A 57,413-nucleotide genomic window follows, 5' to 3' on the forward strand; every position below is an offset into this window, starting at 1 on the left:
CGGTAGCGCTCGAGCACGCGCAGTTCGTGGGCGTCGCCCATGCGGCCGGAGCGCTCGAGCATGGCGTCTTCGGGATCCGGCACGGCCTCGATGCGTCCGAGCTTGGCGTCGAGCGCGCGCAGGAACGCGAACTCGCACTCCGACGCCTTCTTGAGATCGCTCGCGCTCGTGACCACCGTGCCGTCGACCAGGTACATCGGGCTCCCTCCGCCGTGCCACAACCGTAGCCGCGGCATCCGACATCGCGGCCGGGCCGCGACCCCGACGCGACCCCGACGCGACCCGCCTACTCCGTCGGCGCCGCGAGCACGCCGCGATGCAGTCCGAGCATGCCCTCGACCGCGTGCCCGATGCGGGTGCCGCGGTCGCCGGCGTGCTCCCACCGCACGAGCGCGTGGGCGTTCAGGCCGTCGATCATGCCGAGCAGCTGCCAGGCGACGGATGCCGCGTCATCCGTCTCGAACTGGCCCTCGTCGATGCCGGCGGCGATGATGCCCTCGAGGAACGCGTGCCAGTCGTCCATCTCGTCGCGCACGCGCTGGGCGAGGGCCTCGTTCCGGCGGCCCATGGCCCAGGCTTCGACCCAGATCACGGTGACGTCGTCGCGCGTGCCGTCGAGCAGCGTGTCGAGCAGGTGCGCGAGCCGCTCGCGCGGGGTCGCGAGCGGGGTGACGAGCGCCTCGACCTCGGCGAGCTCGGTGGCGACGACGGTGCCGAAGGTGCGCGCGATCAGGACGTCCATGTTCGGCTCGTAGTGCGCGACGAGCGCGGGGGCCACGTCGATGCGCGCGGCGACGCTGCGCAGGGTCACGGCGTAGAGGCCCTGCTCGAGGGCGACGTCGCGCGCGGCGTCCGCGATCTCGGCCGACCGTTCGGCCGGGGTCTTGCGGGCGGCCTTCTTGCGGACCGGTCTTGACATGGTGACCTCGTGTCGGTAGCGTCGCTGCAACTTATTGATCGTCTGATCAATAGTAGATCGAGTCCCCGATCCTGTCGAGAGATCGACGAGCAGAGAGTCCTCAACGATGAGCAACACCACCACCGCGACATCCGCTCACCGCACCGTCGTCGACCGCACCCAGGAGGTGTCCGCATGACCTGGCGCATGCCCGCAGAGACCGCACGTCACGACCGCACCTGGATGGCGTTCCCGCGCGAGGGCCTGACCCTCGGCGAGGCCGAGTCCGAGCGCGAGGCGGGCTACGCCGTGTGGGCGGCCGTCGCCAACGCGATCGTGCCGTTCGAGCCGCTGACGATGGTCGTCGACCCGACCGAGACCGCGCGCGCCCGCCGGATGCTCGACGGCGCGATCGAGCTCGTCGAGGCGCCGCTCGACGAGTTCTGGATGCGCGACTTCGGCCCCACCTTCGTGGTCGACGACGAGCGCCCGGGCGTGCTCGGCGCCGTCGACTGGATCTTCAACGGCTGGGGCGCCCCTGAGTGGGCCGAGTGGACGAAGTCCGCCGAGATCGCGCGCTTCGTCGCCGACCGGGTCGGCGCCGAGCTCGTGAGCAGCGTGCTCGTGAACGAGGGCGGCGGCATCCACGTCGACGGCGAGGGCACCGTGCTCGTCACCGAGACCGTGCAGCTCGACCCGCGCCGCAACCCTTACGCCGACAAGGCCCGCGTCGAGGCCGAGCTCGCGCGCACGATCGGCACGACGAAGGCGATCTGGCTGCCCCGCGGCCTCGAGCGCGACTACGACGACTTCGGCACGAACGGCCACGTCGACATCGTCGCGACGATCCCCTCGCCCGGCCGCCTGCTGCTGCATCGGCAGCAGAACCCCGAGCACCCCGACTTCGAGGTGACGCGCGCCCTGCGCGCCCAGCTCGAGCAGGAGACGGATGCCGCGGGCCGCCGCTTCGAGATCGTCGACCTGCCGGCACCCGAGACCCTTCGCGACCACGAGGGCTTCGTCGACTGGAGCTACGTCAACCACCTCGTCGTGAACGACGGCGTCATCGCCTGCGGGTTCGGCGAGGAGCGGGCGGATGCCGCGGCGCGCGAGGTCCTCGCCGACGCGTACCCCGGCCGCCGCGTCGTCACGGTCGACTCCCGCGAGATCTTCGCGCGCGGCGGCGGCATCCACTGCATCACGCAGCAGCAGCCCGCGCTCGAGGTGGAGTCGGCTCGATGAGCGGTGCATTCGACGTGGTCGATGCGTCGATCGCGGACCTGCACGCCGCGCTCGAATCGGGGCGCGTCACCGCGGTCGGACTGCTCGACGCGTACCTCGCGCGCATCGCGGCATACGACGGCCGCGAGACCACGACCGCGCTGAACGCACTCGTCGTCATGAACCCCGACGCGCGGGCCGACGCGCTCGCCTCCGACGAGCGTCGCACGCGCGGCGAGGCCCTCGGCCGGCTCGACGGCATCCCCTACACCGCCAAGGACAGCTACCTCGCGAAGGGGCTGACCGCCGCAGCCGGTTCCCCCGCGTTCGAGCATCTCGTCGCCCAGCGCGACGCCTTCACGATCGAGCGCCTCCGCGGCGCCGGCGCGGTGCTCATCGGCCTCACGAACATGCCGCCGATGGCGAACGGCGGCATGCAGCGCGGCGTCTACGGGCGGGCCGAGAGCCCCTACAGTGCCGAGTTCCTCACGGCCGCGTTCGGCTCGGGCTCCTCGAACGGCTCCGGAACCGCGACCGCGGCCTCGTTCGCGGCATTCGGCCTCGGCGAGGAGACCTGGTCGTCGGGCCGCGCTCCCGCGTCGAACAACGCGCTCTGCGCCTACACCCCGTCGCGCGGCGTCATCTCGGTGCGCGGCAACTGGCCCCTCGTGCCGACCATGGACGTCGTCGTGCCGCACACGCGCACCATGGCCGACCTGCTCGAGGTGCTCGACGTGATCGTCGCCGACGACGCCGAGACCCGTGGCGACTTCTGGCGCGTGCAGCAGTGGGTGCCGATTCCGCGATCCTCCGAGGTGCGCCCCGAGTCCTACGCCGCGCTCGCGGTGACGGATGCCGCGGGCGGGCGCGCCGACTCGGTGCGCGCCGTGCTCGCCGGGCGTCGCTTCGGCATCCCGCGCATGTACGTCAACGCCGACCCGGAGGCGGGAACCGCGGAGCCCGGTCGTTCGCCCGGCATCGGAGGCCCCACCGGGCAGCGCATCGAGACCCGTGCCTCGGTCATCGACCTCTGGGAGGCGGCGCGCCGCGACCTCGAGGCCGCCGGCGCCGAGGTCGTCGAGGTCGACTTCCCGGTCGTCTCCAACTACGAGGGCGACCGCATCGGCACCCCGACGATCGCGACGCGCGGACTCGTGTCCGCCGAGTACCTGCACCGCGAGATCGTCGACCTGTCGGCGTGGGCGTGGAACGACTTCCTCGACGCCAACGACGACCCGACCCTGCGCGCGCTCGCCGACGTCGACGGCACCCGCATCTTCCCGCACCCCGATGGCGCGCTGCCCGACCGCTACACGGGCTTCGACGACGACATCGCCGAGTACCCGGAGTGGGCGCGCACGCACCCCGGCGCCTCGTTCGACGACATGCCCGAGCTCGAGGAGGGGCTCCGCGGGCTGGAGGAGACCCGTCGCGTCGACCTCGAGGCGTGGATGGACGGCCTCGGCCTCGACGCCGTCGTCTTCCCCGCCGTCGCCGATGTCGGCCCCGCCGACATGGACATGAACGAGGCATCCGCCGATCTCGGCTGGCGCAACGGCGTGTGGGTCGCGAACGGCAACCTCGTGCCGCGGCACCTCGGCATCCCGACGGTCACCGTGCCCATGGGCACGATGGCCGACATCCGGATGCCGGTGGGCCTCACGTTCGCCGGCCGCGCCTACGACGACACGGCGCTCCTGCGCCTTGCCGCCGCCTTCGAGGCCACGGGAACCCGCCGCACCGAGCCGCCGCGCACCCCGCGCCTGAGCTGAGCGGGTCGCGAGCCCGGCGTCGATGGCGCGTGCGAGACCGGTCGACGAGACGATCGCGCGGTCAGCCGACGGTGACGTCGCGGGAGTCGAGGCCGGTGGCACCGTCGGGCACGACGCCCTGCGGGGTCGAGATCTGCACCTCGCCGTCGGCGCCGGTCGCCCGCACGCGCAGGGTGTGGCCACCCGCGGTCGCGTCCCAGTCGAAGCGCCACTGCACCCACGTGTCGTCCGAGATGGCCGTGGCGAGGGTCGCGGGCCGCCACGGGCCGTCGTCGACCTGCACGTCGACCCCCGCGACGCCGACGTGCTGGTGCCAGGCGACGCCGGCGACGACGACCGGGCCGGCCGGCAACGACTGCCCCGAGCGCGGCACGTCGATGCGCGACGAGAGCTTGATGGGGCCGCGCTCGCTCCAGCCGCGATCCGTCCAGTAGGCGGATGCCGCGTCGAACCGGGTGACCTCGAGCTCGGTCACCCACTTGGTCGCCGACACGTACCCGTAGAGCCCCGGCACGACCATGCGCACCGGGAACCCGTGGTCGGCGGGCAGCGGCTCGCCGTTCATGCCCACCGCGAGGATCGCGTCGCGGTCGTCCTGCAGCACCTCGAGCGGCGTCGACGCCGTGAACCCGTCGATGCTGCGCGAGAGCACCATGTCGGCGTCCGCGGTGGGAACCGCCCGCGCCAGCAGCTCCCGGATCGGATGGCCGAGCCAGACCGCGTTGCCGATGAGCGTGCCGCCGACCTCGTTCGAGACGCAGGCGAGCGTCGTCACCGACTCGGCGAGCGGCAGGGCGAGCAGCTCGTCCCACGTGAGCGTCACCTCGTGCTCGACGAGGCCGTGGATGCGCAGGCTCCAGTCGGCCGGCTCGACGGCCGGTACCGCGAGCGCCGTGTCGATGCGGTAGAACTCCGCGTTCGGCGTGACGATCGGGGTGAGCCCCTCGAGGTCGAGTTCCGCCCCAGGGGGTATCGATGCGGTGGCCGTCGGCACGGGTAACCGGATCGCCTGGCGTGCGGCGGTGACTGCGCGGGACCCGGCCTGCAGGGCGTAACCCCCGATGGTGGCGAGCGCGCCGATCGCGGCGGCGCCGCCCGCCCAGACGAGGAACCGGCGACGGCCGATCTCGGCGGTCTCCGAGGCGGCGCGGGAGCCCGAGGCGGCGGCCGCGGCATCCGTGGTCGGAAGGCGCTGCACGAGCAGCCGCAGCGTGACGACGCCCGCGATCGCGGCCAGCGCCGACGGCGCGAACGCGAGCATCGACGCGTTCGCCCTCGTCACCGAGGCGAGCACGCCGACCGCGCCGATCACCCAGATCACCACCTGCCCCCACGGCGGACGACGTGCCTCGAGCACCCCGGCGACTCCGGCGACGACGAGCAGCACGAGCGCGATGCCCACGAGGAGCGCGGCCTTGTCGTTCGTGCCGAACAGCGCGATCGCGGCGTCCTTGGCCCACGGGGGTGCGAGGTCGATCATCATCGAACCGACGACGGCGAACGGGCTCGAGGCCGACGCGAGCAGCGCCGCGGCGAGCTCGCCGACACCGGCCGCGACGATGACGGACGCCACCCCGGCGAGCGCGGGCAGGAGTCGGCGCGTGACCGCGCCTGCGGTGGGAGCCTCGGTCTCCGGCATGCGCACAGCGTACGCTCGCGCCCTGTGCGAACGGCACCTCTCGGCCGTCGCGAAGGCGATGCGGATGTCGGCGGCCCCTGCCAGAATCGAGAACCGCGGGCACGCCGCACGGAAGGGGCATCCATGAGCGCGACCGAGCAGACGGCTTCCAGTGCGGCATCGGCATCCGGCGCGGCAGGGCACATCGCCGACGCGCACGACGTGATCGAGGTTCGCGGGGCGCACGAGAACAACCTGCAGGGCATCTCCCTCGACATCCCGAAGCGCCGGCTCAGCGTGTTCACCGGCGTCTCGGGCTCCGGCAAGTCGAGCCTCGTGTTCGGCACCATCGCCGCCGAGTCGCAGCGGCTCATCAACGAGACGTACTCGACGTTCATCCAGTCGTTCATGACCACGCAGCCGCGGCCCGAGGTCGACAGCCTGCGCAACGTGTCGGCCGCGATCATCGTCGACCAGGAGCGCATGGGCGCGAACTCCCGCTCGACGGTCGGCACGGCGACCGACGTGTACGCGCTGCTGCGCATCCTGTTCTCCCGGCTCGGCGACCCCTACGTCGGCCCGAGCTTCCACTTCAGCTTCAACGTGCCGGCGGGCATGTGCCCCAGGTGCGAGGGCGTCGGCCAGGTGAACGACCTCGACCTCGACGAGCTCTTCGACCGCGACAAGTCGCTCGCCGAGGGAGCGATCACGATCCCTGGCTACACGGCCGACGGGTGGATGGTGCGCATCTACTCCGAGGGCGGGTTCCTCGACGCCGAGAAGAAGATCCGCGACTACAGCGAGACCGAGCTGCACGACTTCCTCTACAAGGAGCCGACCAAGGTCAAGGTGCAGGGCATCAACATGTCCTACGAGGGTCTCGTGCCCAAGTTGCAGAAGAGCATGGGATCGAAGGATCGCGACTCGCTCCAGGCGCACATCCGTGCATTCGTCGACCGGGCGTTCACGTTCACGACCTGCCCCGAGTGCGGCGGTGCCCGCCTGAACCGGGAGGCGCTCGCGTCGAAGGTGAACGGCATCAACATCGCCGAGGCCTCGTCGATGCAGATCTCCGACCTCGCAGCCTGGGCGGCCGAGATCGACGACCCGAGCGTCGCTCCGCTCATCGCCAACCTGCGGCAGAACATCGAGTCGTTCGTCGAGATCGGGCTCGGCTACCTGAGCCTCGACCGACCCGCCGGCACCCTCTCGGGCGGCGAGGCGCAGCGCGTCAAGATGATCCGCCACATCGGCTCGGCGCTCACCGACGTCACGTACGTGTTCGACGAGCCGACCGTCGGGCTGCACCCCCACGACATCCAGCGCATGAACCGCCTGCTGCTGCAGCTGCGCGACAAGGGCAACACCGTGCTCGTCGTCGAGCACAAGCCCGAGGTCATCGAGATGGCCGACCACATCGTCGACCTCGGCCCCGGTGCGGGATCGCGCGGCGGTCGGATCTGCTTCGAGGGAGATCTCGACGGCCTCCGGGCATCCGACACGCTCACGGGCCGACACCTCGACCACCGTGCGCAGTTGCGCGAGCGCGTGCGAAGCGCGAAGGGCGCACTCGAGATCCGCGGCGCGACGCAGCACAACCTCACCGGGGTCGACGTCGACATCCCGCTCGGCGTGCTGACCGTCGTCACGGGCGTCGCCGGTTCGGGCAAGTCCTCGCTCATCCACGGCAACGTGCCGAGGCACGACCACGTCGTCGTGGTCGACCAGTCGCCGATCCGCGGCTCGATCCGCTCGAACCCGGCCACCTACACCGGCCTGCTCGACACCATCCGCAAGGCGTTCGCGAAGGAGAACGGCGTCAAGCCCGCGCTGTTCAGTGCGAACTCGGCCGGCGCCTGCCCCACCTGCAAGGGCATCGGGCTCGTGTTCGTCGAGCTCGGCCCCATGTCGACCGTCTCGAGCGTCTGCGAGGAGTGCGGCGGCAAGCGGTTCACCGCCGAGGTGCTCGAGTACCGGCTCAACGGACTGAACATCGCCGAGGTGCTCGCGCTCTCGGTCGACGCGGCCCTCGAGTACCTCACCGACAAGACGGCCCGGGTGATCCTGCAGCGCCTCTCCGACGTCGGCCTCGGCTACCTGGGGCTCGGGCAGGCGCTCAACACGCTCTCGGGCGGCGAGCGGCAGCGCCTGAAGCTCGCCATCAACATGGCAAAGAAGGGCACGATCTACGTGCTCGACGAGCCGACGACCGGCCTGCACCTGGCCGACGTCGACCGGCTGCTCGCACTGCTCGACCGCCTCGTCGCCGACGGCAACTCGGTCATCGTCATCGAGCACCACCAGGCCGTCATGGCGCACGCCGACTGGATCATCGACCTCGGCCCGGGCGCCGGGCGCGACGGCGGGCGCATCGTGTTCGAGGGCACGCCGGCCGAGCTCGTCGCCTCCGCTTCCGCCGAAGGCGCGACGCTCACCGCGACGCACCTCGCGGCCTACGTGGGGGCCTGAGGGCCCGGGCTCGGGGCCTGAGGGCCCGGTAAACCCCCAGTTCGGGGGCGTTCCTCGAGCAGCATTCGGTGTTCAGTGCGGCGTGATCTACGCTTTCCAAACCCCCACTCACGCCGCCCGCGCTGGTTCGATCGGCACGGTCAACGACGAACCCGGTTCCACCATGCCCAGAATCCTCATCACGACCAATCACCTGCGCGAGCGCCGTGGATCCGAAATCGTCACGTTCGAGCTCGCCGAGGAGTTCGCCGACCGAGGCTGGCACGTCGACGTCTACACCAACCTCTTCCTTCCGCCCATGGCCGACCGGTTCCGCGAACTCGCGAGTCGCGCGTCCGTGCGCGTCGCCGAAGACCCCTACGAGGACTTCGGGCTCGACTACGACCTCATCTGGGTGCAGCATTCGCTGCTGCCGCCGTCGATCATCCGTCGGCTGGGCGAGCGGGAGGCCGCGGCGCCGATCGTGTGGCACCACATGTCGCCGATCATCGAGATCGACCAACCGCTGGTCGCCGAGATCGAGAATCGCCTGGCCGATGTGACGTCGTTCATCTCGGAACGAACACGCGAGACGCTCGAAGCCTTCGGGCTCGATCGCCCCTCCCAGATCTTCGCGAATCCGGCACCCCGCAGCTTCGTCGAGGCCGACACCATCGCGCCGGTGGCACTGCGGCGGCTCGCCGTCGTGTCGAACCACCCGCCGGCAGAACTCCGCGAGGCTGCGGAGGCGCTGGCCGAGGCAGGCGTCGAGACGGTGTTCATCGGCGAACCCGACGGCTCGGTCGAGGTGACGCCCCGACTCCTCGCCGGCTTCGACGCCGTCGTCACGATCGGCAAGACGGTGCAGTACGCGTTGGTCATGGGTCTCCCGGTGTTCGTGTACGACCACTTCGGCGGCGAGGGATGGCTCCGGCCGGAGACCTTCGAGGTCGAGGCTGCGGCGAACTTCAGCGGCCGCAGCACGTCCCGGCGCATCTCCGCGGAAGCGCTGGTCGATGAACTCCTGCTCGGATTCGAACACGCCGTCGCCTTCGTGAGCGAGCAGCGACCGGCCTTCCGAGCGCGCTACTCCCTGCAGCGCAGCGTCGATGCCGTGCTCGAGCGCGCCGAGCTCCGGAGTCCGAGGCCGAAGCGCCTGAGCCACGGCGAGGTGCTCCGATGGCTCGCCCTGTCCGAGCAACTGCGTGGCATGTACCGCACCCTGGAACATCTCCAGGACCGACTCGCCGAGTCGGAATCCTCGCGCGAAGCCGCTGTCATGGCCGCCGGAGCCGAGACGGCGATCGACACGGAGACCGAGGCCGAGCAGACCGTCGAGGCCGATTCCGAGACCGAGACCGAGACCGAGACCGGCTCGGGGGCGGTCGACGGGAGCATCCATGTCATCGCCGTATCCGGACCCGACACGGCATCCCGGCGGCGAATGCGGGCCAGCCTGCTGCAGCAGACCGTCGCGGCGGACCTGCTCAGCATCGTGAGGACGGACTCGGGCAGTCGACCCGTCGAGGAACCGAGCCTCGATGCCTTCGACGGCATCCCGGTGCAGGTCGTCGATGTCGCCCCTGAGCACCGCGTGCTCGAATCGGTCAACGAGCGGATCTCCTCCGTTCCGACCGAGTTCGTCGTGGTCCACGACGGGTACGGGGCTTGGCACCCCAGATTCCTCGAGTATGCGATCGAGCACCTCGAGGCGAATCCCAGGCAGGTCGGAGTGGTGTTCGACGCGTCGCGCGGTGTGGAGGTGCAGATCAACGACGTGGTGCTGGACGCGCAGAACCCGCTCGCGGTGTCGCGAGTGCCCGGCGGTCCTGGCGTCGTGCTGGATCTGCTCGCCCAGGCCGGGGCGAACTGCACGCCGTACTCGACCTTCGTCGTGCGCAGGAGCGCGGCGATCTGCGCCGGGCTCTTCGACCCCGTCCTCGCGCATTCAGCGGATTGGGACTTCGGGTTGCGGGTGCTGCATTGCGGGCCGATCGGCGTCGCCGACACCCCGGTTCCGTTCGTGACGCTCTACGAACGGGGGGCGACCGACTCGATGCGCGCGGCGCGCGCCGAGCTCGCCGGGAAGGCGTTCCGGATGGACCCGTCGGCTCGCCTGCTCTACTCGGCCGTCGTGACCACCCAGGGCGTCTTCGGCGCCGCCGAGGGCCGCGAGGTCCTCGGCCGACTCGGTGCGCTCGAGGAGGAACTGCGCAACCTGCCGCGGCTTCCGCCGATCGGCTTCGAGCTCCGGGTACGGAACTACCTCGGCCGCCTGCCCGCACGTGTGAGATCTCGCGTCGGGCGTTCCGTCAGGGGGCATCGATGAGCCGCGCGCTCCCCAACCGGGCCGCGACCGTCTCGCAGGCCATCGCGTCGGCCGACATCGTGTCGTTCGACGTCTTCGACACCCTGCTCTCGAGAGCCGCCATCCGTCCAACCGACGTCTTCACCATCTCGAAGCAGGCACTGGAGGCACGCGGCGACCACCTGCTCCCGCCGAACTGGACGATCGCGCGGATCGCCGCCGAGCAGCGGTGCTATGTCGATGCGTCCGTCGGCCCCGACATCACGCTCGATGACATCTACGACCGCCTCGCGGCCGAGCTCCACCTTCCAGACGCCCTCGTGGATGCTGCCAAGCGGGCGGAGATCGAGACGGAGCTGCAGGTGCTCGGACCCCGCGCGACGGGGCGTGCGCTCTACGAGGAGGCGCGGGCCGCAGGGGTGCGGATCTTCATCGTGAGCGATATGTACCTCCCGCCGGAGGTCATCGCCGATGCGCTCGGGAACGCCGGATACGAGGGCTGGGAACGGCTCATCGTGAGCGGCCACGACAAGCTGGCCAAGTACAACGGCACGGCGTTCCGTGCGATTCGAGCGGAGTTCCCCGACGCCGCGATCGTGCACTTCGGTGACAACGCCGAGGCCGACGTCGATCGTGCGCACCACGAGGGTATCGAGGCGTTCCACCTTCCGACGGTCATGACGGGCGTCGCGGAGGCGACGACGGGTCTGCCCTACTCGGCGCTCTCGCACATTCCGTCGAACCCCAACCACGGGCCGGTGGAGCTCGGGTTGAGCGTGATCGCGGCGCTCGCCGAACGCCGCATGGACCGGGATCACGGACCGGTGGAGGAGCAGGTCGGGTACGGCGTGCTCGGCCCGATCCTCGTCGCGTTCGTGCAGTGGCTGCAGCACTCGGCGAAGCGGAACGGCTCCACCCGGCTGGCGTTCCTCGCCCGCGAGGGTGCGCTCATGCAGCGCGCCTACGAGCGGTACTGGCGTGACGAGGCGCTTCAGAGCGACTACGTCTACGCCTCTCGTCGCATGATCAACTTCGCCCAGATCAGGGATGCGATCACGCCCTCGCAGCTGGACTTCCTCGTCTCGAGCGGCGTGCCGTTGAAGGTCTCCGACTTCATCGCCCGCTTCACCGGCGACATCTCGATCGCCGACATCGATCGCGCCGCGGCTCGCATCGGGCTGCGCGCCGACTCGATCGTGCCCGGCTACGACTTCCCGCCGCTGAAGAGCGTGTTCCGCGCGCTCGAACCAGACCTCGTCGCCGTCGCCCGCCGCGAGCGAACCGACGTCATCGACTACCTGCACCAGGTCGGCCTGCACGAGTCCGGCGCTGCGGTCGTCGACATCGGCTGGAACGCCAGTATCCAGGCGTCGCTGAAGACACTCGTGAATCCGCAGTTGCAGGGGTACTACTTCGGACTCTTCGACGGTCCGAAGACCGCCGGTCGGGCGCAGATCCACGGCTTCGCCGATGCCAGGCGAGCCGGCAGCGACCGCCATTGGATCGAGCACTGCGTCATGCACGGCATCGAGGTCGTCGAGCTGCTGTTCGGCAACCCAGATCATCCATCGGTCTCGACGGTGCGTCGCGGCGAGGGCGGATTCGAACCGGTCTACACCGAAGAGCGGCTGAGTGACGCGGACGCCGGAACCGTGCGGGCGATCCAGCGCGCCGCGCTCGAGTTCGTCGACGACTACCGGGCGCTTGCCGAGCGGCTTCCCGCGGCGTCGGGCGAGCTCTCGCCCGACGCGGCGTTCACCGTGCTCACGTCGCTCGTTCGCAACCCGACGCCGGCGCAGGCCGCCGTGATGGGATCGCTGAACCACGACAACTCGTTCGGGATCGTGGCGTCTCCCCTCGGCATGCCGTTGTATCCGCATTCGAGATACCGCTTCCGGCGGTCGGCTCTTCGCGCAGAACATGAGCGCGCGTGGTGGAAGCCCGGCTTCGAGGCGAATCTCCGCTCGGGGGCGGCAGCCCGATGAGCGAAGCGGTCGCTGCCGAAGGCCTCCGCGGCGCCGATCGTGCGGAGCGACGACCGAGGATCCCCGCGTTCGACCTGCTGCGTGGGTTCTTCGTGTTCGTGATCGTGACGAACCACCTTCGCCTCGAACCGAATCTCTTCGAGCTCGTCACCGGCCGCGCAGCGCTGCCGGCTTCCGCCGCTGAGGGGTTCTACGCCCTCTCGGGCATCATGGTGGGCTACGTGTACCTTCCGATGGCCGTGCGCGGCGGGATCGGGGGTGTTGCGCGACGCATCTGGCGACGGGCGGCGCTGATCTACGTCACCGCGGTGGCACTGGTGATGATGCGTCTCGTGCTGCTCGCGATCGACGGGGTCGCGATCGACGCGGTCGACCTCCGCGACGTGCTGCTGCTGGGCGGCGCGAACGGGGTGCTCGCCGATTTCCTCGCGATCTACGCGATCGCCATGCTGTTCGCGCCGATCGCCATCTGGCTGGCGGTGAGGCGTCTCGAATGGATCGTCGTCGTCGTCGCTGCGGTGCCGTGGCTGTTCGCCCAGTTCGCCCCGGGCCTCGACAGCGACCTCGAGATGAAGCTCTCGTGGCCGCTCCTGTTCATGATCGGCATCGTGATCGGATGCCGCTGGCCGGCGCTCGCATCCGGATGGCGGCGGTTCGCGCCGACGACCAGGCGGGGCATCGAGACCGCGCTGATCGTGGTGCTGCTCGTGACCGTGCCGATCTGGGAGTTCCTGATCTTCTGGAACCACCACGTGCTGGTCGCATTCGCGACCCGCGGGCCCTCGGACCTCATCGCGGCGCTGTTCTGGATCGAAGGGCACTTCCTCGAGTTCTGGTCGTGGTTCGGCCCGCTCCAGAGCAAGGCGACGCTCGCTCCCGCGAGGCTGCTGTTCGGCGTCGTCTGGTTCGCCGGCCTGCTGGCATTGATGCGACGGCACGGTTCGTCGATCGATCGCGCGCTCGGCGGCCTGCTGTCGGCCTACGGACGCAATTCCCTGGCCGCGTACACCATCCATGCGGTGGTGATCTCGTGCGTTCTGCAGCCCGTGCTCCTCGTGGTCCGCGAGGTCGACGACCTGATGCTGAACACGCTCGTCGTCGTCGCCGTGCAGGTGATCGTCATCCTCCTGGTGCGCGGGTGGGTCGCCACGAAGGCCGCGTTCCGCGGTCGGCGGCTCGCAGGGTCGAGCTGACGACCGGTCTCAGGCCGCGTTCGCGCGCATGAACGCGACGACGGATGCGGCGAGCGAGGCGCCGATCTCGGCCGCAGGGCGCTTGCGCCCCTTGACCTCGAACGAGTGGTTGGCGTCGTCGACCCACTCGAGCACGACGGAGTCGCCAGTCGCACCTCGCGCTGCACGCAGGCGAGCCACGAGGTCGTCGAGCTGTTCGTTCGGTGCGGCGAACGGATCGGTGCGTCCCTGCAGGAACAGCATCGGCGCAGCCACGTCGGGCAGGTGCTCGTCGCGCGCCTTCTCTGGCCGGCCCGGAGGGTGCAGCGGGTAGCCGAGGAACGCGAGTCCCGACGTCGGCATGCCCTCGGCCGCGGCCATCGATGCCATGCGCCCGCCGAACGACTTGCCGGACGCCCAGATCGGCTCGCCGCTGCCGCTGCCGCTGCCGGCCTCGTCGGCGCGGGTCCGGGCGAACGCCAGCGCCGCCCGCCACGTCGCGATCGCGACCGGCGCACGATCGGGGAACTTCCGCCCGGCTTCGCGATACGGGAAGTCGAAGCGCAGGGTCGCGACGCCGAGCGCCTGCACCGCCGAGGCGAATCCCGCGAGGAATGGGTGCTCCATGCCGGTGCCCGCGCCGTGCGCGATGACGAGCGTGGCCCACGCGTCAGCGGGTCGGGCGTAGAGCGCGGAGACCGCGTCGACGCCGCCGACGGTGCCCGCGGCATCCGCCGTCGCCACGTCGTCGAGCCGGATGCGCACGGCCTCGTCGCTCACTCGAAGCTCCCGAGCACGCCGCCCACGCCGTCGGCGAGATCCACGATGCCGCCCGACACGTCGACGAGGTCGCCGAGGGAGACCGTCAGCCGCGCGACGTCGTCGACGAGCACGACGAGTTCGGCGAGGTGCCCCGTGAGGTCCGCGAGGTCGACCGCGCTGCTCGCCAGGTCGCCGATCGTGGTCGCGCCGGGGTGTTCGAGGGCATGCACGTCGAGCTTGAGCGCCGTGATCCAGTCGCGTTCGATGCCGAAGAGCACGGCGTAGGGCAACAGCTTCTCGTGCAGGTGGAACCGGGCGAGGGCTCCGGATGCCGCGACGGTCGCGGTGTCGGCGGCGGGCGCCGGCGCCGCGGCATCCGTCGTCTGCGCGACCGGGACGAGCGAGGCGCCCGTCGGCGACTGGAGCACGCGCAGGCGATCGGCCTCGGCGAGCATGAGGTACTGGCGCAGTCCGTCGAGGTGTTCGCGGCGTTCGCGGGCCGCCGGCAGGAACCGGCGCCACGACGCGGGAGTCACGATGATGGTCGCGATCGTCACGGCGAGTGCGGCGAACGTCGCGATGAGCGCCGGCCAGTCGCCTGAGCCGAGGGTGATGAGGATGAGCAGGGCCTCGACGAGCATGCCGAGGTAGGCGAGCACGGTGAGGGTCGTGCCCGGCCAGGTCATGCGGCGCTGGGCGACGAGCCCGGCACGTGCGAGCGCGTAGTCCGCGTTGCGCACGACCGACTTCAGCCGTGCCGCGAGCGCGCGGCGGTCGGTCGAGAAGCGGCGCAGGCGCGTGCTCGTGTGCTCGGGTCCGAAGATCGCCTCGAGTACGGAGAGTTCATCGCCCGAGAGGGCCGCGCCCGGTTGCAGTTCGACGCCGATCGGCTCGCGCTTCGTCTCGTTCGCGAGGATGCGGATGCGGCGGGACACGGCGAGGTCCACGAGCACCGCCGCGGCCGCGCGCCGGTCGGCCTCGACGAGCAGCGCGTCGTGCAGCACCGACGCCCCTCGTGCCCGGGTGTACTGCACGACGGGGGAGTGCACCGGCTGCTTGGACACGATGCGCGCGACGATGCCGAGCGCGAAGATGACGAGCGCAGGGGCGATGGCGAGCAGGATGACGGCGGGGAGCACGCGCTCAGTCTAGGGATCGGCGCGGATGCTCCGCGGCATGGCGACGCCGAACGTCAGGGGCGGGACGGCTCGCCGACGGGCATGAGGCGGGCGCCGGCGAGGGAGGCGACCGCGTCGATCGCGGCGCGATGCGCGGCGGGCGACGCGGTGAGCCGGAAGTGCCCGGCGGCGGGCACGATCACGTTCGTCGCGCCGGCGAGCGCGCTGCCCTCCGGCACGTGGGCGTCGAGGGTGCCGAAGATCGAGACGATGTGCTCGTTCACCGTGGCGTCCCGTTGGAGCTCGACGATCGTGACGTCGGTGGGCAGGAACGCGCGCATGCTCGGGTCGAAGAACCAGCGGGCCCGAGCCGAGCCGGCATAGGGGGTCGCGAGCGTGACCGCGCCGCGGACGTCGAGTCGCGCGGCGCCGGCCGTGCCGAGCGGCCCCGAGCCGCGCACGAGGTCGGTCAGCAGGTGCTTGCCGATGAGTCCGCCCTTGCTGTGCGCGACGATCACGCGCCCGGCGGGCGGCGGATCGACGCGGGCGAGCGCGCGCTGCAGCATCCGCGACGTGTCGGGCACGGATCGACGGTTCATGCCGAGGCCCTGCACGATCGTGATGCGGTGCCCGGCGCGGTTCAGGGCGTCGGCGAGCGGCGCGAGGAAGCTCCAGTGCTCGTGCACGCCCGGAACGAGCACGACGTCGGGCAGGGCGGGGTCGCCGCTTCGCCAGCGCTCGGGCGGACGGGTGGAGACGAGCTGCACGAGTCGTCGCCGAGCCCCGAAGCCGTAGTCGCGCAGCACCCACCCGACGCGGGTCGTCGTGCTGCCGCCGAGCGACTTCGAGAGTGCCGCGAGCCGTTCGTGCGGTGAGAGCACGCTGCCCACCCGGTCGCCGCGCGCGTGCCCGACGATGAGGTCGGCGAGCGGTCCGACCTGACGCGGGACGGCCTCGTGCCCGCGGCCCGGCACCTCGGCGTAGGCGGCGTGCGGCGCGAGCGCGGCGACCGCCTGCCCCCAGTAGCGCGGCACGACGCGATCGTCTTCACCGCGGATCACGAGCACCTCGGCCGCCGTACGCGGCAGCACGAGCTCCATGCGGTGCTCGAGCGTCGGCCGCAGGTTCGCGAGCACCCAGCGGCCCCCGGCCTGGCTGTAGGCGAGGACGCCCCGCGCGAACGCGGTCGGATCGACCACCGCGATGTCCTGGAGGAACCGCGCCGCCTGCTGGTGCGCGGTGCGTTCACGCGGGTTCACCGACGGCCCGATGAGCACGACGCGATCGACGAGCTCGGGATGCCGCGCCGCGAGGTCCGCGACCACCTGGGCGCCCAGCGAGTGGCCGACGAGCACGGGCCGGGCGGCCGACGACCGCCCGTCGTCGAGGAGCTCGGTGAGCAGCTCGGCGACCAGGTCGGCGGTCTCGGAGACCGTGAGGGCCCTCGCCGGCTTCGGGGAATCGCCGAAGCCCGGCAGGTCGAGGGCGAGCACGCGGCCGGAATCGGCGAGCCGTTCGTCGAGCCCGCCCCAGTACTCGGCGGCCATGCCGAGGCCGTGCACGAGCACGTAGGCGGGCGCATCGGAGACGGCATCGGGAGTTTCGCCGTCGGCGGCCCCGCGCGCCGCCTCGGCGCGTTCGGGCTCGTGGACGACGATCGTGCGATCGCCCCGACGGAACGTGCGAGCGGGCATTCCCGCAGCCTACCCGCGCGGTCCGACGCGACCTCGAGACCCGACCTCAGCCCCGGGCCGAGTCGGCGTGCCGGCGGATCGCGACCACGCGCATCGCCGCCGTCGCGATGAGCACGGCGACGACGGCGAAGATCGCCGCGATGCCGGTGACGGTCGACGACGGCTCGTCGGAGAGTCGCGCGACGGCGATCCACGCGAGGCCCCAGCTCAGCGACAGGGCCGGTGCGATGCGCCCGTGGTCCCAGACGGCGAGGGCGATGCCGAGGAGTCCGGCGACGGCGACGAGCGCCACCGACCATGTCTCCGGCGGCAGTCCGAAGCCGTCGAATCCGGCGGCGACGAGCACGGCGGCGATGTTCGCGATCGTCGCGACGCACACCCACCCGAGGTAGAGGCCGATCGTGCCGTCGGTGACCACCGCGTCGATCGTGCCCGTCGGGCGCAGCAGCAGGGAGATCCGGAACGCCATGACGAGCACGACGAGCAGCGCGGCGATCACGGGCACGCTCAGCCACAGCAGGTCGAACTGGATGCTGAGGATCCACGCCGCGTTCAGCAGCAGGGAGGCAGCGACCCACGGGCCGAGCCGGCGATGCCGCTCCGCGGTGCGCTGCGCGGGCAGGAACTGCCACACCGCGTACGCGAGCAGCCCGAAGTAGATGAGCGACCAGATGGCGAAGGCGCCCCCGCCCGGCGCCACGAGCGTGGCATCGGCTGCGAGCGCGCCGCCCGCGGCATCCTGCACCCGCTGCCCGCCTGCCGCACCGGAGCCGATGAAGGACCCGACGACCGCGAGCACCGCGCTGACCGCCACCACGATCTGCCTGGCGAGATCGCCGCCGGAACTCGTGCCGGAGCTCGTGCCGGCGGCGCTCGGCCCGCCTGCCGTGCTCGGTGCGTGGGCTGTGCGTTCAGGGTTCGTCATCGCCGCTCCTGCCGTCGTCGTTCGGATCCCGGTCGGATTTCCTCCACCCTAGGCACGCGCACGGCGACCCGCATCGAACCTTCGGACGACACGGCGGGGGTTGACAACGGCCCGGGTCGGGCGCTTCACCAGCCTTCGGAGAGCACCCGGTCGAGCATCGCGACGAAGAAGTCGGCCGAGTCGTCGTCGAGGCAGAGCGGCGGCTTGGTCTTCAGCACGTTCTGGTGATCGCCGGTCGGCTGCATGACGACGCCGAGCTCGAGCAGTCGGTCGCAGATCGCCGCCGTCTCGGCCGTGGCCGGTTCGAGCGTCGCGCGATCGCGCACGAACTCGACGCCGAGGTAGAGGCCGAGTCCGTGGACGGCCCCGATGAGCGGATGCCGCGTGGCGAGCTCCTCGAGGCGGTGCTTGAGCCGCGTGCCGACCTCGAGCGCGTTGCGCTGCAGGCCCTCGTCGCGGAACGCGTCGAGCACGGCGAGCCCGGCGACGCTGGATGCGGGGCTGCCGCCCGTCGACGAGAAGAAGTACCCCTGGCTGCGGAACCGTGCGGCGATCTCGCGGGTCGTGATGACCGCGCCGAGGGGGTAGCCGTTGCCGGCGGCCTTCGCGACGGCGATGAGGTCGGGCACGACGCCCTGCTGCTCGAAGCCCCAGAACCAGTGGCCGAGGCGGCCGAAGCCGGCTTGCACCTCGTCGGCGATCGCGAGGCCGCCGGTGGCGCGCACGGCGGCGTAGACCTCGGCGAGGTACCCGTCGGGCAGCGGGATGCCTCCGGCGTTGCCGAAGAACGTCTCGGCGATGAACGCGGCGGGCGGGCGCCCGTCGGCGGCGAGCCGGGCGATGCGCTCGACGGCCTCCGGTGCGTAGCGCGCGGCATCCGCCCCCCGATGCACGCCGCGGAACGGGTTGGGCGCGTCGACGCCGTGCACCCAGTCGGGCCGGGTCGCGAGCGCGTTCGGGTTGTCGGCGACCGAGGTGCTCACGGCATCGGAGGCGTAGGTCCAGCCGTGGTACGCCTCGAGGATCGCGACGACGTCGCGACGGCCGGTGGCCGCGAGCGCGACCCGGATCGCGAGGTCGGCGGCCTCGGAGCCCGAGTTCACGAGGAACACGGTGTCGAGCGGGTCCGGCGCGAGGGCGGCCAGCCGCTCGGCGTACTCGACGACGGCGCCGTAGTGGAAGCGCGAGTTCGTGTTGAGCCGCCGCAGCTGCCGGCTCACGGCATCGGCGACGCCGACGTGCCCGTGCCCGAGCGGCGTCACGTTGTTCACCATGTCGAGGTAGGCGCGCCCGTCGACGCCGACGAGGTGCTCGCGCCACCCGCGCTCGATGCGCGGCGGCGCCTCGTAGTAGTGCTCCTGCACCTCGGCGAGGCTCGCGGTGCGGCGCGCGAGCAGCGCGTCGTCCGTCTCGGCCTCGCCATTCGAGCTCTGGCCGGCGGATGCCGCGAGCCCGAGCAGCGGTGCCGGATCGAGCGTCAGGGCGAGCCAGCCGTTCGCGTACTCGGGGCGCACGAGGTGCGGCACGGCGGCCCCGTCGGCGCGCTCGAGACGGATGCGGATGCGCGTCCGCGCCGGGAGCCCGTCGACGATCGGCTGATCGGGCGTGCTCGGGGGCGCCACGTCGACGACGATTCGCACGCCCGCTCCTCGCGTCTCGACGATCTCGAGCACCTGCGGATCCGCGAACCACAGGTCGACGCCCGTCGGGATCGTGGCCGACGGCTCCGCGGAGCGCACGCGGCTCTCGGTGAGCCTGGGCGTCGCCCGCTCGATCCAGGCGGCGGATGCCCCGGCGTCGAGCGCGTCGAGGGCGAGGCGCTCCTCGAGCTCGGGGTCCAGCCAGGCGCCCGCGTCGACCGCGTCGGATTCGGGGGAGACATCGAAGCGAACGGCGGCTGCGGCGTCGAAGTCGGGCAGGTTCACCCCGAAGGCGCCCGTCGCGGGTGCGGGAGCCGGCAGTTCGACGCCCAGGTCGGCGGCGATCACGGCGGTCATGACCTCGCTCGGCACCGACACGGCCTGCTCGAAGATGCGCCATTCGCGTTCGATGCCGTCCGCGGCATATGCGTTGCCGCCGCCGTCGAGCTGCACCTGGTGCTCGCCGCTCACGACGAGCACGGCGCCGCGCACGACGACGAGCGGCCAGATCGCCGCGACCTCGGCCGGCGACAGCGGGCGCAGCGCGTGGAACGCCCGGATCGCGGGCAGCACCGAGACCGGCTCGGCGCCCGCGTGGTGCAGCACCGACGAGATCGTGATCGCGAGCTCGGCCACCGCCCACGACCGGGACACGTCGCCGAAGTCGATGAGGCCGTCCGGCAGTCCACGCCCGCCCGTATCCGGGCCGGCGCCGACCGAACGCACGACGTTGTCGTCGGTCAGGTCGAGGTGCACGGCCTGGATCGGCAGGTCGCCCGCGAGGGCGGCGATGGTGGCCCAGGCGGAGGCCGCGGCATCCGTCACCCGCTCGCGCCTGGCCGCATCGGGGTGATGCGGCGCGAGGAGGTCGACGACGCGGTCGGCGAAGCGCGGGTCCCACTGGAGCACCCGGTCGAGGCCCTCGTGCTCGAAGTCGGCGAGGGCGAGGCTCGTTCTGGCGGCGAGCTCGCCGAGGCGCGCGACCGCATGCGGCGAGAGGTATGCGCTGCCGTGCAGGGTTCCGCCGCCGAGGAACGCGATGAGGCGGATGCTGAGCGGGCCCGCGCTCGTGTCGGCGACCATCGAGCGCGGCGCGCCCGCGGCGTCGGTCGTCGTGGTCGCGATGCGCAGCGACGGGGTGCGCGACGCGATGCGGGAGGCGGCAGCGTCCTGGGCGGCGAGTTCGGTCGCCGTGAACGCCGGGTTCGTGATCTTCACGACGCCCATCGGGCTCTTCGCCGACAGGGACCCCGGCAGGGCGAGCACCTGCACCGCGAGGAAGTTCTGGTCCTGCTGGCTGCCGAGCGAGTGCAGTTCGACGTCGAGGCCCCAGTGCTCGCGCAGGAGCGCGGCGACCTCGTCGGCCGGCAGGTCGGGCGCCGCGAGCTCGCCCGCTGCGAAGAAGTCGAATCCGCGGGGCGGGCGGGTCTCGGCGGTCATCAGGCTTCGGCTCCAAGCTCTTCTCGGATGCGTCGCAGGTCCTCGAGGAGCGAACCGATGAGGATCCAGTGCGACGAGGTCGGGGGGCGCACGACGAGCGCCGACGTCAGCGCCGGCACCGTCGAGGTCATCGGCTCGGGTTCGGGCTCGGCGACGCGGGCCGCGAGCCGGATGTCGTGGGCCACGCGGTGCAACTGCTCGGCGATCGCCTTCACCGTCGGCTCGTCGTGCAGGGAGGCGTCGTAGTGGTCGGCGAACGCGCGGGTCATGCCGATGAGCTGCGTGACGATCGGGCCGAGTTGCTCGAGCAGGGCTCCCAGCTGGGCGAGCTCCTCGCGGTGCGCCGATCTGCGGGGGTTGAGCGTGAGGGACTCGGTGCCGGCCGCGATCGCGGCGTCGGCGGCCTCGCGCATGGGGCGCAGCAGCCGGGCCTCGATCATGAGGGCCTCGATGTCGGCGCGAGTCTGCGCCTTCTCGAGCGCGGCAGCCAGGCGATCCGCGGATGCCGCGAGCTCCCCGCCGAGCAGGGCGGCCTCGCGCCTGGCCGGGGCGATCGCCACGGGCGGTACGATCGCCGCGTTCACGATGATGCCGATGGCCGCGCCGATCAGGGTCTCGAGCACACGGTCGAGCGCGTAGTTCGGCGTCGCCGCGCCGAGCGCGAGCGTCAGCATCGCCGAGATCGCGACCTGGTTGCCCGTTCCGGGCGTCATCTTGAGGCTCCACGCGATCGCCATGGCGGCGAGCACCGAGACGAGCACGACCCACGAGGTCTCGCCGAACGCGAACGCCAGCGCCGAAGCGACGATGACACCCAGGAGCACGCCGATGGACCGCTCGATGCCCTTGCCGAGCGACTGGTTGACGCTCGGCTGCACCACGAGCAGGGCCGCGATCGCGGCGAACACCGGCAGCTGGGCCGGAATCAGGGCGCCCGCGATGAGCCAGGCGGCGATCGTCGCGACCGAGGTCTTCAGGACCTGCAGCACCGGCAGGCGCCGGGACGTCCGCAGGTTGGCGAGGACGGACATCGGCTCAGGCTGGATCGGGGAGCGCTGCGAGCGCGCCCACGATCGGCAACCCGCCTCCGGTGAGCTCGAACTGCATGCGCGAGGCCGCACCGGACGTGAGGACCTCGGCGACGGTCGCCGCGACATCCGCCCGGCTCACCGAGCCCCGCGGCAGCGTGGTGTCGGCGACGACGAGACCCGTCGGCGGGTCGTCGGTGAGGCCGCCGGGACGCACGATCGTGTAGTCGAGGCCGCTGGCGCGCACCGCGGCATCGGCCTCGCTCTTGGCTCGCAGGTATATCTGGAACACGTCGTCGGACGTGGAGTCGAAGTCGTCGGCGCGCATCGCCGAGATCACGACGATGCGGGGAACGCCCGCGAGCTTCGCGGCGTCGGCGAGCAGGATCGCCCCGTCGCGGTCGACCGTGAGCTTGCGCTCGGCGGTGCTGCCGGGGCCGGCTCCCGCCGCGAAGACCACGGCGTCGGCGCCCGCGAGCACCGCGGCGACCTCGTCGGCGGACGACGCCTCGAGGTCGAGCACGACGGGCTCGGCACCGGCCGCCGCGACGTCGGCCGCATGGTCTGGGTTGCGGATGAGCGCAACGGGCTCGTGCCCTCCGTCGGCGAGCAGACGCTCGAGGATGAGGGCGATCTTGCCGTGACCTCCGGCGATGACGACGCGCATGCCACCAGTCAACGCGGATGCCGCCGACGGCGCAACCGGGTGAGGTGATGCTTCCGCTGGTGGCCGCCGGGGGAGAGAATGGGCGGGTGCCGCTCGGCACGTCCTCCTGCGACGACGATGAACCGGGGCACCATGGCCATGCAGCGAACCGTTTCCGCCCGGATCGACCTGACCATCGACGACCCGGCGCGGCTCGTGTTCATGGTCGCCGTCGCCGGCGGCGCGGCCGACGAGCGCCTCGAGCTGCTCGCAGACGGCGTCGAGATCGACGCGCAAGCGCTGACGGATGCCGCCGGCAGCCGCCTGCACGTCGTCGAGGCGCCGGCCGGCGCGCTGTCGCTCTCGTACTCGGCCACCGTCGACGGCGCGGCCGCCCCCGGATCCGACCGGCCGCTCGACCTCGTCGAGTACCTGCGCCCGAGTCGGTACTGCGAGTCCGACCGGCTCGGGGCCACGGCGGTCGCGGAGTTCTCGGGACTCGAGGGGCACGCCCTGCTCGACGCGGTGTCGTCGTGGGTGGGCACGCGCCTCGCGTACGTTCCCGGCTCGAGCGGACCCACCGACGGCGCCGTGCAGACCCTGCTCGCCCGCCAGGGCGTGTGCCGCGACTACGCGCACCTCGTGATCGCGCTGCTGCGCGCGCTCGACGTGCCGGCCCGCCTCGCCGCCGTCTACGCGCCGGGCCTCGATCCCATGGACTTCCATGCGGTCGCCGAGGCGCACGTCGAGGGTGCGTGGCACGTCGTCGACGCGACCGCGCTGGCGCCCCGCTCGACGCTGCTGCGCATCTCGACCGGGCGGGATGCCGCGGACACGGCGTTCCTCAGCTCGTACGGCGGCTTCGTGCAGCTGGACGCGATCACGGTGACGGCGACCGCCGACACGCTGCCGACCGACGACATCGGGCGGCTCGTGCAACTCGCCTGATCCGCGCCGGCCCAGGGCCCGCCCGCCCGGCCGCTCGCTCGCTCGTCCTCCCGACCGCTCGCTCGCTCGTCCTCCCGGCCGCCCGCTCGCTCGCCCTCCGGCGGCGCGAACCCGATCGCATCGTCAGGGAGCGGACACCGCGGCGTCGGCGGGCAGCGGCGACGCGAAGAATGCGAGCTCGTGCTCGGCCGACCGCCGGAACGCGCGGCGCATCGCCGCTCGCCGCTCGGGCGACGCGGCGGCCGCCTCGCGGGTGACGAGGTCGATCGCCTCGCGCGTCGCGACGGCGAACGCGGGATCGGCGTACGTCTCGAGCCACGACGCGTACGGATGCCCCGGGTCCAGCGCCGCCGCGCCGAACTCGCCGGCGGCGAGGCGCTCGCCGAGGTCGACGTAGATCCAGAAGCAGGGCAGCACGGCGGCGGCGAGCACGGCGTAGTCGCCGCGTGCGCCGGTCGCGAGCAGGTGATCCAGGTACGCGGTCGTCGCCGTGTCGGGCTCGGCGGCGAAGGTCGCGGCGTCGTCCACGGCGGCATCCACCCCCGCGAGCCAGCGCGTGTGCAGCTCGAGCTCGCCCACGAGCGAGCCGTGCGCCGAGTTCGCCCAGAACGCCTGCCCCGCGGCATCCGGAGCCAGTCGCGACGCCTCGGCGAGCACGCGCGCGTAGTCGCGCAGGTAGAGCGCGTCCTGCGCGAGGTAGCCGACGAAGGGCGCGCGCTCGAGCGAGCCGTCGGCGAGCGCGCGGATGAACGGCAGCGTGTCGATCGCCGCCCGCACGTCGGCGATGCCGTCCCACCACTCGGCCTCGATCTCGGCGGGCGTGGGCGCGGTGCGCAGTCCGCCGCGCGACCAGAGGCCGGCGAAGTGGCTCACGGGGCCGTGTCCGCCGCCGACCTCGAGCGCCTCGCCGTGGCGGAGCGACTCGCGCAGCCAGCGCCGGGCCTCGCCGACCGCGGCCTCCCAGTCGCCGAGCTCGGCCTGCAGGGTCGCGACCGCCGACGAGAGCGAGCAGCCGGTGCCGTGCGTCGCGGTGGTCGCGATGCGCTCGCCCCCGAACGCCACGACGGTGGCGGATGCCGCGTGCACGAGCGCGTCGGGCGCCTCGCCGCCGGCCAGGTGCCCGCCCTTCGCGAGCACGCGGGCGCCGGTGGCCGCCGAGACCGCCTCGGCCTGCGCGATCGCCTCGGCCCACGTCGTGGCCGGATCGGCGCCCGCGAGCACCGCGAGCTCGAGCAGGTTCGGCGTGATGAGATCGGCGAGCGGCAGCAGGTCGCGGAGCGCGAGCTCGGCGTCGGGGTCGAGCAGGCGGTCGCCGCTCGTCGCGACCATGACCGGGTCGAGCACCACGATCGGCACGGCGGTGCGCCGCAGCCAGTCGGCGACCACCGAGACGACCTCGGCGTTCGCGAGCATGCCGATCTTCACGGCGTCGACCGCGATGTCGTCGCCGATCGCGTCGAGCTGCTCGGCGAGGAACGCGGCCGGCGGCACGTGCACGCCCCGGACGCCGCGCGTGTTCTGGGCGGTGAGCGCGGTGATCGCGGACATGCCGTAGCCGCCGACGGCGGCGATCGACTTGAGGTCGGCCTGGATGCCCGCGCCGCCCGACGGGTCGCTGCCCGCGATGCTGAGTACGCGGGGCACGCGGCCCACGCGGCCCACGCGGCCCACGCGGCCCGTGCGGCCGGCGGCGTGCTCCTCGGCCGGACGCGGCTCGGGGGCGGCCGAGGCCGAGCGCGCTGCTGCGATCACCGGCGCCGGACGCGCGTCGCCGGTCATCGTGCGCTCCAGGCCGCGGCGAACGCGGCGGCCGCGTCGCGGGGCGAGGGCGCGGCGCAGATCGCCGACACCACGGCGACGCCAGCGGCCCCGGCCCGACGCAGCGCCGCGACATCCGCGAGCGTGATGCCGCCGATCGCGACGCACGGCAGCTCGGCCTCGGCCGCGAACCGCGCGAACCCGTCGACGCCGAGCGCCGGAGGATGGTCGGCCTTCGTCGTCGTCGGCCGGATCACGCCGACGCCCAGGTAGTCGATCTCGCGCCGGGCCTGGCGGCGCAGGCTCGCGAGGTGCTCCGGGGCGTTCGCGGTGAGGCCGATGATCGCGTCGTCGCCGAGCAGGTCGCGGGCGGCGGACGCTGCGGCGTCGCCCTGCCCCAGGTGCACGCCGTCGACGGGCAGGCCGCGATCGCGGGCGGCGACGGCGACGTCGACGCGGTCGTTCACGAGCAGGGCGGCGCGGCCGTCGATCGCGCTCGCGAGCACGTCGAGCTGGCGCAGGAGCGCGTCGGTCGAGGCGGTCTTGTCGCGCAGCTGCACCGCGCGGACGCCGCCGTCGACCGCATCGGCGACGACGGAGACGACGCCGCGCGCGCCGCAGAGGGCCGCATCGGTCACGAGGTAGATCGAGAGGTCGAGCGCGCGCCTGCTGGTCACGAGCGCACCGTCGCGGTGAGGGGAGCGGATGCCGCGGCATCCGTCGTCGTGATGTTCGCCCGGTCGCGCACGACCTCGGGCGTGACGAGCGCGAGCGCGTCGAGGAACGCCACGGCGAACGAGCCGGGGCCGGTCGCGCGCTCGGCCGCGAGCTCGGCGGCGATCGTGTAGACGACGGTGGCCGCGACGGTCGCGACGAACGGGTCGGCGAGCGGCTCAGAGGAGGCGCCGCGGCTCGCGCCGAGGAACGCCGCCGTCACGGCGCCGAGCGCGCACCCGCCGCCCGTGATGCGCGTGAGCAGGGCGTCGCCGTTCGCGATGCGCGCCGTGCGGCGACCGTCGGTGATGAGGTCGACCGGGCCGGACACGGCGACGACCGAGCCGTGCGCGACGGCGAGCGAGGTCGCGGCCTCGGCTGCGGCATCCGTGCTGTCGGAGGCGTCGACGCCGCGCCCGCCGGCGCCCGACCCCGCGAGCGCGATGACCTCGCTCGCGTTGCCGCGGATCGCCGTGGGCCCGGCGGCCACGAGCTCGTGCGCGAGCGCCGTGCGCACGGGCAGCGCGCCGATCGCGACGGGGTCGAGCACCCACGGCGTGCCGGCGACGGATGCCGCGGCGACCGCCTCGCGCGCCGCGTCGCGCTGCTCCTCGGCCGGCGTGCCGAGGTTCACGAGCAGGCCGCCCGCGATGCCGGCGAACAGGCCGGCCTCCTCGCGGATGTCGACCATCGCGGGGGCTGCGCCGATCGCGAGCAGCGCGTTCGCGGTGAAGTTGGTGACGACGCTGTTCGTGACGCACTGCACGAGCGGCGGATGCTCGCGCAGGCGGTCGAGCAGCGCGGCGCTCGCCTCGGCGAGGCGGGCAGGGTCGATGGACAGGCGATCGCTCACGCGACATCCCTTCGCTAGTTCGAACTAGATCAGGTTCGACGGGTGTGTTCTCAGCCGCGATCGCCCGGGCGGGGCTGGAGCGCGGCACCCCGTGTCACTGCCCGACAGCTTACTGCGCCGGGGACTCCCCCCAGTTCGAGGGCGAACCTCGGCTGGGCCATGGCGGCGCGGCGGCGCGCCGACTACGGTTCTCGCAACGTCCCGCCGGGTCGGCGGCGGCCGCCGGACGATCTCCAGCTGCGGCCGTTCGCACCGAGACCGTTCCTCCTCGGGCCCTGGCGGGGCGGTCCGGCGCCGGGCCCACCTCCGCCTCTCTCGTCGCCGCGGTCGCACATGGTCGCGAAGCGGGCGCTGAGGCGACCATTCGCGTCCGTACGACGGCGTCCGGGAGCCTTGCAGATGGCGAGATCGTTGCGGGTCGTGGCAGTCTGGCCGAATGGCAGACGAGGATCCCCGCCCGGCGGCCGCGCACCGCGTCGCCGTGCTCGTGCTCGAGGGCGCCAAGCCGCTCGACGTCGGCATTCCCGCGCAGATCTTCACGACCCGCGCCTCGATGCCGTACGAGGTGCGCGTCTGCGGTGCCGCGCCCGGGCCGGTGACCGGCGGCGACGGGCTCTCGTACCACGTGGCCGACGGGCTCGAGGCGTTCGAGTGGGCCGAGACGATCTTCATCCCGGGCTACCGGCACCCGGATGTCGACGAGCCGCCGGTCGTCGTCGTCGACGCCCTCCGGGCCGCGCACGAGCGGGGTGCGCGCCTCGCCGCGATCTCGACGGGGGCGTTCGCGCTCGCCGCGACCGGGCTGCTCGACGGACGCCGGGCCACGACGCACTGGCACTACACGAAGGCGCTCGCGGCGCGGCATCCGCTCGTGCGGGTCGACGAGAACGTGCTGTTCGTCGACGAGGGGCGCGTGCTCACCTCGGCCGGCGCGGCATCCGGCATCGACCTCTGCCTGCACCTCGTGCGCCGCGACCACGGCGTCGCGCTGTCGAACCACGTCGCCCGCCGGCTCGTGGCCGCGCCGTACCGCAGCGGAGGCCAGGCGCAGTACGTGCCGCGCGCGCTGCCCGACGACCTCGGCGAACTCTTCGCCGCGACCCGGCACTGGGCGATCGAGCACATCGAGGAGCCGCTCACCCTCGCCGACCTGGCCAGGAACGCCAAGGTGTCGACGCGCACCTTCTCGCGGCGCTTCGTCGAGGACACCGGGTACACGCCCATGCAGTGGATCCTGCGCGCCAGGGTCGACCTCGCGCGCGAGCTGCTCGAGCGCACCGACCTCGGCGTGGAGCAGGTCGCCGCGCGCGTCGGACTCGGAACCGGCGCGAACCTGCGCCTGCACTTCCACCGCGTGCTCGGCACCTCGCCGATGGAGTACCGGCACACGTTCCGTGCGTAGCGCCGCTCTGCCACCCCGCCACCCCGTGCCCGTCCCACGACCTCTTGCCGGTTCGCGCCTGGTCCGCAAAGGTCGTCGGGCCGCACATGGTCGTGGGACGGATGCAGGGGGTGGAACGAGCGGGGCGAGCGCCGGCCATGAGTCCCTGACCGGCCGCCCGCGAAAACCGAATTGTGGTTCATTCCAACAAAAAGGTTGCGCGCAGCGCGGGGCATCCCGTACTCTCGCTCTCACGTCGTCGAAGCGCTTCGAATCCATCGGCTCCGACGACCACGAGGGGTCCAAAGGGGGGTACCGGGATGGTGACGATCAGTGACGTGGCCAAGGTCGCAGGCGTCTCCATCTCGACCGTCTCCTACGCCCTCTCCGGCAAGCGCACGATCGCGGCCTCGACCCGCGAGCGCATCGAGGCCGCCATCCGCGAACTCGACTACGAGCCGCACGCCGGAGCCCGGATGCTCGCCGGCGCCACGACGAACATCCTCGCGCTGTCGGCGCCCATCCACACCGACGGGCACCTGCCGACGCACATGCGGTTCGTCACCGCGGTCGTCGACACAGCGCGCAAGCACGACTACGACGTGCTGCTGCTCGCGACCGACGACGACGTCTCGGGCATCCGCCGGGTCGCCGCCTCGTCGCTCGTCGACGGCGTGGTCGCCATGGGCGTCAAGGCCCACGACGAGCGCGTCGACGTCGTGCGTCGCGCCGGGCTGCCTGCGGCGTTCATCGGCATCCCCGGTGACGGCGACGGGCTCGCCTGCGTCGACCTCGACTTCGAGCGGGCCGGGCGGCTCGCCGTGACGACCCTGGCCGAGGCCGGACACCGCGCGATCGGCATCGTGGGGCACCCGCCGACGTACCTCGAGCGCGGAACCGGCTTCGTGCAGCGGTTCAACGCCGGGCTCGAGGCCGAGGCGGCGGTCCGCGGCATCCGCCTCGACGTGGTCTCCCCGACCCTGGCGCGCGGCGCGGCCGAGCAGGCGTTCGACGAGCTGCTCGTCGCCTCGCCCGAGATGACCGCCGTGATCTTCCACTGCAACGAGCCGGTGGTCGAGTCGGTGCTGCGCCGCATCCGCGAGCGCGGCGTCGACGTGCCGGGCGACCTGTCGCTGTTCGCCGCGTGCGCGAGCTACGACACGTCGCACCTCGTCATCCCGCTCAGCTGCATCCCCCTGCCACTCGACCAGATGTGCCGCATCGCGGTCGAGTCAGCCCTGCGCCAGGTGCGCGGCGGCGACGCCCTCGGCGTCGAACTCATCACCCCCGTCACCCAGAACCGCGGATCGGTCGCACCGCCCCGGATCTGAGACATCCGTCACTCCCCACCAGGAACACCGGTACCGGCGTTCCCGCGTTGTCGAAGCGCTTCGACAATGTCCGCACCGACCAGCTTCACGAGCTCGACCATCACCACCACCGCACCATCAGAACCGCCAGCACGGCACACACCAGTCGCACCACACGAGAGGAAACGCACCATGGGAATCACCAAGCGCGGCATCGGCGCCGTCGCAGCACTGGCCGCGACGGCCGCACTGCTCACCGGCTGCTCCACCGGACCGGAATCCGACCCGAACACGCTGAAGCTCTGGCACTTCGAGGGAACCGACAGCGATGTCGGCATCGCCTGGAACAAGGCCATCGAGATCTTCGAGGAGGAGACCGGCGCCACCGTCGAGTACGAGGACAAGAGCTTCGAGCAGATCCGCTCGACGGCCAGCCAGGTGCTCAACTCCAACGAGGCCCCGGATGTCATGGAGTCGCCCAAGGGCAACGCCACGGCGGGCCTGCTCGCGAGCCAGGGCCTGCTCGCCGACATCACCGACGCCGTCGAGGAGTACGGCTGGGACGACCTGCTCGCCCCGTCGCTGCAGACCACCGCGAAGTACTCCGACGAGGGCATCATGGGCTCCGGCCCCTGGTACGGCGTGCCGAACTACGGCGAGTACGTCACCGTGTACTACAACAAGACCGCGTTCGACGAGAAGGGCCTGACCGAGCCCACCACGTACGCCGAGTTCGAGGAGATCCTCGACACGTTCGCGAAGGACGGCACCACGCCGCTCGCGCAGGCCGGCGCGGAGTACCCGCTCGGCCAGCTCTTCTACCAGCTCGCCCTCTCGAAGGCGGACCGCCAGTTCGTGAACGACTACCAGCTCTACGAGAACCCGGTCGACTGGCAGGGCCCCGAGCTCACCTACGCGGCCGACAAGATCGTCGAGTACGTCGACAACGGTTGGATCTCGAAGGACTCCACGGGCCTCAAGGCCGAGGACATGGGCGTCGGCTTCATGAGCGGCGAGTACCCGATGATGGTCTCCGGATCCTGGTGGGCCGGCCGCGTGATCAACGAGGCCACCTCGTTCGAATGGGACACGTTCGCGTTCCCCGAGTCGCAGCTGGTTCCCGGATCGTCGGGCAACATCTGGGTCGTGCCCGAGAACGCGGCCAACAAGGACCTCGCCTACGAGTTCATCGACATCACGATGCGCCCCGAGATCCAGGCCCTCATCGGCAACAACGGCTCGATCCCGGTCGCGGCGGACCCCGCCGACATCACCGACGAGAAGTCGGCCGCGCTCATCACCGAGTTCAACGAGGTCGTCGAGCAGGACGGCCTCGCCTTCTACCCCGACTGGCCCACGCCGAACTTCTACGACCAGCTCGTCGGCGCGCTGCAGGAACTCGTGAACGGCACGCTCACGCCCGAGCAGACGCTCGAGCAGCTCGGCACCGACTACGAGGACGGCGTCGCCGACATCATCGGCTGACGATCCGCCTCCCGCCGGCGGGCGTCGCCGATCTGGACACGACGCACGACGCCCGCCGGCCGGGAGGCACCGGCCGATACCGCTCGACGGATCGGCACGCTCCCCCGAGCTCTCCACCGAAAGGAACCATCGTGGTTTCCACCCTCGCTGCGCGGCCCCGTGGGTCCAAGCGCGCCGACGGCATGAGCGCCATCTCGGGCACGCGATCGAGCGGGTTCTGGTTCTACCTCATCCCCGGTCTCGTGCTCTTCACGTTCATCGTGCTCATCCCGCTCGTCTGGAACGTCTACCTCAGCTTCACCGACTGGCGCGGCGTGCGCCCGCCCGAGTTCGTGGGCCTCGAGAACTGGATCGAACTGCTCCAGGACCAGAAGTTCTGGGCCTCGTTCCGCAACTCGATCTCGATGATCGTCGCCATGGTGATCATCCCGACGTTGCTCGGCCTCGTGCTCGCCGCCCTGCTCTTCGACGTCATCGGCCGCAAGTTCGGCGGTCGCGTCGCGAGCTTCCTGCGCGCCACCTACTACCTGCCGCAGATCCTCCCCGTGGCCATCGCGGCGATCGTCATCGGCTGGATCCTCCGCCCCGAGAACGGCGCGCTGAACACCATGCTCGAGACCATCGGCCTCGGTGCGCTGCAGCAGAACTGGCTCGGCGACCCCGACACGGCGATGCTCTCGATCATGGCCGTCATGGTCTGGGTGCAGATCGGCTACCCCGTCGTGATCTTCATGGCCGCGCTCCAGCGCGTCGACCCCGAGCTCTACGAGGCCGCGGAGCTCGACGGCGCCGGGTGGTACCAGCGGTTCCGCTACATCACGGTGTCGGCGATCCGACCGGAGATCTTCGTGGTGACCCTCACCTGCACGATCGCGGCCCTGAAGGTGTTCGGCCCCATCTACGCCCTCACCGGCGGCGGTCCCGGCACGGCGACGATCGTGCCCAGCTACTACTCCTACATCCAGTTCTTCCAGAGCCAGCAGGTCGGCTACGGCGCGACGATCGCGACCGCGCTGACCATCGTCGTGGTGCTGGTCGCGATCGGATTCATCCGCCTGCAGGCGCGCGTCGAGCGTCAGGAAGGTGAGCGCTGATGTCGCACACGGACTCCACCGGCATCGAGGATGCCGCCCCCCTGACCCCGCTCTCGGCGGCGGGCGGCGGCTCCGTGCCGCTCGTCGGCGCCGACCGGCTCTCGGAGCCGCGCCGCGGCATCCGTCGCTCGCGACCCCCGCGCGACAACTCGCCCCAGACGCGGAAGACGGGCAAGGACTGGGTCTGGCTCGTGGCGGCGATCCTGTTCGGCCTGCTCGTGGCCGTGCCGTTCATCCTGATCCTCATCAACTCGTTCAAGTCGCCCGAGGACTACAACACGTCGGGCCCGCTGATGCTGCCGAAGGAGCTGTACTTCGACGGCCTGATCAACTTCTGGAACCGCGTCGACTTCCCGCAGAAGCTCTGGAACAGCTTCGTCATCTCGGGTTCGGTCGCCGTGCTCGCGGTGGTCGTCTCGGTGCTGAACGCGTACGCGCTCGGCATCGGCCGGGTGAAGTTCCGCACCGGCATCCTGCTGCTGTTCCTGCTCGCCGACCTGATCCCGCAGGAGGCGCTGCTCTACCCGCTGTACTACATGTTCAAGTCGGTGGGCCTCTACGATACGCAGCTCGCGATCATCATCATCTTCACGGTGATCCAGGCGGCGTTCGGCACCTACCTGCTCTCGAGCGTGTTCGGCACGTTCCCGAAGGAACTGCTCGAGGCCGCGGCGCTCGACGGCGCCGGTCGCCTGCGCACCCTGATCAGGGTCGTGCTGCCGATCAGCAAGGGCACGCTCTCGGTGCTGCTCATCTTCTTCTTCATCTGGACCTGGAACGAGTTCCTGATCCCGCTGACGTTCCTGGTGTCCAACGACAACCAGACCGTGCCGGTGGCGATCACGACGCTGCAGGGCGATCGGCTCATGGACGTCACGACGACGAGCGCCTCGGCGCTGCTCGGCGTGATCCCGACGCTGCTCTTCTTCCTCATCTTCCAGCGCACCCTCACGCGCGGCATCACGGCCGGCGCGGTCAAGTAGCACGGCCGGCGCGGTCGTGTAGCACGTCCGCGATCAGGCGACACGTCTCCGAGCACTGAAACGGATGCCGCGGCAGCGGCCCGTTCGAAAGGAACACCAACTCCCATGAAGTTCACCGACGGGTTCTGGCAGATCAGGCCGGGCATCGAACCGCTGTACGGCCGGGAGGCGTACGACATCTGGGCCGACGGCGAGCACCGCCTGCAGGTCTTCGCCACGACGGGCGTCGTCGCCAAGCGCGGCGACACGCTGAACCGTCCGCTGCTGACGGTGACGCTGTTCTCGCCGCTGGCCGACGTCATCGGCGTGCGCATCGAGCACCATGCCGGCGGGGCGAAGCCGCAGGGCTTCGACCTCGTCGGCGCTCAGGACGGGCAGGGCGTCGTCGTGGTCGACGAGACCGGCGGCCTGCTCACCTCCGGCCGGCTCTCGGTTCGCGTGGCGCCCGGCGCGCCGTTCGGGCTCTCGTTCGAGGTCGACGGCCGCACGATCGTCTCCGCCGGCGACAAGTCGATCGCGAACGTGCGCGTGAGGCCCGACGCGCAGCTCGACGGCGTGCCCGTCGGCAACGCCCGCGAGGCCACGGCGCGCGTCGCGGCATCCGCCTACACGCTGCAGCAGCTCTCGCTCGGCGTCGGCGAGCTCGTCTACGGCCTCGGCGAACGGTTCGGCCCGCTCGTGAAGAACGGGCAGACGGTCGACATCTGGAACGCCGACGGCGGCACCTCGTCGGAGCAGGCGTACAAGAACGTGCCGTTCTACCTCACGAACCGCGGCTACGGCGTGCTCGTGAACGACACGGGCCACGTGTCGTACGAGATCGGATCCGAGGCCGTCGAGCGCGTGCAGTTCTCGGTGCCGGGCGAGACGCTGGAGTACTTCGTGGTCTACGGCGGCACGCCCGCCGGGGTGCTCGAGCGCTACACCGAGCTCGTCGGCAAGCCCGCGCGGGTTCCCGCCTGGTCGTACGGCCTCTGGTTGTCGACGTCGTTCACGACCGACTACGACGAGGCGACGGTCAACCGCTTCGTCGACGAGATGGCCGCGCGCGAACTGCCCGTGAGCGTGTTCCACTTCGACTGCTTCTGGATGCGCGAGTTCAACTGGTGCGACTTCGAGTGGGACCCCCGCACGTTCCCGGACCCCGAGGGCATGCTCGCGCGCCTGCGCGACAAGGGCCTGCGCGTCTGCGTCTGGCTGAACCCCTACATCGGGCAGCGCTCGAAGCTGTTCGCCGAGGCGGCCGAGCGCGGCTACCTCGTGAAGCGGCCAGACGGCTCGGTGTGGCAATGGGACCTCTGGCAGGCCGGCATGGGCCTCGTCGACTTCACGAACCCCGACGCCACGCGCTGGTACCAGGACCACCTGCGCGCGCTCGTCGCCCAGGGTGTCGACTGCTTCAAGACCGACTTCGGCGAGCGCATCCCGCTCGAGGTCGAGTACTTCGACGGCTCGGCGCCCGACCGCATGCACAACCGCTACACGCAGCTCTACAACGAGGCCGTGTTCGAGGTGCTCGAGCAGGAGCGCGGCGAGGGCGAGGCCGTCGTGTTCGCCCGTTCGGCGACGACCGGCGGCCAGCGACTGCCCGTGCACTGGGGCGGCGACTCGACCTCGACCTACGAGTCGATGGCCGAGACCCTGCGCGGCGGCCTCTCGCTCGCGTACTCGGGCTTCGCGTTCTGGAGCCACGACATCGGCGGCTTCGAGGGCACTCCGGATGCCGGCGTGTTCAAGCGCTGGGTCGCGTTCGGCCTGCTCGGCACGCACTCGCGCTTCCACGGGTCGGGCTCCTATCGGGTGCCGTGGGCGTTCGACGAGGAGGCCGTCGACGTGACGCGGATCTTCACGAAGCTGAAGCTCTCGCTCATGCCGTACCTCTACCAGCAGGGCCTCGACGCGTCGGCGACCGGCGTGCCGGTCATGCGCCCGATGGCGCTCGAGTTCCCCGACGACCCCGGCGCCGCCTACCTCGACCGGCAGTACCTGCTCGGCCCGTCGCTGCTCGTCGCGCCGGTGTTCACGGAGTCGGGCGAGGTGGAGTTCTACCTGCCCGCCGGTCGATGGACGAACTGGTGGACGGGCGAGGTCGTCGCCTCCTCCGGTTCGTGGCGCCGCGAGGTGCACGGCTTCGACACCGTGCCGCTGTACGTGCGCGAGGGCGCCGTGCTGCCGATCGGCGCCGACACCACCAAGCCCGACTCCGACTACTTCGACGGGCTCGAGCTGCGCGTGTTCCCGGGGGCGACGGATGCCTCGGGCGCGACGGATGCCTCGGGCGCGCCGGATGCGGCGGGCACGCCGGTGTCGCCGGGCGTGACGGTGACGGCACCAGACGGGCGGTCGGCGCGGTTCACCGTGTCGGGGGAGACCGTCACCGCCGAGGGCGATGCGGGCGAGGCCTGGCGGGCGACGTTCGTCTGAGCATCACTTCGGCGGGTGCGGGCGCCCGTTTCCGCGCTTCCGACGAAGTCTTGCGGCTTCACGTGCAGCTGCGAGATGCACGTGAAGCCGCAAAGGGTCGTGGGAGCGCCCGCGGCTGCCCGCGTTCGGTGCGACGGTCGTCGCGGCATCCGTCGTCGGGCTCGTCATCGTGGCGAGCCGCGTGCGTTCCCCGGCCCGCGGGCGCTAGAGGTCGAGCACGCTCCAGACCACGTCGCCGTGCTCGTCGGTGTTCGTGTGGTCGCGGCGGAAGCCGATCTTCTCGAGCACGCGGAACGACGGCGCGTTCCAGGCGCGAACCGTCGACCAGAGTCGCGTGCGTCCGGTATCGCGGGCGGCATCGACGATGGCGGCGGCGGCCTCGGTGGCGTACCCGTGTCCGTGCGCGCTGCGCAACAGTTCGTACGCGAGCTCAGGCTCGTCGATGGTGGCGCGCCCGATGACGAGGCCGCAGTAGCCGAGGAAGTCGTCGGTGCCTCGCCGCCGCAGGGTCAGGAGGTGGATGCCGCGCCCGGGTGCGCTCTCGCGGGCACCGCGGATCTCCTCGCGCGCCTCGTCGAGGGTCGGCATCTCGCCGCTGCGTTCGCCGACGAGGGCGCGGTAGCCCGCCGCGTCGGTCTCGTCCCACAACCGCAGCGTGAGGCGTTCGGTCTCCAGCGAGAACGGCATCGGTCGATACGGCATCCCGTTCAGGCTATCGGGCGGCGCGATCGTGCCGAGGGCGAGCATCGGATGTCGCAAGCATGGCGAGATCCTTTCGGGACGCGTCTTTCAGGCCACTGTCGCCGAAGGACGAACGAGCGCAGAGTTGAGTCGTATCCCACGAAAGGACCCACGCATGACCCGCATCGCCGTCAACGGCTTCGGACGCATCGGACGCAACACCCTCCGTGCCCTCCTCGAGCGCGACTCCGACCTCGAGGTCGTGGCCGTCAACGACCTCACCGACCCGAAGGCGCTCGCGCAGCTGCTGCGCTTCGACAGCACCGCCGGTCGCCTCGGCCGCACCGTCGAGGTCGACGGCGACACGCTCGTGGTCGACGGGCGCCGCATCAAGGTGCTCGCCGAGCGCGACCCCGCGAACCTGCCATGGGCCGAGCTCGGCGTCGAGATCGTGCTCGAGTCCACCGGCCGCTTCACCTCGAAGGAGGCCGCCTCGGCGCACCTCGCCGCCGGCGCGAAGAAGGTGCTCGTGAGCGCCCCGGCCGACGGCGCCGACGTCACGCTCGTCTACGGCGTCAACACCGACGCGTACGACGCGGCGACGCACACCGTCGTCTCGAACGCCTCCTGCACCACGAACGCGCTCGCGCCGCTCGCCAAGGTGCTCGACGACCTCGCCGGCATCGAGCACGGCTTCATGACCACCGTGCACGCCTACACGCAGGAGCAGAACCTGCAGGACGGTCCGCACCGCGACCCCCGCCGCGCTCGCGCCGCCGGCGTGAACATCGTGCCGACGACCACCGGCGCCGCCAAGGCGATCGGCCTCGTGCTGCCCGGCCTCGACGGCAAGCTCTCGGGCGACTCGATCCGCGTGCCCGTGCCCGTCGGCTCGATCGTCGAGCTGAACACGACCGTGTCCAAGGACGTCACCCTCGACGAGGTGCTCGACGCCTACAAGGCTGCCGCGGCAGGCCCGCTCGCGGGTGTGCTCGAGTACTCCGATGACCCGCTGGTCTCCTCCGACATCACCGGCAACCCGGCGTCGTCGATCTTCGACGCCGCGCTCACCCGCGTCGACGGCCGCCACGTCAAGGTCGTCGCCTGGTACGACAACGAGTGGGGCTTCTCGAACCGCGTCATCGACACGCTCGAACTGCTCGCGCAGGGCTGAGCCGCTCGAACCGGAGGGCTCTTCGTCGGGAAACCGACGGGGGCCCTCCGTCGTTCTCCGCCACGTGACGATGTCGGCGGCGTGCGTCAGAATGGCCCGGTGACGCGTCGTGGAGTCCTGCTGTTCGCCGCGCTCGGCATCGCGTGGGGCATTCCGTACCTGTTCATCAAGATCGCGGTGAGCGAGCTCGAGCCCGCGATGGTGGTGCTCGGGCGATCCGCGCTGGCCGCCGTGCTGCTGCTGCCGCTCGCGCTCCTGCGGCGCGAGATCGTGGTCGTCGTGCGTCGGTGGAGGCCGATGCTCGCCTACACGATCGTCGAGATCGTGCTGCCCTGGTACTTCCTCAGCTCGGCCGAGCAGCAGTTGCCGAGCTCGACGGCCGGCCTCCTGCTCGCCGCCGTGCCGCTCGCGGGCGTCGCGATCGCGTTCGCGATGGGCCGACCCGAGCGGCTCAGCGGCTCGAACTGGCTCGGCATCGCGGTCGGCATGCTCGGCGTCGCCGCCCTCGTCGGGCTCGATGTCGCCGGGTCCGACCTCGGCGCCGTGGCCGAGATGTCCGTCGTGGTCGTCGGCTACGCGCTCGGCCCGGCGATCCTCGCTCGTTGGATGCCCGACCTGCCCGGCATCGGCGTGGTCGCCGTGTCGCTGGCCGCCGCCGCGATCATCTACGTGCCGTTCGTGTTCGCCACCTCCGCCTGGCCGACCGCCTGGCCGTCGACCCCGGTCGTGGTCTCGATCATCGTGCTCGCGGTCGTGTGCAGCGCCCTCGCGTTCGTGCTCATGGTCGCGCTCATCGGCGAGATCGGCCCGGTGAAGGCGACCGCGATCACCTACGTGAACCCGGCCGTCGCGATCGCCGCCGGCGTGCTCGTGCTCGGCGAGCGCATCACCGTCTGGACCGTCGTCGGGTTCGTGTTCGTGCTGGCAGGGTCGTACCTCGTCACGCGCCGTCGCCGCGATCCCGTCACCGCCGGCGCGCCCGAACCCGCACCTGTCGAGTAGCCGGGCCGGCTCGCTCCTCGACCTGTGCCCGCCCGCTGCGGCATCAGGGCCGACGGGCGCCGCGTCAGGTCCGTCGTGCGAGCAGCGCCCCGACGATGCCGAGCGCGGCGGCGGCGACCATCAGCGCGGCGACCGGCCACCAGTGCCCCGTCGTCGCGACCAGCCACGCGGCGAGCAGCGGGGCGAGCCCGCCGCCCACGATCGCTCCGGCCTCGCGCCCGATCGTGATGCCCGAGTACCGCACCCTCGCGTCGAACAGCGAGGCGAACCACATCGGCTGCACGCCGTCGGCCGCCGTGTTCACGACGCCGATCGCCAGCGCGACCACGCCGATGACGAGCACGGCCGAGCCCGTGTCGAGGGCAAGGAAGAGCGGCACGGCGATCACGGCGAGTCCGATGAGTGCGGCCAGCGTCAGCCGCACCGGCCCGACGCGTTCGCCGATCCGGCCCCAGATCGGGCACGCGACCACGGCGATCGCCGCACCGACGAGCAGCGCCGTGAGGGTGACCCACCGCTCGAGCCCGAGGCCCGCCGCGTAGCTCAGGCAGAACACCGACACGACGTAGAAGGTCGTGTTCTGGCCGGCGCGCACGAGGAAGACGGCGAGCACGTTGCGCGGCCGACGAAGCACCTCCCCGAGCGGATGCCGCGCCGTGCGCCGCCGCTCGAGCAGCGTCGTGAACTCGGGGGACTCGTCGACGCGGCGGCGCAGGTACACGCCGACGCCGACGAGCACGAGGCTCGCCAGGAACGGGATCCGCCAGCCCCACGCCAGCAGCTGCTGCTCGTCGAGCACGGCCACCAGCACCACGAACGCGAGGTTGCCGAGGATCAGCCCGACGTAGAGCGCGCTCTGGATGAGCCCGCCGCGCACGCCGGGGCGGCCGGGGGAACTCTCGAGCGCGAGCAGCACGGCCCCGCCCCACTCGCCGCCGGTCGCAGCGCCCTGCGCGAGCCGCAGCACCACGAGCAGGGCCGGCGCGAGCGCTCCGATCTGCGCGTAGGTGGGCAGCAGCCCGATGAGCGCGGTCGCAATGCCCATCAGGAGCAGGGTTCCGAGCAGGGTCGCTCGACGGCCGTACCGGTCGCCGAGGTGGCCGGCCACGAGTCCGCCGAGCGGGCGCGCGAGGAACCCGGTCGCGAACACGGCGAACGAGAGCAGCACGCCGGTCAGCTGGTCCTCGCCCGGGAAGAACAGCGCCGGGAACACGAGCGCCGCGGCCGTGCCGTAGAGGAAAAAGTCGTACCACTCGAGCGCCGTGCCGATCGAGGCGGCGGCGACGGCACGACGGGCGCGGTCGGGCGCTCCGAGGCCGGGCGGCGCGTCACGGCCGAGCGCACCGGGGTCGGTGCCGGGCAGCGTCGGCGGGTGGGCAGGGTCGACGTACGCGCGATCGTTCATCGCGACATCCCTTCGCTAGTCCGAACTAGATCAGGTTCGACGGGTGTGATCTCAGCCGCGCGGATCGCGGCACCCCGTGTCACTGCCCGCGAGCCTAGCGGTCGCCGAGCCGGCCGGATTCTGCCCTGAGCGGATGCGCGAGACATCCGCCCGTCGTCTGGGTAGCCTCGCGACATGGGTGCCGAACAACGGGGTGCGATGGGGCGGCAGGGCGACGAACGGATGCCGCGGCGCATCGTTCCACGTACGCGCAGGCCGCTCTGGCGGGAGGCGCTCGGCGCGTTCCTGCGCCGCGAGCGGCTCGCGCAGGAGCGGATCCTCGCCGACGTCGCGAGCGCCGCCGGCGTGTCGACGCAGTACCTCTCCGAGATCGAGCGCGGCCGCAAGGAGCCCTCGAGCGAGATCCTCGCGGCGGTGACCGAGGCGCTCGGCCTCACCCTCCTCGATGTCGCGGCCGGCGTGGCCGGCGAGCTCGGACGCGACGACGTGCGTCACGCGCCGCGTCCGCTCGTGGTGCTCGACCTCACGGCCCGCGGCCTTCGCGGACCGGCGCAGCACGAGACGTCCGCGCCGGTCGCCGGTTCGTTCCGCGACGTCGCGCTCGCGGCCTAGACCCACCGGCACCGGCACCAGCCCAGCTGTTCGTGCCCCCGACGTTTTCAGGACCACAGCGGTCAGAGCTGCAATATGCGTCCATGACCGCTGTGGTCCTGAAAAGGTGCACGGGTGGGTCGGGCTACGGGGGCGGGCCACGAGGCGGGCTACGGGTTCAGCGGCAGGCCCCCGCCGGCGCGCTGCACGGCCACGACGCGATCGACCAGTCCGTACTCGACGGCTCCGGCCGCATCGAGGATGAGCTCGCGATCGGTGTCGCGCCGCACCTGCTCGCGCGTGCGCCCGGTGTCGTGCGCGAGCACCTCCTCGAGCTCGCCGCGCACGCGCAGCACCTCGTCGGCGTGGATGATCAGGTCGGGGATCGAGCCGCGACCCTGGGTCGACGGCTGGTGCAGCACCGCGCGTCCGTGCCGCAGGATGCCGCGCATGCCGGGTGCCCCACCCGCGAGCAGCATCGCGGCCGGTCCGCCGGCCTGCCCGACGCACGTCGTCGCGACCGCGGGCCGGATGTGCTGCATCGTGTCGTAGACCGCGAGCGCCGCATGCGGCGATCCGCCGGGCGAGTTGATGTAGAGGTGCACGGGCGCCTCCTGGCTGTCGGCCTCGAGGTGGAGCAGCTGGGCGATGAGCACGTTCGCGACGCCGTCGTCGATCTCGGTGCCGAGCGTGATGATGCGCTCGCCGAGCAGGCGGCTGTACACGTCGAGCGTGCGCTCGACGTTGCCGCGGCGCTCGACCACGGAGGGGATCGGGTAGCTGCTCATGCGAGCACCCCCTGTCGCGCCGCGGCGGCGGGATCCGCGAGCGGGTGGCTCGCGGCATCCGTCCGGAAGCCGGGGCCGAGCACGCGCCCCCGCGCGCCAGGATAGATGTCGACCGCGTCGTGCACGATGCGGTCGATGAAGCCGTACCGCACCGCCTCCTCGGCCGAGACCCAGCGGTCGCGCAGCGAGTCCTCGGTGATGCGTTCGAGCGGCTGCCCGGTGTGCTCGGCGAGCAGTGCGAGCATCGTGTCGCGCGTCTCGCGCAGGTCGTCGGCCTGCAGCTCGACGTCGACCGCGGTGCCGCCGATGCCGGCCGAACCCTGGTGCATGAGGATCCGCGCATGCGGCAGGGCGACCCGCTTGCCCGGCGTGCCGGCCGAGAGCAGGAACTGGCCTGCGCTCGCCGCCATGCCGATCGCGACCGTGGCGACGTCGTTCGGGATCGCCTTCATGACGTCCATGATCGCGAGCATCGCGGTCACCGAGCCGCCGGGGGAGTTGATCCAGAACGCGATGTCGCCCTCGGGGTCCTCGGCCGAGAGCAGCAGCAGCTGGCTCGTGAGCCGGTTGCCGAGGTTCTGGTCGAGCTCGGTGCCGAGCACGACGACGCGCTGGCGGAACAACTGGGTCGAGAGGTCCGCATCGATCGGATGCAGCGGGGCCGGGGTGTCTTCACTCATGCCTCCAGCGTGCGTCGAGCGGATGCCGCAGGCCAGCGTTTCCGCCGTGGGCAGTGCTGCCGTGGGCTGAACCGTCCGTCCCTTTCGGCGCGCGGGGATGCCCCGGCGGCGACCCTCTCGTAGGATCGGACTGCGCTTCGGCGCCGCCCCCCAACCCGACCCCCACGGCCAGGAGCCTGAGTGACGACATCCGTTGACGACCCGCCCCCCGGTCGTCGTGCGGCCGCACGCGCGTCAGCGGCGACCCATCGGCGAGCCTCCGGCGGCGGTCGATTCCGCTACCACGTCTGCTCGCTCGAACCCGGCGGCGAGTACGAGGAGACCATCGTCGAGGTCGACGTCGACGGCACGCCGAGGTACTTCGCGACCGAGACGGGCGCCCGCATGACCGAGGTGCCCGAGCGGTACGTCGTCGTCCGCCGCATGAGCGAGATCCGGTCGATGCACGAACTCGATGCCGACGAGATGGCGGAGCTCGAGCACGAGCTCGCCTTCGAGCGGCCGGTCGCCGGGCGCGATCCGCTCGCCGACCTCGCCTGGACCGAGCTCCTCGACGAACGCGAGCCGGCCGGCGCGACCGGGCCGTTGACGCCGTTCCGGGTGACCGGGCCCGTGACGCTGGTCGCCGAGCCCGAGCCCGAGCCCGAGCCCGAGCCCGAGCCCGAGCCCGACGAGCCCGACGAGCCCGACGAGCCCGACGAGCCCGCCGAGCCCGACGAACGCCTCGCGCTCGTCGCCCCGCCGCGGCCCGATGACCGTTCCGAGACGACCGAACCGGCAGAAGCCGACCGCCCTGCACGCAGTACGAAAGACGTGGACATGACCATGGAATCCGACGCCGACTGGACCTTCGAGCAGTTCGAGGCGGTGGTCGCCGGTTCCGCCCCGGCCCCGGCTCCGACGCGAGCGGTTCCGCCCGCCCCGGTCGCCGCCGCCCCGACGGCACCGGCACCGGCACCGGCCCCGGCAGCACCGGTGCCCGCGACACCGGCAGCACCCGCTCCGGTCGCCGCGAAGGCGCAGGCCCCGACGGCGCCGGCGCCCGCCGCGCCCGGTCCCGCCGCGGCATCCGCTCGCTCGGCTGCACCCGCCGCCGCCAACTCGGCCGCCCTGCAGATCGGCCTCGCGCAGGGCATCGCGTTCGTCGCGCATCGCGGCCAGACCGACAAGCTCGGCGCCGAGTACATCGATCACCCGGGCCGCGTGGCCGAGACGTTCGACCCGATCGCCCAGCCCGTCGAGGTCGCCGTGTCGTGGCTGCACGACGTGCTCGAAGACACCGACCTCACGGCCCAGCGCCTCCGCGAGGCGGGCGTCGCTCCTGAGGTCATCGAGGCGGTGCAGCTGCTGACGCGCGCGCCCGACGTTCCCGAGGCCGAGTACTACGCGCGCATCCGCACGAACCCCGTTGCGCGCAGCGTGAAGCTCGCCGACATCGCCGACAACACGGCGCCGTGGCGGCTGCGCAAGCTCGACCACGAGACGCAGGCGCGACTCGCCGAGAAGTACGAGAAGGCGCGCGCGGCGCTCGCCTGACGACGCCGGCCGGCCACCGGCATCCGTCGGTCGCCTCAGCCCTGCGCTGCGACCCCGACGCGCTCGGCCGCCGCGAGGAACTCGCGCACGACGGGCACGGTCACGCGGCCGGTCCGACGGATGAGCGCCCAGCGCACGGGCGGCGCGTCGTCGAACGGCACGTACGTCACGCCGGGCCACGGGTAGTAGCGGCGACCCTCGTCCGGCACGGGGCACACGATCTCGCCCGTGGCGACGAGCGCGAGCACCTCAGAGAACGTCGTGACCGTCTGACCGCGACGGATCGGGCGACCCGAGGCCGTCGCGTGCGGCAGTACCGCCGACATCCACGGCTCGGGCGCGGCGATCGCCGGCACGACGAGGTCGCCCATCACCTCGAGTTCGACCGAGGCGCGTCGGGCGAGCGGATGTCGCGACGGCACGATCAGGTTCAGCGGCTCGTCGCGCAGCACGCTGCCGACCGCGAGGTCGGGCTCGTCGACCGGGAGCCACGCGGTGACCAGGTCGACCTCGCCGCGGCGGAGCGGGCCGAACGGATCGCTGAACGTCACCTCGCGGAACCGCACCTCCGCGAACGGACGTGAGCTGCGGAACGCCTCGAGGACGGGCTCGAGGTCGTGCGCCTGGGCGCCCATGACGCCGACCGTGATGGTCTCGGCCGACTGACGTGCGACGGATGACGCGTCGGCGATCGATCGACGGATGCCGTCGTAGGCGGGTCGGAGTCCTGCCCGGAGCTGCTCGCCTACCGGCGTGAGCTCGACGCGTCGACTCGATCGCGTGAACAGCGGGGCGCCGATCTCGATCTCCTGCGAGCGGATGGCGTGGCTCACGCGCGAGACCGAGACGTGGAGCCGTTCGGCCGTGCGCCCGAAGTGCAGCTCCTCGGCGAGCGTGAGGAAGATCTCGATGTCCCGCAGCTCCATGGGCCTCCCTCAGCCGCGATCGTGAATGCACAGGTCAACGATCGTAGTCCGATCGGCCGTTGATCGGGCCTCCGGCCGGTCCGAGGATGGAGCACGCATCGGGCTGGGACCAATTTGGTATTCAGTGTTGCTATCTACCGGTACTCATGCTTACTATGTACCAGTAGTCAGCAACACCGAGTAGCAGAAGGAGGATTCCATGGGCAAGCAGACGACCGAGATGCTGAAGGGCACGCTCGAGGGCATCGTCCTCGCCATCCTGGCCATGCAGCCGGCGTACGGGTACGAGATCACGGCCCGGCTCCGCGACCAGGGCTTCTCCGACATCGCCGAGGGCACCATCTACGCCCTGCTGGTCCGCATCGAGCAGCGCGGCCTCGTCGACGTCGAGAAGGTCCCGTCCGAGAAGGGCCCGCCGCGCAAGGTCTACGCGCTGAACGCGACGGGCGCCGAGTACCTCGACGAGTTCTGGGGAACGTGGAGCTTCCTCGCAGAACGCATCGAACAGCTCCACCACGACATCGAATCGAAGCAGCAAGCAGAAGGAGAATGACCATGGCCGCGAAGTGGATCGAAGCCCTCACCGGCTCGCTCGAGCAGAAGAAGCAGTACAAGGAAGCCAAGGCGCGCATCGAGGCACTGCCCGCGCCCTATCGCGACGCGGCGAACGCCGTCAACCGGTACCTCATGTACTACGGCGGCGTCACCGACGGCGACACCATCGTGCAGATGTTCCTCGACCACGCCGACCTCTGGGAGCGCGCGGCGCTCGACGGCACGCCCGTCAGCGAGATCGTCGGCGACGACCCCGTCGAGTTCGCCGAGGCCTACGCCCAGGCGTACGGCGGCACGCAGTGGATCGACAAGGAGCGCGCCCGCCTCGTCAAGGACATCGAGAACGCGAAGCGAAAGGAACAGCGATGACCACCGACCAGGCCCTCCCCGCCATCCGGGTGCAGGGCATCGAGAAGTCCTTCAAGGACCTGCACGTGCTGCGGGGCGTCGACTTCGAGGTGACGCGGGGCAGCATCTTCGCCCTCCTCGGCTCGAACGGCGCCGGCAAGACGACGCTCGTGCGCATCCTGTCGACGTTGCTGAAGTCCGATGCCGGCACCGCGACGGTGCACGGCTTCGACGTCGCCGCGAAGCCCAACGACGTGCGCGAGTCGATCAGCCTCACCGGTCAGTTCGCCGCCGTCGACGAGGTGCTCACCGGGCGCGAGAACCTCGTGCTCGTCGCGAAGCTCCGCCACCTGAAGAACCCCGGCGCGATCGCCGACGACCTGCTCGCCATGTTCGGGCTCACCGAGGCCGGCGGCCGCAGGGCTGCGACCTACTCGGGCGGCATGCGTCGCCGGCTCGACATCTCGATGAGTCTGATCGGCGACCCGCCGGTCATCTTCCTCGACGAGCCGACCACGGGCCTCGACCCGCAGGCGCGCATCGAGGTCTGGCAGACCGTCAAGCAGCTCGCGAAGGGCGGCACGACCGTGCTGCTCACCACGCAGTACCTCGATGAGGCCGAGCATCTCGCCGACCGCATCGCGATCCTGCACGAGGGCCGCATCATCCAGAACGGCACCCTCGCCGAACTCAAGCAGCTGCTGCCGGCCGCGAAGGTCGAGTACGTCGAGAAGCAGCCCTCGCTCGAGGACGTCTTCCTCACGCTCGTCGGACACACCGGCGAGGCAGCAACGGACGATGCCGACACGACCCGTGCGAGCGGTTCGGCCTCGGCAGGAAAGGAACTCCGATGACCACCCACGTCCTCGGCGACACCCGGGTGCTCACGGCCCGGTCGCTGACACACATCCTCCGCAGCCCCGACACGATCATCACGACGGCGGTCACCCCGATCGCACTGATGCTGCTGTTCGTGTACGTGCTGGGCGGCGCGATCAACACCGGATCCGACGAGTCGTACATCAACTACATGCTCCCGGGAATCCTGCTGATCACGATCGCGTCGGGCGTGGCATACACGTCGTACCGGTTGTTCCTCGACCTGCAGGGCGGCATCTTCGAGCGGTTCCAGTCCATGCCGGTCGCGAGATCGAGCATGCTCTGGGCGCACGTGCTCACGTCCCTGGTGGCGAACCTCGCTTCGATGGCGATCGTGATCGGCGTCGCACTGATCATGGGGTTCCGCACCGGGGCGTCGGTGGCGGCCTGGCTCGCGGTCATCGGCATCATGGTCCTGTTCACCCTCGCCATGACCTGGCTCGCCGTGGTCGCCGGACTCTCGGCGAAGACCGTCGACGGCGCGAGCGCGTTCAGCTACCCGCTGATCTTCCTGCCGTTCATCAGTTCGGCCTTCGTGCCGACCGAGTCGATGCCCGCGCCGGTCGCCTGGTTCGCCGAGAACCAGCCCGTGACCTCGATCGTCGACACCACGCGGGCCTTGTTCGCCGGTCAACCGGTCGGCAGCGACATCTGGGTCGCCCTCGCCTGGCTCGTCGGCATCCTCGTCATCGCCTACGTGTGGGCCGTCGCGATCTACCGCCGCAAGTTCAGCTGAGCGGATGCCTCGTGGCCGCCAGGCTTCGACCGAGGCCCTCCTGATCGCCCCCTTCTCCGGATCGCCGGAGGCGGGGGCGATCCGCGTGCCGCGTCGTCCACCTGCCGGAAGGCGTGAGGCCGCATGCGGATCGAGCCCGTGGGCGTGCGGCGGCTCGCATCGACGAGTTCGAGTTCCAGCGGCGTTGGCAGGCCGTGTACGACGCGGTGAGGCTCGCGGGGTTCAGACGACGTGCACGGCCGGCCGCCGCTTGAGATCGGGCTCGGCCTCGCGGAGCACCTCGCGCGTCACGGGTGCAACCTCGCCGACACCGGTGATGAGGTACCGGAACATGTTCGAGATCGGGTTCCCCTCGGTCCACTCGCAGTAGACGATCGGCACCACGCCGGTCGCATCGCGCGCGGCCAGCAGCACGGCGGCGATCGTGTTCGGCACGTTGCCGCTGCGCACGCGGAGCACGCGATAGCCGTCCTCCTCGGAGCCGATGACCCTCAGGTCCTCCTCGAAGTCCGAGGAATCCGACGCGTGCACCTCGAGGAAGATGGTCCGCGCCTGCGACGGGATGTTGCTGTACCGGCGTTCATCACGATCCTTCTCGGCATAGCCGTCCCGCCCGTCGGAATGCGGTTCGTGGGCGATGAACAGCAGTTCGCCCCGGTCGGCGTCGTCGGTGAGGAAGGTCATCGCCGGTTCGTCGAAGGCGACGGTGGGTGCGCGCAACTCGAAGGATCGTCCGATGCGCGAGACCGTGGAGATCACGAGGATGCCGAGGATGAACAGCGCGGCGATCCGGAGGCCGTCGGGTCGCTCGACGACGTTGAGCACGGTCGTGTACGTGAAGACGAGCGTGATCGCACCGAACGCGATGACCTGCGGCCGCTGTCGGCGCTGCCAGGCGGAGATCGTCACCGCGACCGACGCGGAGGTGATGAGCACCAGGACGCCCGTGGCGTACGCGCCGCCCTGTGCGTCGACGTCGGCCTCGAAGACGATCGTGACGAGGAACGCGATGAGCGTGAAGACGAGCACGAGCGGACGCACGGCCCGCGCCCATTGGGGTGCCATGCCGTACTTCGGGAGGTACCGGGGCACGAGGTTCAGCAGTCCGGCCATCGCCGAGGCGCCGGCGAACCAGAGGATCAGGATCGTGCTGATGTCGTAGACGGTGCCGAACCCCTCACCGAGGTACTCGTGGGCGAGGTACGCGAGCGCGCGCCCGTTGGCCTCGCCGCCGGGCTGGAACTCGGCCTGCGGGATGAGCAGCGTCGTCGCGAAGCTCGAGGTGATGAGGAACGTGCTCATGATGACGGCCGCGGTGGTGAGGAGTCGGCGGGCTCCGCGGATGCGGGTGACCGGTCGATCCGGCGGATCGGAGGGCGAACCGTGGATCTGCGGCATCACCGCGACACCGGTCTCGAAGCCCGAGAGGCCGAGCGCGAGTTTCGGGAACACGATGAGCGCGACGCCCACGACCAACCAGGGGTTGCCGTGCTGGGTGAACAGCGCGGACCACCAGTCCTCGATCACGAGCGGGTTCTCGAACACGTGCCAGAACGAGACCGCGATCACGATGACGTTCAGCGCGAGGAAGACGGCCACGAGCACCACGGCGACACGGATCGCCTCGCGGAAGCCCTTGAGGAACACGAGTCCGAGCAGCGCGATGAGCACGAGCGTGAGCCACACCTGTGCGCCGTCGAAGAAGTCGGGTGCGAACGGGTTGGCGATCGCGTGCGCGGAGGCATCGGCCGCCGAGAGCGTGATCGTGATCATGAAGTCGGTCGCGGCGAAGCCGAGGAGCACGAGCACGAAGAGCTTCCCTGCCCACCAGGGCAGGAGCCGCTCGAGCATGGCGATCGAGCCGGATCCCTTGAAGCTCTCGCTCGCGACCCGGCGGTACACCGGGAGCGCGCCGAGCAGGGTGAGCGCGATGAGCACGATGGTGGCGAACGGCGAGACGAGCCCTGCGGCCAGTGCGGCGATGGCGGGCTGGTAGCCGAGCGTCGAGAAGTAGTCGAGACCGGTGAGGCACATCACCCGCCACCATGAGTGCGTCTGTTCGACCTGCTTGGCGTGCGGTCCCTGGTGGGCGCCGCGGTCATCCACGAGTCCGGTCATGAGCCAGCGCCCGAGTCCGGATCGAGGTGCCGGGGCGTGCGCGACCGGCACGACCGTGGTCGTCGGCCCGGTGTCCTGTGCTTCGGCCGGTTCCGTCGCTGCCTGGCCGTCGTTCTCGGTCACGGATCGAGCGTAGTTCGCCCGGGCTCGGCGCCCCGGCTCATCGTGTTAGGAAACCGTTAGGATTTCGAGCCCGGCCTGCTCGCTCGTCCCGGTGGCGCCGCCCGCGGGTGCCGACGCGTCGAACGGGCGCGAGCGGATGTCGATTCCGCTCGCGCCCGTTCGACGCTTGAATGAGAGCGGATGTCGCGTCTCATCCGGGCCGGTCGCGAAGACGGGCCCCGACCTCACCACCGACGGAAGGCAGCAGCACCATGCGTCCCATCATCATCACCGCGTTCGTCAGCCTCGACGGCGTGATGGATTCACCGGGCGGCGGCGACCACCCCCGCGCGGGCTGGACCTTCAAGGAGGTGCCGTTCGTCGCCGACGCGTACGAGATGAAGGGGACCGAGCAGCTCGAGGCATCCGCGATGCTGCTCGGCCGCGTGAGCTACGACGAGTTCGCGCCCATCTGGCCGACCATGGACGAGTTCGCCGAGTACAACGCGATGCCGAAGTACGTCGTCTCGTCGACGCTCACCGACCCCGAGTGGAACAACGCGCACGTGCTGCGCTCGCTCGACGAGGTCGCCGAACTCCGCAACGGCGAGGGCGGCCCGATCATCGTGCACGGCAGCGCGACCCTCGGGCAGGGGCTCGCCGCGGCCGGCCTCGTCGACCGGTACCACCTGCTGATCTTCCCGGTCACCCTCGGCAGCGGAAAGCGGCTCTTCGACGGCAACGCGACGGGCGCCCTGAAGCTCGTCGACCAGGCCGCCTACGACAACGGCATCATCAAGGCCGTCTACGACGTCGAGCACTGAGCCCGGCATCGGGCGAGCGGATGCCGCGGGCGGGCGAGCTGGAGACGGCGAGCGGAGACGGCGAGCGGAGACGGCGAGCGGATGCCGCGGGCGGGCGTCCGCGCTCCCTTGCCGCCCGGCGCCGGGCGGGAGTAGCCTCCGATCGCCTGCTCATCGTCGATCGGAGCCACCGTGCCTGCCGCAGCCCTTCCCTCGAGCGGTGACGCCGCGGTTCCGCGCGGCGCGAAGACCTGCGACGCGCGCGGCATGGCCGAGATCCACCGCCTGTTCAAGGCCGGGTTCGGCGAGGGGGCCGCGCTCGTGAACGGTGTCGCCGAGGCGGACGCCGCGCACGCCGACGTCGTGGGCGACCACCTCGCGATGCTGTCGACGAGCCTGCACGCCCACCACGAGGGCGAGGACGCCAAGCTCTGGGATCCGCTCGAGCAGCGCGCTCCCGCCTGCGCGGTGCACGTCGCGCGCATGAAGGCGCACCATGCCGAGCTGCTCGTGCACCTCGTCGCGCTCGACGCCGCCCTGCCCGCCTGGCGTGCGAGCGGCACCGCAGCGGATGCGGCATCCGTGCTCGACGCGCTCGACGGCGTGAATGCGGCGCTCGCCGTGCACCTGCCGGACGAGGAGGCGAACATCGTGCCGGTCATGGAGCGCACGCTCACGCAGGCCGAGGTCGACTGGTTCGGCGAGCACGGCCGCAAGGCCACGCCGAAGGGCAAGATGTTCGTGCAGCTCGGCGCGATCCTCGCGGCCCAGCCCGACGGCGGCGACGAGTGGATGCGCGAGCACCTGCCCGCACCCGTGCGCGTCATCTGGCGCGTCTTCGGCCGGCCGGCCTACGAGAGGAACCGTCGCGAGCTCGTCGGCACGCGCTGATCGACCCCTCGCCCGTCGCCTCGACGAGCGGATGCCGCGAGCCGGCGTCAGCCGATCGTCACCGGGTCGCCGACGGCGATCTCGCCCTCGCTCTGCGGCACGAGCAGCACGCCGAACCACGTCTTGCCGTCGCGCCGACGGTGCTTCGAGAGCGTGCGGATCGGCTCGAGCCCGCGCTGCAGGGTGACCGGGTCGATGCCCGTCATCATGCACCGGTCGCAGCCGCCCGCGATGCGGAACCGCACCTCGCCGAGGGTCACGAACCCCCACTCGTCTTCGGCGAAGGGCTCGTCGCCGTCGACGACGACGTTCGGCCGGAACCGCAGCATGTCCAGCACGGGTGCGCCCTCGTCGGTCCAGGCGTTCAGGGCCGCGAGCGACGCCTCGGTCGTGAGCAGCAGCGGGCCGGCGTCGGCGAGCGACATGCGGTCGCCGTCGAGTCCGCCGTGCTCGCCGCTCACGGGCCGCACGGTCGGGTCGGGCTGCCACACGAGGCGCACCGACTGCCCGAGGTGCGCGCTCAGCCAGTCGTCGGCCTCGGCGCCGGCGGGCAGCGCGGTGCCCTGCCGGGAGACGCCGACCGCGACGGGTGCCACGTCGGTCGGCACGTCGATGCGGAGCGGGTCGGAGGTCGCGCTGCCGAGCAGCACCCCGCCGTCGGCGAGCGGCTCGACCGTGAGGCCCAGCATCTGGTTGCGTTCGCGCGCGGTGACCGTGCGGCCGGTGTCGTCGACGACGGCCCAGCGGCGGTCGGCGGCGAGTCCCCACGGCTCGACGCGGGCGGACCGCACGTCGAGTCCGCCGAGCGACTTCACGGGGTAGAGGCGAACGCGGGTCAGATGCATGCGAACACGCTACCCGCCCGGATCGGGCCTGACGGCCGCCGCGCACGCAGCAGCGGGGCCGACCTCCGAAGAGGCCGGCCCCGCCGGTGCTGTGGTGTCGCAGGTGCTGGTCGTGCGGTCAGCGACCGCCCGCGGCTACTTGCCGACCGCCTTCAGCGCGTTGACGATGCCGTTGCCGTAGAACCCGTTCTGCGCGGTGGTTCCCTCGCAGGTGTGGGTCGCGGTGATGGTCGCGCCCGCCGGGGTGATGCGCGTGTACGTGAACGCCGGCGGCGTCGGGCATGCCGTGTCGACGGCGGTCTGGCGCAGGCGGGCGTCGACGACGGAGGCGGGCAGGTACTTGCCGCCCCGGATGATGTCGGGGATGCCGTACTTGCTCACGATGAGCGCGGCCACGCCGGCGGCGTGCGGCGACGCCATCGAGGTGCCCTGCAGGTACTGGTAGTACCCGCACGTCGTGCCGGCGGCGTCGCAGCTCTTGACGACGCCGTCGACGAGGATGTTGCCGGCCTCGTCGATCGCGCCCTCCTCGAGGGCGAGCGCCTGCGGGTACGCCGCGAGGATCGCCTTGCTGATGTCGCGCGTGTTGCCCGCGGTGTCGTACACGTCGCCACCGGGGGCGGCCACGTCGACGTAGCCGTTGCCGTAGTCGGAGTAGTACGCCTTGCGCTTGGACTCGCCGGTGCTGCTCACCGAGATGACGCCCTTGCCCTCGCTGGGCATCGACGTGCAGGTCGCGGGGTCGAGCAGGTCGCGCGTGTAGGCGACCTCGCCGAGGACGTCGGCGAAGTCGGGGCTGCCCGTGTCGCTGATGACCTTGGTGTAGTCCGTCGCCCCGTTTCCGGCGGCCGAGACGAGCGTCACGCCGCGCAGACGGGCGTAGTCGAGCGCGCGCTGCATGGCCTTGACGATCGTCTGCTGCTCCTGCTGGTCCGCCGCGGAGTCGGCGGGGTGGCTCGAGCAGTTGAACAGCCACGGGTCGACGTAGTAGCTCATGTTGACGACGTCGACGCCGATCTTGGCGGCGTAGGTGAGCGCGTCGATCGAGGGCTGCAGGAAGAAGTATCCCGAGTCCTGTCCGGCGCGGAGGTTCACGAGCTTGACGTTCGGCGCGACGCCGGCGATGCCGATGCCGTTGATCGGCGAGCCGATCGTGGACGCCACGTGCGTGCCGTGCCCGTTCTCGTCGACGTTCGCCGCGTCGGTGCACGACCCGTCGGCTTCGTCTTCGCAGGCGCCGTCGATGACGCCGCCGTTCGCGTCGACGGGGACGTCGACCGTGAAGTTGCGGCTCTTCTTCGCATCGAAGTTGGGTGCGATGTCGGGGTGCGTGCCGTCGACGCCGGTGTCGAGGATGCCGACGAGCACCTTGTCGCTGCCGCGCTCGACCTTGTACGAGCCGTCGACCGTGGCGCCGATCTGCTGCATGTCCCACTGCAGGGACGCGAGGGGTTCTGCGGTGAGCGAGTTGCCGCCCTTGCCCTTGTTCGCCGCGGGTGCCGCGGGCGTCGCGCCTCCGCCGGCGCGGACCTCGGCCTCGGCCTCGTCGAGCTTCTTGGCCTCGTCGCCGCTGACGGCGTCGTCGGGCACGTCGGCGATGACGCGGTTCTGCGCGGTGCCCTCGATGGCTCCCTGCGCGAGGGCCAGGGCCTCGAAATCCGAATCGGTGGTGCGGATCGTCGCGACACCCACATCGGTGTTCTCGCTGACGATCGTGCCTCCGGCTGCCGTGACCGCGGCCGCCGCGGCGGCGGACGAGGTTCCGGCGGTGAAGAGCACGACGTACTCCTGCTCCCCGGTGGCCTGGCCGACATCGGTCGTGAAGGCGCTCGCCGGGGCGGCGGCCAGGGCCGTCAAGCCGAGCACGAAGACGGATGTTGCGGCGATGGTGCGATATCTGCGCATGACTCTCCTAAACATCGAGCGTTTGGCGAGAGCCTCCCATCCCCGAAGCGCGTGCATCAAGAGGTTGCACCGATCACGCGAGATACCCGCAGAACGTGCAGCGAATCGGCGTGATCAGGCCTTTCGCCGCTCGTTCTCGAGTGATAGGCGAGCGGTTGGCCGGTCGAGGAGCGGAGCGTATCGAGACCTCCGAGAGTGGGGCCTCGATGCGGCGCTGACGCGCCTCCTCGACCGGCGGTCGGCGGCTCAGGCCGTCGCGGCCTCCGTCGCGAGGGCCGCGCGCAGGCCGTCGACGAGCGAGGTCGTGGGGCGACCGATGAGCCGGGAGACGCCGCCGGTCGGCACCTCGAGCACGCCCGCGCGGATGCCGGCGTCGAGCGACGTGACGAATCCGATGGTGCCGGCGTCGAGCCCGGCCGACTCGAGGGCCGCGGCCTGCTGCTCGGTGGTCAGCGGGGTGTAGACGACCTCGCGCCCGAGCACGTCGGTCGCCGCGGCGGCGATGTCGGCGTAGCCGAACGCCTCGTCGCCCGAGAGCTCGTAGACCTGGCCGAGGTGGCCGTCCTCGAGCAGCACGACGGCGGCGGCGTCGGCGAGGTCGGCGCGCGTGGCGCCCACGATGAGGCCCTCGCCGGTCGACGACGAGACGACGCCGGTCTCGGCGGCGCGCGCGACATCCGCCGCGTAGTTCTCGATGTACCAGTTGTTGCGGAGGATCACGGCGGGGATGCCGGTCTCGGCGATGACGGCCTCGGTCGCCGCGTGCTCGGGGGCGAGCGGGTAGTCGGCGGTGCTCGCGTTGGGTGCGCTCGTGTAGACGAGCTTCGCGACGCCGGCGGCCTTCGCGGCTTCGATCACGTTGCGGTGCTGCGCGATGCGCTGTCCGACCTCGGAACCCGAGACGAGCAGCACGGTGTCGACGCCGTCGAGCGCCGCCGCGATGGTGTCGGGCTTGCCGTAGTCGAGTTCGACGGCACGGATGCCGCGCGCCGCGACATCCGCGAGCTTCGACGTGTCGCGTGCGCCGGCGACGATCGTCGACGGCTCGGCGCCGCGCGTGAGGAGGGCGTCGATGACGAGGCGGCCGAGCTGGCCCGATGCGGCGGTGACGAGGATGGTCATGTCGTGCGGTTCCTTCCGATTCGCCGCGCAGCGGCTGCGCGGTACGCATGGGACAACCGGATGCCGCGTGCAGAACATTCCCGACAGAGGGTACCCACCTTGAAGTAAGCTACCCACATGGTGGTAAGTCTTGCGCAGATCCGGGAGACCTCGGGCGAGGTCTTCGTCGAGGGGTGTCCGACCCGCGTCGTGCTCGATCACATCATGAGCAAGTGGGGCGTGCTCGTGCTGCTCGCGCTCACCGACGGCACGCTGCGCTGGGGCGAGCTGCGCCGCGAGGTGCAGGGCATCAGCGAGAAGATGCTCGCGTCGACGCTGCGCACCCTCGAGGCCGACGGCCTGGTGTCGCGCATGTCGTACCCCGAGGTGCCGCCGCGCGTCGAGTACGCGCTCACCGACCTCGGGCGAGAGCTCATGGAGCGCATGCTCCCGCTCGTCGAATGGGTGGCCGTGCACGCCGGCGACATCGTGCCGGCCGAGGCCTGAGCGAGTCGTCGCTCGAGCGGGCCGGCCGACGCCGGAACGCGTCGACCGGCGAACGCCCGTGACGGCTGTCAGGCCGCGCGGCGCGCCGTCATGGCCAGTGCGATCGACACGAGCACGCCGACGACGCTCGCCGCGGCCGCGACCCAGAAGGCGACCGAGAAGGCGAACGCGGGGTCGGTGCTCGCGACGGCGCCCGCGGTGAGCAGCGCGGACACGACCGGTGCGGCCGCAGCCGAGCCGATCGTGCGCACGACGCCGTTCAGGCCGGTGGCGGCGCCGACCTCGTTCGACGGCGACACCGACACGACCAGTTGGGCGCAGATCGCGTAGCCGATGCCGTTGCCGAGGCCGAGCACGGCGAAGCCGACGATGACGGCCAACGGCGTGGTCGGCCAGAGGGCGAGGGTCGCGGCCCCGGCGCCCATCACCGCGGCGGCGATCACGGCCGTGCCGCCGGCGCCGATGCGGGCGACGAGCGCGGGCGTCGTGCGGCCGCCGACGAAGACGAGCACGGCGCTCGGCAGCATCGCCAGCGCCGAGGCGGTCACGCTCATGCCGTGCCCGTACCCGGTGTCCGCCGGGGCCTGCATGAGCAGGGGCAGGGCGACGTAGAAGACGTACGGCACGAAGCCGACGACGACGGTGAGCAGGCTGACGAGTGCGATCGGGCCGTGGCGGAAGGTGCGCACGTCCACGACGGGCGCGGCGACGCGCATCTCGACGAGCACGAGGGCGATGAGCAGCAGGATGCCGGCGGCGCCGACGCCGAGTGTCAGCGGAGAGGTCCAGCCCCATGCGCCGCCCTGCGAGACGGCGAGCAGCACGCCGACGAGGCCGCCCGTGAGCAGCAGGATGCCGGGCCAGTCCGTCGAGCCGGTCGCGGCCGGCTTGGCGCCGCGGGGCACCCAGGCGACCACCATCGCGGCCGAGGCCAGGATCAGGATCGCGCCGATGGCGAAGATCCAGCGCCACGAGAGGGCATCGACGATGATGCCGCCGGCCACGAGGGCGAGGCCCGCGCCGAGGCCGATCATGCCGGGGATCCAGCCGAACGCCGCCGCGAGCCGCTTGCCCGTGAGCAGCGTCCGGGCGAGCGCGAGTGCGAGCGGGAAGGTCGCGGTGCTGACGCCCTGCACGACGCGGGCGGCGAGCAGCACGGTGAGGTTGGGCGCGAACGCCGCGACGAGGGTCGCTGCGGTGAAGACGAGCATCGCCGCGAGCAGCACGCGTCGGTGCCCGAACCGATCGCCGAGGTTGCCGACCACGGGGGAGAAGACGGCTCCGGCGAGCAGGAAGGCGGTGAGGATCCAGCCCGTGCCGAGGCTCGTCGCCCCGAGGTCGTGCCCGATCGTCGGCAGCGCCGGCACGACGAGCGTCTGCATGAGCGAGAACGCGAGCACCGCGGCGCTGAGCGCGAAGGTGATCAGGCCGGGTCGGCGAGCGGCCGTCGACTCGCGGATGCCGCCGGCGGCCGCCTCGATGCGGATGTCGGCGTCGGTCGGCTCGACCGTGTCGGAGATGGGGGTCGCGGTGGGCATGGACGTGCTCGCTTTCTGGAGGTGCGGGGGAGGCACCGCGACGTTGCGGTGGAGGGATCGAGGGAACGGAATCGACCCGGGATGAATCGGAACGGAACGTCCGTTCCGATTCAGAATAGCAGTACACTGGGGCGATGCCCGACCCCTCCGCCGACGAGCGCCCTCTTCCCGGCCGGCAGCGGGAGGCCAGATCCAACGATGCCGCGGTGCTGGCGGCCGCCCGCGAGGTGCTCTCCGCCCAGGGGCACGACGCCTCGATGGCCGAGATCGCTCGGCACGCGGGCGTCGGGGTTGCCTCGATCTACCGCCGGTACCCGACCAAGGAGGCGCTCGTCGAGGCCCTCCGGGTCACCGGCGTGAGCGCCGCCGCTGCGCTCGCCCACGAGGTCGCGGGGTCGATGCCCGACGGCGCCGGCGCCGCTCCCGACGGCCATGCCGACGACGGCGCCGATACCGGCGCCGCTCCCGCGGGAGCCGTGGCGAGCTTCCTTGCCAGGCAGATCACCGGCGCGCCGGGCCCGATCCTGCAGCCGCCGGGCCGGGGCGCCCCGATCTCGTCCGAGCTCGGCGCCGCATCGGAGGAGCTGCATGCCGGCCTGCGTCGCCTGGTCGCGCGCGACCGGGCCGACGGTCTCGTGCCCGAGGGGTTCACGGCGGCCGACGTGATGCAACTCCTG

General features: G+C 71.6%; 48 protein-coding genes and 2 riboswitches (2 of these 50 running past the window's edge). Of the genes, 25 read left to right on the top strand and 23 right to left on the bottom strand.

Translation table 11 applies throughout. The annotated features are described in order from the left end of the window. Together ABIC29_RS09760 and ABIC29_RS09765 are read right to left on the bottom strand one after the other, a co-directional pair. A protein-coding gene (locus tag ABIC29_RS09760; RefSeq protein WP_354244863.1) for a TM0106 family RecB-like putative nuclease crosses the window boundary here: on the bottom strand, positions 1-197 show its 5' end (the start). 3,403 nt of this gene lie to the left of the window's left edge; the window shows 197 of its 3,600 coding nt (coding positions 1-197); it begins with the start codon at positions 195-197; its stop codon lies beyond the left edge, outside the window. 89 nt (positions 198-286) lie between these two features. Beyond that, a complete protein-coding gene (locus ABIC29_RS09765) occupies positions 287-919 on the bottom strand; it encodes a TetR/AcrR family transcriptional regulator (protein ID WP_354244864.1) in 633 nt (210 codons plus the stop codon). Positions 920-1,093: 174 nt separating this feature from the next. Here ABIC29_RS09765 and ABIC29_RS09770 point away from each other — a divergent pair, with 174 nt between their 5' ends. Continuing rightward, entirely contained in the window at positions 1,094-2,140 is a 1,047-nt protein-coding gene (locus ABIC29_RS09770) for an agmatine deiminase family protein (RefSeq protein ID WP_354244866.1), read from the top strand. After that, positions 2,137-3,891, top strand: coding sequence for an amidase (locus ABIC29_RS09775; protein ID WP_354244869.1), 1,755 nt, complete (start codon positions 2,137-2,139; stop codon positions 3,889-3,891). The genes ABIC29_RS09770 and ABIC29_RS09775 overlap by 4 nt, the downstream gene beginning before the upstream one ends. Before the next feature lie 61 nt (positions 3,892-3,952). Here ABIC29_RS09775 and ABIC29_RS09780 read toward each other — a convergent pair whose 3' ends face one another. Then, entirely contained in the window at positions 3,953-5,530 is a 1,578-nt protein-coding gene (locus ABIC29_RS09780) for a molybdopterin-dependent oxidoreductase (RefSeq protein ID WP_354244872.1), read from the bottom strand. 123 nt (positions 5,531-5,653) lie between these two features. Between ABIC29_RS09780 and ABIC29_RS09785 the strand changes: the two genes are divergently transcribed. The 4 genes from ABIC29_RS09785 (at position 5,654) to opgC (ending at position 13,443) form a co-directional block, all read left to right on the top strand. Continuing rightward, positions 5,654-7,978, top strand: coding sequence for an ATP-binding cassette domain-containing protein (locus ABIC29_RS09785; RefSeq protein WP_354244875.1), 2,325 nt, complete (start codon positions 5,654-5,656; stop codon positions 7,976-7,978). A 163-nt stretch (positions 7,979-8,141) separates the two neighbouring features. Beyond that, a complete protein-coding gene (locus ABIC29_RS09790; protein WP_354244878.1) occupies positions 8,142-10,286 on the top strand; it encodes a glycosyltransferase family protein in 2,145 nt (714 codons plus the stop codon). After that, a complete protein-coding gene (locus ABIC29_RS09795) occupies positions 10,283-12,250 on the top strand; it encodes a hypothetical protein (protein WP_116084454.1) in 1,968 nt (655 codons plus the stop codon). Before ABIC29_RS09790 ends, ABIC29_RS09795 begins: the two co-directional genes overlap by 4 nt. Then, entirely contained in the window at positions 12,247-13,443 is a 1,197-nt protein-coding gene (gene opgC / locus ABIC29_RS09800) for an OpgC domain-containing protein (protein WP_354244881.1), read from the top strand. The genes ABIC29_RS09795 and opgC overlap by 4 nt, the downstream gene beginning before the upstream one ends. A gap of 9 nt (positions 13,444-13,452) precedes the next feature. Here opgC and ABIC29_RS09805 read toward each other — a convergent pair whose 3' ends face one another. The 7 genes from ABIC29_RS09805 to ABIC29_RS09835 all read right to left on the bottom strand — a co-directional run bounded on the left by ABIC29_RS09805 (position 13,453) and on the right by ABIC29_RS09835 (position 22,696). Then, a complete protein-coding gene (locus ABIC29_RS09805) occupies positions 13,453-14,166 on the bottom strand; it encodes an alpha/beta hydrolase family protein (RefSeq protein ID WP_354245796.1) in 714 nt (237 codons plus the stop codon). A 32-nt stretch (positions 14,167-14,198) separates the two neighbouring features. Then, on the bottom strand, positions 14,199-15,323 hold the full coding sequence (locus ABIC29_RS09810) for a DUF2207 domain-containing protein (RefSeq protein WP_116084449.1): 1,125 nt from the start codon (positions 15,321-15,323) through the stop codon (positions 14,199-14,201). A 53-nt stretch (positions 15,324-15,376) separates the two neighbouring features. Further along, the gene (locus ABIC29_RS09815) at positions 15,377-16,996 is read right to left on the bottom strand and encodes an alpha/beta hydrolase (protein ID WP_116084446.1); all 1,620 of its coding nucleotides are present in this window, start codon (positions 16,994-16,996) and stop codon (positions 15,377-15,379) included. Between the two features lie 46 nt (positions 16,997-17,042). Then, a complete protein-coding gene (locus ABIC29_RS09820; RefSeq protein ID WP_354244885.1) occupies positions 17,043-17,921 on the bottom strand; it encodes a TspO-related membrane protein in 879 nt (292 codons plus the stop codon). Positions 17,922-18,046: 125 nt separating this feature from the next. After that, complete coding sequence (locus tag ABIC29_RS09825) at positions 18,047-21,001, bottom strand: aminotransferase (protein ID WP_354244888.1); 2,955 nt, start codon at positions 20,999-21,001, stop codon at positions 18,047-18,049. Continuing rightward, positions 21,001-22,032 carry an FUSC family protein gene (locus ABIC29_RS09830; RefSeq protein WP_116084442.1) on the bottom strand — a complete coding sequence of 344 codons (1,032 nt, stop codon included), beginning with the start codon at positions 22,030-22,032 and terminating at the stop codon, positions 21,001-21,003. Before ABIC29_RS09830 ends, ABIC29_RS09825 begins: the two co-directional genes overlap by 1 nt. A gap of 4 nt (positions 22,033-22,036) precedes the next feature. Further along, a complete protein-coding gene (locus tag ABIC29_RS09835) occupies positions 22,037-22,696 on the bottom strand; it encodes an SDR family oxidoreductase (RefSeq protein ID WP_116084439.1) in 660 nt (219 codons plus the stop codon). A gap of 138 nt (positions 22,697-22,834) precedes the next feature. On the opposite strand from ABIC29_RS09835, the gene ABIC29_RS09840 reads away from it, so the two are divergent. Next, complete coding sequence (locus ABIC29_RS09840; protein WP_116084898.1) at positions 22,835-23,623, top strand: transglutaminase-like domain-containing protein; 789 nt, start codon at positions 22,835-22,837, stop codon at positions 23,621-23,623. 123 nt (positions 23,624-23,746) lie between these two features. Here ABIC29_RS09840 and ABIC29_RS09845 read toward each other — a convergent pair whose 3' ends face one another. The 3 genes from ABIC29_RS09845 to thiM all read right to left on the bottom strand — a co-directional run bounded on the left by ABIC29_RS09845 (position 23,747) and on the right by thiM (position 26,948). After that, positions 23,747-25,402 carry a bifunctional hydroxymethylpyrimidine kinase/phosphomethylpyrimidine kinase gene (locus ABIC29_RS09845; protein ID WP_354244893.1) on the bottom strand — a complete coding sequence of 552 codons (1,656 nt, stop codon included), beginning with the start codon at positions 25,400-25,402 and terminating at the stop codon, positions 23,747-23,749. Further along, positions 25,399-26,058 carry a thiamine phosphate synthase gene (thiE, locus tag ABIC29_RS09850; protein ID WP_354244896.1) on the bottom strand — a complete coding sequence of 220 codons (660 nt, stop codon included), beginning with the start codon at positions 26,056-26,058 and terminating at the stop codon, positions 25,399-25,401. Before thiE ends, ABIC29_RS09845 begins: the two co-directional genes overlap by 4 nt. Next, complete coding sequence (thiM, locus tag ABIC29_RS09855) at positions 26,055-26,948, bottom strand: hydroxyethylthiazole kinase (RefSeq protein ID WP_354244899.1); 894 nt, start codon at positions 26,946-26,948, stop codon at positions 26,055-26,057. The genes thiE and thiM overlap by 4 nt, the downstream gene beginning before the upstream one ends. Continuing rightward, positions 26,938-27,050, bottom strand: a riboswitch (TPP riboswitch). It overlaps the preceding gene by 11 nt. Positions 27,051-27,384: 334 nt before the next feature. Between thiM and ABIC29_RS09860 the strand changes: the two genes are divergently transcribed. The 6 genes from ABIC29_RS09860 (at position 27,385) to yicI (ending at position 35,625) form a co-directional block, all read left to right on the top strand. Further along, complete coding sequence (locus ABIC29_RS09860; protein WP_354244901.1) at positions 27,385-28,350, top strand: GlxA family transcriptional regulator; 966 nt, start codon at positions 27,385-27,387, stop codon at positions 28,348-28,350. 317 nt (positions 28,351-28,667) lie between these two features. Further along, positions 28,668-29,660: a LacI family DNA-binding transcriptional regulator gene (locus ABIC29_RS09865; protein WP_158551847.1), complete on the top strand. Its 993-nt coding sequence runs from the start codon at positions 28,668-28,670 to the stop codon at positions 29,658-29,660. Between the two features lie 171 nt (positions 29,661-29,831). Next, positions 29,832-31,124, top strand: a complete 1,293-nt coding sequence (locus tag ABIC29_RS09870) for an ABC transporter substrate-binding protein (protein ID WP_116084428.1) — start codon at positions 29,832-29,834, stop codon at positions 31,122-31,124. A 182-nt stretch (positions 31,125-31,306) separates the two neighbouring features. After that, positions 31,307-32,218: a carbohydrate ABC transporter permease gene (locus ABIC29_RS09875; RefSeq protein WP_116084426.1), complete on the top strand. Its 912-nt coding sequence runs from the start codon at positions 31,307-31,309 to the stop codon at positions 32,216-32,218. Then, complete coding sequence (locus ABIC29_RS09880) at positions 32,218-33,201, top strand: carbohydrate ABC transporter permease (RefSeq protein WP_116084423.1); 984 nt, start codon at positions 32,218-32,220, stop codon at positions 33,199-33,201. Before ABIC29_RS09875 ends, ABIC29_RS09880 begins: the two co-directional genes overlap by 1 nt. Before the next feature lie 105 nt (positions 33,202-33,306). Next, positions 33,307-35,625 (top strand): alpha-xylosidase, encoded by a 2,319-nt coding sequence (gene yicI, locus ABIC29_RS09885; RefSeq protein ID WP_354244904.1) that lies wholly within the window; start codon positions 33,307-33,309, stop codon positions 35,623-35,625. A gap of 204 nt (positions 35,626-35,829) precedes the next feature. On the opposite strand, the gene ABIC29_RS09890 is transcribed toward yicI, so the two are convergent. After that, entirely contained in the window at positions 35,830-36,327 is a 498-nt protein-coding gene (locus ABIC29_RS09890) for a GNAT family N-acetyltransferase (RefSeq protein WP_116084891.1), read from the bottom strand. A 154-nt stretch (positions 36,328-36,481) separates the two neighbouring features. Here ABIC29_RS09890 and gap point away from each other — a divergent pair, with 154 nt between their 5' ends. Next, positions 36,482-37,480 (top strand): type I glyceraldehyde-3-phosphate dehydrogenase, encoded by a 999-nt coding sequence (gene gap, locus ABIC29_RS09895; protein ID WP_354244907.1) that lies wholly within the window; start codon positions 36,482-36,484, stop codon positions 37,478-37,480. A 99-nt stretch (positions 37,481-37,579) separates the two neighbouring features. Next, entirely contained in the window at positions 37,580-38,482 is a 903-nt protein-coding gene (locus ABIC29_RS09900; protein ID WP_199471661.1) for a DMT family transporter, read from the top strand. 64 nt (positions 38,483-38,546) lie between these two features. Here the strand turns inward: ABIC29_RS09900 and ABIC29_RS09905 are convergent, their stop codons facing one another. Further along, on the bottom strand, positions 38,547-39,887 hold the full coding sequence (locus ABIC29_RS09905) for an MFS transporter (protein WP_354244910.1): 1,341 nt from the start codon (positions 39,885-39,887) through the stop codon (positions 38,547-38,549). After that, positions 39,878-39,974, bottom strand: a riboswitch (TPP riboswitch). It overlaps the preceding gene by 10 nt. Positions 39,975-40,061: 87 nt before the next feature. Here ABIC29_RS09905 and ABIC29_RS09910 point away from each other — a divergent pair. Beyond that, positions 40,062-40,499 (top strand): helix-turn-helix domain-containing protein, encoded by a 438-nt coding sequence (locus tag ABIC29_RS09910; protein ID WP_502915472.1) that lies wholly within the window; start codon positions 40,062-40,064, stop codon positions 40,497-40,499. Positions 40,500-40,648: 149 nt separating this feature from the next. Here ABIC29_RS09910 and ABIC29_RS09915 read toward each other — a convergent pair whose 3' ends face one another. Beyond that, the gene (locus ABIC29_RS09915) at positions 40,649-41,266 is read right to left on the bottom strand and encodes a ClpP family protease (RefSeq protein WP_354244913.1); all 618 of its coding nucleotides are present in this window, start codon (positions 41,264-41,266) and stop codon (positions 40,649-40,651) included. Beyond that, complete coding sequence (locus ABIC29_RS09920; protein WP_116084412.1) at positions 41,263-41,946, bottom strand: ClpP family protease; 684 nt, start codon at positions 41,944-41,946, stop codon at positions 41,263-41,265. The genes ABIC29_RS09915 and ABIC29_RS09920 overlap by 4 nt, the downstream gene beginning before the upstream one ends. 180 nt (positions 41,947-42,126) lie before the next feature. On the opposite strand from ABIC29_RS09920, the gene ABIC29_RS09925 reads away from it, so the two are divergent. After that, positions 42,127-43,482: a hypothetical protein gene (locus ABIC29_RS09925; RefSeq protein WP_354244916.1), complete on the top strand. Its 1,356-nt coding sequence runs from the start codon at positions 42,127-42,129 to the stop codon at positions 43,480-43,482. A 35-nt stretch (positions 43,483-43,517) separates the two neighbouring features. On the opposite strand, the gene ABIC29_RS09930 is transcribed toward ABIC29_RS09925, so the two are convergent. Further along, on the bottom strand, positions 43,518-44,408 hold the full coding sequence (locus tag ABIC29_RS09930; RefSeq protein ID WP_354244919.1) for a LysR family transcriptional regulator: 891 nt from the start codon (positions 44,406-44,408) through the stop codon (positions 43,518-43,520). Positions 44,409-44,607: 199 nt separating this feature from the next. On the opposite strand from ABIC29_RS09930, the gene ABIC29_RS09935 reads away from it, so the two are divergent. From ABIC29_RS09935 to ABIC29_RS09950, 4 genes are read left to right on the top strand one after another with little or no spacing between them, the layout of a single operon-like run. Beyond that, a complete protein-coding gene (locus ABIC29_RS09935; RefSeq protein WP_116084407.1) occupies positions 44,608-44,961 on the top strand; it encodes a PadR family transcriptional regulator in 354 nt (117 codons plus the stop codon). A 2-nt stretch (positions 44,962-44,963) separates the two neighbouring features. After that, complete coding sequence (locus ABIC29_RS09940; RefSeq protein WP_116084405.1) at positions 44,964-45,332, top strand: DUF1048 domain-containing protein; 369 nt, start codon at positions 44,964-44,966, stop codon at positions 45,330-45,332. Continuing rightward, positions 45,329-46,165: an ABC transporter ATP-binding protein gene (locus tag ABIC29_RS09945; RefSeq protein WP_116084402.1), complete on the top strand. Its 837-nt coding sequence runs from the start codon at positions 45,329-45,331 to the stop codon at positions 46,163-46,165. Before ABIC29_RS09940 ends, ABIC29_RS09945 begins: the two co-directional genes overlap by 4 nt. Continuing rightward, complete coding sequence (locus ABIC29_RS09950) at positions 46,162-46,926, top strand: ABC transporter permease (protein ID WP_067879636.1); 765 nt, start codon at positions 46,162-46,164, stop codon at positions 46,924-46,926. Before ABIC29_RS09945 ends, ABIC29_RS09950 begins: the two co-directional genes overlap by 4 nt. A 222-nt stretch (positions 46,927-47,148) precedes the next feature. Here ABIC29_RS09950 and ABIC29_RS09955 read toward each other — a convergent pair whose 3' ends face one another. Beyond that, on the bottom strand, positions 47,149-49,044 hold the full coding sequence (locus tag ABIC29_RS09955; protein ID WP_354245802.1) for an APC family permease: 1,896 nt from the start codon (positions 49,042-49,044) through the stop codon (positions 47,149-47,151). Positions 49,045-49,418: 374 nt separating this feature from the next. Between ABIC29_RS09955 and ABIC29_RS09960 the strand changes: the two genes are divergently transcribed. Together ABIC29_RS09960 and ABIC29_RS09965 are read left to right on the top strand one after the other, a co-directional pair. Next, a complete protein-coding gene (locus ABIC29_RS09960; protein ID WP_116084399.1) occupies positions 49,419-49,970 on the top strand; it encodes a dihydrofolate reductase family protein in 552 nt (183 codons plus the stop codon). A gap of 171 nt (positions 49,971-50,141) precedes the next feature. Further along, a complete protein-coding gene (locus tag ABIC29_RS09965) occupies positions 50,142-50,840 on the top strand; it encodes a hemerythrin domain-containing protein (protein ID WP_116084397.1) in 699 nt (232 codons plus the stop codon). Between the two features lie 47 nt (positions 50,841-50,887). On the opposite strand, the gene ABIC29_RS09970 is transcribed toward ABIC29_RS09965, so the two are convergent. The 3 genes from ABIC29_RS09970 to ABIC29_RS09980 form a co-directional block, all read right to left on the bottom strand. Further along, positions 50,888-51,685, bottom strand: coding sequence for an MOSC domain-containing protein (locus ABIC29_RS09970; protein WP_354244925.1), 798 nt, complete (start codon positions 51,683-51,685; stop codon positions 50,888-50,890). A gap of 135 nt (positions 51,686-51,820) precedes the next feature. Next, complete coding sequence (locus ABIC29_RS09975; RefSeq protein WP_354244928.1) at positions 51,821-53,590, bottom strand: S8 family peptidase; 1,770 nt, start codon at positions 53,588-53,590, stop codon at positions 51,821-51,823. Positions 53,591-53,836: 246 nt separating this feature from the next. Further along, entirely contained in the window at positions 53,837-54,712 is an 876-nt protein-coding gene (locus tag ABIC29_RS09980) for an SDR family oxidoreductase (protein ID WP_354244930.1), read from the bottom strand. 117 nt (positions 54,713-54,829) lie between these two features. On the opposite strand from ABIC29_RS09980, the gene ABIC29_RS09985 reads away from it, so the two are divergent. Further along, a complete protein-coding gene (locus tag ABIC29_RS09985) occupies positions 54,830-55,198 on the top strand; it encodes a winged helix-turn-helix transcriptional regulator (RefSeq protein ID WP_116084389.1) in 369 nt (122 codons plus the stop codon). A gap of 68 nt (positions 55,199-55,266) precedes the next feature. Here the strand turns inward: ABIC29_RS09985 and ABIC29_RS09990 are convergent, their stop codons facing one another. Beyond that, positions 55,267-56,736, bottom strand: a complete 1,470-nt coding sequence (locus ABIC29_RS09990) for an MFS transporter (protein WP_354244933.1) — start codon at positions 56,734-56,736, stop codon at positions 55,267-55,269. A gap of 134 nt (positions 56,737-56,870) precedes the next feature. On the opposite strand from ABIC29_RS09990, the gene ABIC29_RS09995 reads away from it, so the two are divergent. Further along, on the top strand, positions 56,871-57,413 hold the 5' portion of the coding sequence (locus ABIC29_RS09995; RefSeq protein WP_116084385.1) for a helix-turn-helix domain-containing protein. Its footprint extends 165 nt past the window's final position; 543 of the gene's 708 nt are visible here — the first part of the coding sequence; it begins with the start codon at positions 56,871-56,873; its stop codon lies beyond the right edge, outside the window.

Origin of the sequence: Agromyces sp. PvR057 (assembly GCF_040547485.1) — a bacterium.
GTDB lineage: Bacteria > Actinomycetota > Actinomycetes > Actinomycetales > Microbacteriaceae > Agromyces.

Bases quoted from the DNA above. Each gene is read 5' to 3' on its own strand.
- ABIC29_RS09765 (WP_354244864.1), bottom strand. From the start codon at position 919: ATGTCAAGACCGGTCCGCAAGAAGGCCGCCCGCAAGACCCCGGCCGAA.
- ABIC29_RS09770 (WP_354244866.1), top strand. From the start codon at position 1,094: ATGACCTGGCGCATGCCCGCAGAGACCGCACGTCACGACCGCACCTGG.
- ABIC29_RS09775 (WP_354244869.1), top strand. From the start codon at position 2,137: ATGAGCGGTGCATTCGACGTGGTCGATGCGTCGATCGCGGACCTGCAC.
- ABIC29_RS09780 (WP_354244872.1), bottom strand. From the start codon at position 5,530: ATGCCGGAGACCGAGGCTCCCACCGCAGGCGCGGTCACGCGCCGACTC.
- ABIC29_RS09785 (WP_354244875.1), top strand. From the start codon at position 5,654: ATGAGCGCGACCGAGCAGACGGCTTCCAGTGCGGCATCGGCATCCGGC.
- ABIC29_RS09790 (WP_354244878.1), top strand. From the start codon at position 8,142: ATGCCCAGAATCCTCATCACGACCAATCACCTGCGCGAGCGCCGTGGA.
- ABIC29_RS09795 (WP_116084454.1), top strand. From the start codon at position 10,283: ATGAGCCGCGCGCTCCCCAACCGGGCCGCGACCGTCTCGCAGGCCATC.
- opgC (WP_354244881.1), top strand. From the start codon at position 12,247: ATGAGCGAAGCGGTCGCTGCCGAAGGCCTCCGCGGCGCCGATCGTGCG.
- ABIC29_RS09815 (WP_116084446.1), bottom strand. From the start codon at position 16,996: ATGCCCGCTCGCACGTTCCGTCGGGGCGATCGCACGATCGTCGTCCAC.
- ABIC29_RS09820 (WP_354244885.1), bottom strand. From the start codon at position 17,921: ATGACGAACCCTGAACGCACAGCCCACGCACCGAGCACGGCAGGCGGG.
- ABIC29_RS09825 (WP_354244888.1), bottom strand. From the start codon at position 21,001: ATGACCGCCGAGACCCGCCCGCCCCGCGGATTCGACTTCTTCGCAGCG.
- ABIC29_RS09830 (WP_116084442.1), bottom strand. From the start codon at position 22,032: ATGTCCGTCCTCGCCAACCTGCGGACGTCCCGGCGCCTGCCGGTGCTG.
- ABIC29_RS09835 (WP_116084439.1), bottom strand. From the start codon at position 22,696: ATGCGCGTCGTCATCGCCGGAGGTCACGGCAAGATCGCCCTCATCCTC.
- ABIC29_RS09840 (WP_116084898.1), top strand. From the start codon at position 22,835: ATGCAGCGAACCGTTTCCGCCCGGATCGACCTGACCATCGACGACCCG.
- ABIC29_RS09845 (WP_354244893.1), bottom strand. From the start codon at position 25,402: ATGACCGGCGACGCGCGTCCGGCGCCGGTGATCGCAGCAGCGCGCTCG.
- ABIC29_RS09860 (WP_354244901.1), top strand. From the start codon at position 27,385: ATGGCAGACGAGGATCCCCGCCCGGCGGCCGCGCACCGCGTCGCCGTG.
- ABIC29_RS09870 (WP_116084428.1), top strand. From the start codon at position 29,832: ATGGGAATCACCAAGCGCGGCATCGGCGCCGTCGCAGCACTGGCCGCG.
- ABIC29_RS09875 (WP_116084426.1), top strand. From the start codon at position 31,307: ATGAGCGCCATCTCGGGCACGCGATCGAGCGGGTTCTGGTTCTACCTC.
- ABIC29_RS09880 (WP_116084423.1), top strand. From the start codon at position 32,218: ATGTCGCACACGGACTCCACCGGCATCGAGGATGCCGCCCCCCTGACC.
- yicI (WP_354244904.1), top strand. From the start codon at position 33,307: ATGAAGTTCACCGACGGGTTCTGGCAGATCAGGCCGGGCATCGAACCG.
- ABIC29_RS09890 (WP_116084891.1), bottom strand. From the start codon at position 36,327: ATGCCGTATCGACCGATGCCGTTCTCGCTGGAGACCGAACGCCTCACG.
- gap (WP_354244907.1), top strand. From the start codon at position 36,482: ATGACCCGCATCGCCGTCAACGGCTTCGGACGCATCGGACGCAACACC.
- ABIC29_RS09905 (WP_354244910.1), bottom strand. From the start codon at position 39,887: ATGAACGATCGCGCGTACGTCGACCCTGCCCACCCGCCGACGCTGCCC.
- ABIC29_RS09910 (WP_502915472.1), top strand. From the start codon at position 40,062: ATGGGTGCCGAACAACGGGGTGCGATGGGGCGGCAGGGCGACGAACGG.
- ABIC29_RS09915 (WP_354244913.1), bottom strand. From the start codon at position 41,266: ATGAGCAGCTACCCGATCCCCTCCGTGGTCGAGCGCCGCGGCAACGTC.
- ABIC29_RS09920 (WP_116084412.1), bottom strand. From the start codon at position 41,946: ATGAGTGAAGACACCCCGGCCCCGCTGCATCCGATCGATGCGGACCTC.
- ABIC29_RS09930 (WP_354244919.1), bottom strand. From the start codon at position 44,408: ATGGAGCTGCGGGACATCGAGATCTTCCTCACGCTCGCCGAGGAGCTG.
- ABIC29_RS09935 (WP_116084407.1), top strand. From the start codon at position 44,608: ATGGGCAAGCAGACGACCGAGATGCTGAAGGGCACGCTCGAGGGCATC.
- ABIC29_RS09940 (WP_116084405.1), top strand. From the start codon at position 44,964: ATGGCCGCGAAGTGGATCGAAGCCCTCACCGGCTCGCTCGAGCAGAAG.
- ABIC29_RS09945 (WP_116084402.1), top strand. From the start codon at position 45,329: ATGACCACCGACCAGGCCCTCCCCGCCATCCGGGTGCAGGGCATCGAG.
- ABIC29_RS09950 (WP_067879636.1), top strand. From the start codon at position 46,162: ATGACCACCCACGTCCTCGGCGACACCCGGGTGCTCACGGCCCGGTCG.
- ABIC29_RS09955 (WP_354245802.1), bottom strand. From the start codon at position 49,044: ATGACCGGACTCGTGGATGACCGCGGCGCCCACCAGGGACCGCACGCC.
- ABIC29_RS09960 (WP_116084399.1), top strand. From the start codon at position 49,419: ATGCGTCCCATCATCATCACCGCGTTCGTCAGCCTCGACGGCGTGATG.
- ABIC29_RS09970 (WP_354244925.1), bottom strand. From the start codon at position 51,685: ATGCATCTGACCCGCGTTCGCCTCTACCCCGTGAAGTCGCTCGGCGGA.
- ABIC29_RS09975 (WP_354244928.1), bottom strand. From the start codon at position 53,590: ATGCGCAGATATCGCACCATCGCCGCAACATCCGTCTTCGTGCTCGGC.
- ABIC29_RS09980 (WP_354244930.1), bottom strand. From the start codon at position 54,712: ATGACCATCCTCGTCACCGCCGCATCGGGCCAGCTCGGCCGCCTCGTC.
- ABIC29_RS09985 (WP_116084389.1), top strand. From the start codon at position 54,830: ATGGTGGTAAGTCTTGCGCAGATCCGGGAGACCTCGGGCGAGGTCTTC.
- ABIC29_RS09990 (WP_354244933.1), bottom strand. From the start codon at position 56,736: ATGCCCACCGCGACCCCCATCTCCGACACGGTCGAGCCGACCGACGCC.